The sequence below is a fragment of the Streptomyces sp. bgisy159 genome, assembly GCF_965341775.1.
Lineage (GTDB): Bacteria > Actinomycetota > Actinomycetes > Streptomycetales > Streptomycetaceae > Streptomyces.
Genome location: NZ_CBDQZH010000007.1, coordinates 166585 through 221231, shown reverse-complemented (window position 1 = coordinate 221231; position 54647 = coordinate 166585). Strand labels below are relative to the sequence as shown.

Sequence of the window (54647 nt, the reverse complement as noted above, 5' to 3'; positions counted from 1 at the left end):
CGCAGCGCGGTCATCGCCTGCTTGGTCAGCTCCGCCAGCTCGGCGGTCTCCGGGCCGGTGAGGTCGGTGTAGTCGGCGACATGGCGGTAGGGCACGGTCATCAGGTGGCCGCCGTTGTACGGGTAGAGGTTCAGCACCGCGTACACGTGCTCTCCGCGGTGGATGATCAGCCCGTCCTCGTCGGACTTGGCCGGGATCGAGCAGAACGGGCAGCCGTCGTCGGCCCCGGGGCCGGTCGGCTTGTTCTCGCCCTGGATGTACGCCATCCGGTGGGGCGTCCACAGGCGCTGGAACGCGTCCCGCGTCCCGACTCCGATCTGCTGCTCCGGCTCACTCGTCATGCGTGCAGCATATGGCGTCCGGGTGACGGACACGGCGAGGCCCCCGATGCGGGTGACGGCATCGGGGGCCTCGGCCGTACGGTCCGGTCAGACCTGCGCCCGCTCCTCGACGGCCTGCGCGATCTTCGCGATGGCCTCGGCGAAGGGGATGCCGTTCTCCTGGGAGCCGTCGCGGTAGCGGAAGGACACGGTGTCGTGGCCCATGTCCTCGTCACCGGCGATGACCATGAAGGGCACCTTCTGCTTCTGGGCGTTCCTGATCTTCTTCTGCATCCGGTCGGAGGACGAGTCGACCTCGACCCGCAGCCCCTTCTCGCGCGCCGCCGCGGCCCACTTCCCCAGGTACTCGACGTGCGCGTCGCCGATCGGGATGCCGACCGCCTGGACCGGGGCCAGCCACGCCGGGAACGCCCCGGCGTAGTGCTCCAGCAGCACGCCGAAGAACCGCTCGATGGAGCCGAACAGCGCGCGGTGGATCATCACCGGCTGCTGCCGGGAGCCGTCGGCGGCCGTGTACTCCAGGCCGAACCGCTTGGGCTGGTTGAAGTCGACCTGGATGGTCGACATCTGCCAGGAGCGGCCGATGGCGTCCTTGACCTGGACGGAGATCTTGGGGCCGTAGTAGGCGGCGCCGCCCGGGTCGGGCACCAGCGGCAGGCCCTGCTTCTCGGCGGCCTGGCGGAGCGCCTCGGTGGCCTCCGTCCAGTCCTCGTCGGAGCCGATGAACTTGTCGGAGTCGTCCCGGGTGGACAGCTCCAGTTCGAACTCGGTCAGGCCGTAGTCCCGCAGCAGGTCGAGCACGAAGGTCAGCAGCTCGTCGAGCTCCTGCGGCATCTGCTCCTTGGTGCAGTAGATGTGCGCGTCGTCCTGGGTGAAGCCGCGCGAGCGGGTCAGGCCGTGCACGACACCCGACTTCTCGTACCGGTACACGGTGCCGAACTCGAAGAGGCGCATGGGCAGTTCGCGGTAGGAACGGCCGCGCGACTTGAAGATCAGGTTGTGCATCGGGCAGTTCATCGCCTTGAGGCGGTAGTTCTGCTCGTCGAACTCGATCGGCGGGAACATGCCCTCCGCGTAGTGCGGCAGGTGGCCGGAGATCTCGAACAGCCGCTCCTTGGAGAGGTGCGGGGTGTTCACGAACTCGTAGCCGGCGACCTCGTGGCGCTTGCGCGAGTAGGTCTCCATCTCCTTGCGGATCACGCCGCCCTTGGGGTGGAAGACCGCGAGGCCGGGGCCCAGCTCCTCCGGGAAGGAGAACAGGTCCAGCTCGGCGCCCAGCTTGCGGTGGTCGCGCTTCTCGGCCTCGATGAGGAAGTCGAGGTAGGCCTTGAGTTCGTCCTTGGACGGCCAGGCGGTGCCGTAGATGCGCTGGAGCTGCGGGTTCTTCTCACTGCCGCGCCAGTAGGCGGCGGCGGAGCGCATCAGCTTGAACGCCGGGATGGCCCGGGTGGACGGCAGGTGCGGGCCGCGGCACAGGTCCTTCCAGCACAGCTCGCCGGTCTTGGCGTCCAGGTTGTCGTAGATGGTCAGCTCGCCGCCGCCGACCTCGGCGTCCGCGCCCTCGGCGGCCTGCGCGGCGTTGCCCTTGAGGCCGATCAGCTCCAGCTTGTACGGCTCGGCCGCCAGCTCCTCGCGGGCGGCGTCGTCCGTGGTGACGCGGCGCGCGAACCGCTGGCCCCGCTTCTGGATCTCCTGCATCTTCTTCTCGATGCGCTTGAGGTCCTCGGGGGTGAACGGTTCGGCGACGTCGAAGTCGTAGTAGAAGCCGTCCCGGACGGGCGGGCCGATGCCCAGCTTGGCCTCGGGGAAGAGCTCCTGGACCGCCTGGGCCATCACGTGCGCGGTGGAGTGGCGCAGGATGCCCAGGCCGTCCTCGGAGGAGATCTCCACACCTTCGACCTCGTCGCCGTCGGCGACGGTGTAGGCCAGGTCCTTGAGTTCTCCGCCCACGCGTGCGGCGATGATCGAGCGCTCGCCGGTGAAGAGGTCGGCGGCCGTGGTGCCCGTCGTCACCGTGCGCTCTTCCCTCTCGGAATCGCGTTGGATGATCACACGGACGTCTGACACCGGTCTCTCCTGACTGCAGGTGGGGTGCGGCGCCATACCGGGAGCGCGCGCAGGAGGGAATCGTACCGACCCGCACCCACCGACCGCGAAATCAGTCCCCTCCGCAGGCCTCCCCGAAGGAGTCCAGGTTCTCCTGGAGGGACTTCATCAGGCGGTCCCGCTCGGCGTCGTCGACCTGTACGGGGACGACGCCACCGGCCCCGGTGAGCCTGCGGAAGCCGCCTCTGCTCTCCAGCCGGCCCTGGACGCGCACCGGCAGTCCGACCAGGTGGGCCTGGCCGGCGATGCGGTAGTCCTCCTCGTCGAGGGTGAGCCGGACGTGCGGGACCTCGGCCCCGGCGAGCACCCGCAGCCGTACGCCGCCCTCGCCGCGCGGCGCCGATCTGCGCATCCGGACGACCGTGCCGGTGATCCGCACGGCGACGGAGGGTTCGGCGTGCAGATAGCGGGCGCCCGCCTCGCGCAGGGCCGGCAGGTCCCCGGGCGAGAACTCCACGGGTCCGGCGTTCGCGGCGCAGTCGTCGGGGACTCCGGCGGCGGGCGCCCAGACGACGGCGACGCGGGCTCCCTCGGTGCCGCGGACGAGGGCGACGAGCGCCTCGGTGAGTTCGCGGCTGACGCCGGCCTGGACGGCACCGTCGAAGGCGTCCATGCCGCCGGTGGCGCGCCGGTAGTCGATGGCCTCACGGGTGGCGTGCAGGGCCTGGTGGAGGCGTACGGCCAGGGGGCGGACCGGTTCGACGGGCAGCAGCGCGGTGAGCCGGCGGCCGCCGGTGGCGGAGCCGACGAGGACGTGGCCGAGCGTCGCGGCGGCGGTACGGCGGTGCCGGGAGCCGTGGTAGCCGGCGCGGGCGTGGGTGGCGAGGGCGCCGGCCAGCAGGGTCTGGCGGGCGGCGGCGCGCAGCCGCTCCTCGGCGGTCCAGGGCGCGGCTCCGGCGGTCCAGGGCGCGGCTCCGGCGGGGCCGGTGGGTGCGTCGCGCCACCAGTGGATCTCGTCGCTGGGCACGGCGAGGGCGACGAGCACCTCGCGTGCGGAGGGGGTGGTGCTGCGGGCGAGGGCGTCGAGGGCTTCGCCGAGGAGGTCGTCGCTGTCGGGGAAGGCCCGGCTCTCGGGGACGAGCAGGCTGGTGGTGCCGGCGGCCGGTCCGGGCGGGGTCCAGCGTCCGTAGCGGCCGGGGGCGCCGCCACGCCGCTGCCAGCCGTGGCGGGCGAGCAGGGCGCCGAGGACGGCGGGGTCGACCTCGCCGGGCCGGGGGGCACGGTTCCAGGGTGGCTCGGCGGGGTGGGGCCGGGCCGGGCCGGGGCGTGGGGGGTGCGGGTGGTGGGTCATGGTCGTCCTCCCGTCCCGACGCGCGTCATGATCTCGCAGAGCGCCCGGTCGTCGAAGATGCGTGAGGTCGGGATACGCACGGTGGTGCGCCGCCGCCCGGTGACGGGGTGGCCGGCGAGGTTGGTCCAGTAGCAGCAGTGCCGCAGGTCGAGCCGGTCGTGACCGGCCCGCAGCCACTGGTCCTGGGAGCGCGGCACGATCATCACGACGAGGATCTTGTGCACGGAGACCGGGGTGCGGGCGAGCTTCGCCAGGTGGTCGTTGTCGAGGGTGAAGGCGAAGGTGCGGCCGGGCGGGTGGGCGGCGAGCTGGTAGGTCGCCTTGAGCTGGACCTTGATGGTCACCTCGTCGTCGACGGTGTGGCCGGGGGCGCTGTGGCTGACGTGCCAGTCGATGCCGTTGTCCGGGAACGGCTGGGACAGCGAGCATCCCGCCGCCGCGGCGACGGCGTGCAGGTAGGCGACCTGCAGGGTCTCCATGCAGGCGGTGGTGGCGAGTGTGCCGCGGCGGGGGCCCGGACGGTCGGGCAGCAGCCCGCCCCGCTCGGGCTGCGCTATCGCCATGTGGAACAGCCTTCCAAACCAGGTGAGATGCCCGGAACCGGGCCGGCGAGCCCCGCGTCGCATCGCTGAACTGCGGTGACTCGTACTCCTGTTGTGTCCGTCCGGCGTACGGCGCAAACGGGGCGGGTATCACCAGACCGGGCAGCGGGCGGTGCGTCAGCTGCCGTGGTTGAACGAGGGGTTGTGTTGGTATGGCGTGCTGGTACGAGGGCGCCTTGGCGGCGTTCGACACGGAGACGACTGGAGTGGACGTCGAGAGCGACCGGATCGTGTCGGCCGCGCTCGTCGTCCAGGACGCGGCCGGCGGCCGGCCGCGGGTGACCCGGTGGCTGGTGAACCCGGGTGTGCCGGTGCCCGAGGCGGCGACGGCGGTGCACGGGCTGACGGAGGATCACCTGCAGCGCAACGGCAGGTGGCCGGCCCCGGTGATGTACGAGATAGCCGAGCTGCTGGCCGAACAGGCCGCCGCGGGGCGGCCGTTGGTGGTGATGAACGCACCGTTCGACCTGACGTTGCTCGATCGCGAGCTGCGCCGGCACCGCGCGTCGCCGCTGGGCCGCTGGCTGGAGTCGTCGCCGCTGACAGTGCTGGACCCGCGAGTGCTGGACAAGCATCTGGACCGGTACCGCAAGGGACGGCGCACGCTGACGGACCTGTGCGAGCAGTACGGGGTGGCGTTGTCCGACGCGCACGACGCGGCGGCGGACGCGCTGGCCGCGCTGGAGGTGGTCCGCGCTCTGGGGCGCCGTTTCGCGGCCCGGCTGGAGCGGCTGTCGCCGGCGGAGCTGCACACCCTGCAGACGGGCTGGCACGCGGCGCAGGCGCGCGGGTTGCAGGCGTGGTTCGCGCGCAGCGGTCAGGAGGAGACGGTGGATCCGGCGTGGCCGGTGCGGCCGGAGCTGCCGGCGGCGGCGTGAGGGGCCGGGGAAACGAAAAGGCCGGCCCGCTGGTGCGGACCGGCTTTTCCCGGTGGGCGATACTGGGTTCGAACCAGTGACCTCTTCGGTGTGAACGAAGCGCTCTCCCACTGAGCTAATCGCCCGGGAACGAACTGAACGATACAGGTCCTGGCGGGGTTCGTTCAAACCGCTGGGCGGTGCCCGGTCAGCGGGCGGCGAGGTGGGCGGTCAGTCCGCGTCGGCCGGCCCGCATCATCAGCCGGTGGTTGGCGCGGAAGAGCGGCCGGCCGGGCACGGCGAGCCGCCTGAGCAGGGGCTTGTGCACGTCGACGACCTGCTCGTAGCGGGCGAGCGTGCCGGTGGCCCGAGGAGTGACGGTCCAGCGGGCCCAGCCGTCGATGTCGCCGCTCAGGGCGACCTCCAGCACTCCCGCGGCGGGGTCCCGGCGGGTCCGGCGGGCGGTGAAGGTGAGGTCGTAGGGCAGCAGGGAGCGGATGCGGAGGATGCCGGCGGTGTCGTCGAGGCGGCTGACCTCCCGCACCTGGGGCCACCACCGCGGGTAGTCCTCGGCCCGTTCCAGGGCGCTGTAGACGGTGGCGGCGGGGGCGGGCAGGGACCAGCGGCTGAGGAAGCGGTAGTGGGTCCAGTCCATGGGCAGAGTGTGCCCGCGCGCGGCGATCCGTGACGGGATCCGAGTAGGCGGTGAGTACGCGTACTCATGGCGGGCGCCGTGGCGCGGGCCACACTCCGAAGCATGACAACCTTTCCGCCCCCGGCCGAGGAGCTGCGGCTCCTCGATGCCGAGCTGCGGCAACTGGACGCGCGGCGCGGCCAGTTGCTGGCCCGACGCGCCCAGCTGGTCGCGGCTCTGTACGCGGTGGCCCCGCGGCCCCTGGCCGGGCCGGCACCGTCGGCGCCGCCGCGCCCCGAGGCGTCGGCACCCCGGGTGCAGAACGTGCTGCTGGTCCTCGGCGGCGTACTGCTGACGGTCGCCGCGGCGGCGTTCACCCTGCTCAGCTGGGGTGACCTGGGGATCGCCGGGCGGGCGACGGTGCTCGGTGCGGTGACGGCGGCGGTGCTGGCCGCGCCGCTGTTCCTGCTGCGCCGGGGGCTGCGTTCGACGGCGGAGTCGGTGGCCGGTCTGGGGCTGGCGCTGACGGTGCTGGACGCCTACGCGCTGCACGAGGCGGCGCTCGGCGGGACGGACGGCACGGCGTACGCGGCGGTCTCGGCGGCGGTGCTCGCGACGCTGTGGACGGGGTACGGGGCGGTGTCGGCCGACCTGCGGCTGCCGCGCCCGGCGGCCCTGACCGCCGCTCAGTTCCCGCTGCTGCTCGGGGCGTTGGCGGTGGACGCGGAGGCGTACGGGATCTCCGCCGTGCTGCTGGTGACAGCCGCGGCGGACGCCGTGGTGGCGGTGCGCGAGCGCTCCGGGTCCGCGGTGTCGTTCGGGGCACCGCGGATCGTGGCGGTGGCGGGCGCGGGCCTGCTGGGCGGCGGGGGTGCCCTGATCGCGCTCCGGCTGTCGTGGACGGCGGACGGTCCGGGGGCGGCTGCCGGTGCGGCGGCGCTGCTGGGCTTCGCGTCGATGGTCGCGGTGGGTGCCGCCCACCGCACGGCGCGCGGTTCGGAGCGGCTGAAGGGTGCGGCGGGTGCGCCGTCCTCCGCGGGGGCCGTCCCACCGGGGACCGTCCCACCGCGGGCCGTCCCGCCGGGGATGTCCGGCCCCTCCCCCGCGTTCCGTGTGGCCGCCGGTACGGCTCTGTCCGGCGGTCTCCTCCTGGTCGTGGCGCTGGGCGGGCTGCTGCGGGTGTCGCTGCCCGGAGGCTGGGCGGTGCCGGCACATCTGGTGTGCGCGGTCGCCCTGGCGGGTGGGGCCGCTCTGACGGGCGTGGCCCGGGTGTGGTTGCCGGAGGCGGTGCGGCGGGGGCTGGTGGGTGCCGGCGCGGCCGTGCAGGCGCTGTCGCTGCTGTGGGCGCTGCCGCTGGTCCTGGTGGTGGTGACAGGTCCGCTCGGGTGGGCGCAGCGGCCGTGGTCGGGCGGGCCGGGGGACGCGCGCGAGGCGGTGACGGTGCTCACGCCGTGGCCGCCGTACGCGCCGCAGGCGCTGGTCGTGCTGGTGGTCCTCGCGGGTGTCGCGGCGCTGTCGGCGCGCCGGGCGGGGGAACGGTCCTGGGCGTCGACCGGTGCGGTGGTGCTGGGCTGGACGGCGGTGCTCGGTCTCCCGGCGGTCCTGGCGCTCCCGTACCCGGCCGGCCTGGCGCTGCTCGGTGCGGCGACGGCGGCGCTGCTCGCCCTGGAGGGTCGTCTGCCGCATCCGCGGGCCGGTACGGTCCTGGCGCTGATCACCTCCGTCGACCTGGCGTTCCTGGCCCTGGCCGACCGTACGGCGACGTTGGCGGTGCTGTCCGCCCTGGCCGTGCTGTGCGCGGTGGCGTCGGGGTCGGTGCGCCGTTCCCCGCTCACCGCTCCGGCCGCCGTGGTGTACGCGACGGCCCTGGCCTGTGCCACGGGTGCCGCCGCGGGCTGGTCCGCGCCGCACACGGCCCTGCTGGTGCTGGCCGTACCGGCGGCGTGCGCGCCGCTCGCGGCGCGGGCCGGCGCAGTGACCGGGCTCGGGGTCGAGAGCGCGGGCGCCGCGGCCGGGGCCGTCGCGGTCGGTCTGGCGGTGACCGACGCGCCGGTGCTGGCGCTGGTCCTGTCGCTGCTCGGGGTGGTGGCGGCGGGGACGGCGGCCCGCCCGGACCGCCGTCAGGCCGGTTACGCGGCGGCCGTGCTGTTCCTGCTGGCGTCCTGGGTCCGGCTGGCGGCGTGGGACGTGGGCACGCCGGAGGCGTACACACTGCCGGTGACCGTGCCGGCGCTGCTGGTCGGCGTCCGGCGCAGGCGGCGGGAGCCGCGACTCGGGTCGTGGCCGGCGTACGGCCCCGGGCTGGCCGTCACGCTGGTGCCGAGCCTCGGAGCCGCCTGGACCGACGCGGGGTGGACCCGTCCCCTGCTGCTGGGTAGCGCGGCGCTGGCGGTCACCCTGCTCGGCGCCCGGCACCGGCTGCGTGCGCCGCTGGTGCTCGGCGGTGCGGTGCTGGTGCTGGACGCGCTGCACGAGCTGGCGCCCTATCTGGTCCAGGTCGCCGACGGGCTGCCCCGCTGGGTGCCGCCCGCCCTCGCCGGGCTGCTACTGCTCGCCGCCGGTGCGACGTACGAGCAGCGCATCCGGGACGTCCGGCGGGTGCGGGAGGCGCTGGGGAGGATGAACTGACGGGCTACGACGGCATCTTGTCGCCCAGCATCGCCAGGTTCTCGATGGCGGCGAGGCCGTAGAGGGCGGTGGCGTTGGTGCTGATCCAGGGCACCTCGCTGCCGCCCACGAGGGCGGTGGGGCCGTCGACCTTCACCGTCCTCCAGTCGTTGGACTCCTTGTAGTCCCAGGTGTCCCGGCTGTTGTAGAACTGCCGCCACGCGCGCTCGGCGAGCGTGGCGTCGCCGGTCTGCACGGCGGCGTACGCGTCGAGCCGCGAGTGGCCCTGGAACAGGAGCAGGGTGCCGAAGTTCTTGCCGTAGCGGGCGGCCTGCTCCGCCTTGCTCGCGTTGTAGTAGCGGCAGTAGTCGAGGTAGGCCTCCTTGAACTTCGGCATGTCGACCAGGTGGATCAGCTCGGCGCACAGCTCACCGAGGCCGAAGACGGCCGACAGGTGTGAGACGTTGACCTCGGGTGTCCCGGCGACGGCGAACCGGCCGGTGTCCAGGTCGTAGAGGCCGCTGCCCTGCACGAAGCCGTTGGGCTGGGCGGCGATGGTCTCCATGGTGGACAGCACGCGCGCCCTGGCCTTCTCCCACTTGGGGCCCTTGCGCTCCCACTCGGTGAGCCAGGCGGAGACCAGGCCGCTCCAGTCGGTGCCGAAGCCGATCGACAGGGCGTGCCGGTCGGGGGTGTAGGGCTCGGTGCGGATCTTGCGGATGGGATCGAGGACGAGGAAGGTCTCGTCGGAGTCGACGTTGGCGTGCATGAGGTCGCCGACGCGTTCGTCGGCGGTGAGGAAGTAGTAGTAGCGGCGGTAGGTGGTGTTGGCGATGCGCTGCTGCTTGGCGCTGTCGGCGTAGTGCTGCACGCCGTGCCGGGTGCCGAGGCCGGCCCACTTGCCGAGGTGGTAGACGTCGACCTCCCCGGTGTGCCGGGTCATGGCCTCGGCGAAGCGGAACAGGTCGGAGCGGCCGGAGCGCAGGTAGGCGAACCAGAGCCAGAGGTCGGGCGAGAGTTCGGAGTTGTCCCACGCGTAGCCGCCGACGTCGTAGCGCCACTGGTGCCGTGCCTCGTCGTACGAGTGCATGATGTCGCCGTAGTCCCAGAAGCCGTACCAGCGGCGCTGCTCCACCTGGTCCTTGTAGTAGGTGAAGAGGAAGTCGAGGTGGTCCTCGATCTTCGCCTTGGCGGGCGTGGAGCGGTCCGGCTCGGAGTAGAGGCCGGGGCCGAAGACCTGGGCCTTGATCAGCTGCCGGGGTGGTGCGGCGAGCTGGGGCAGCACCCGGACGGCCTCGGCCTGTTCGGCGAGCTTCTCGGGGGCGGGGGTGGACTCGTTGGCCCAGAAGAGGAGTTCGGAGGTGCGGGCGATGCCGTAGGGGGTGCCGAAGCCGGGCTCGTAGTCCTCGTAGGTGATGTTGAGCCCTTCGAGCTGCTCGGGGTAGGTGTCCTGGCCCATCCCGTCGTGGTAGAAGCGCAGGTCCATGGGCTGGGCCTCGGGCGACCAGAGCCAGAGGGTGACGTGGGCCTCGTCGGTCTGGGCGTCGCGGATGTCGAGCTGGGCGGGGAACTTCTCCCAGAAGTCCCTGAGACCGAAGGAGAGTCCGCCGCTCGCACCGCCGACGTAGCCGAAGCCGGAGGCGCGCCTGCCGCCGCCGGCGGCGATCCAGCCGTGGCCCTTCTTGGTGCGCTTGCGCACGGTGAAGCCGTCGGCGGACAGCTGGGACAGGGTGTAGTCGCCCCACTCGGGGATGTACTGCAGCCGGCTGGTGACCCGCTGGTCCCAGGTGGCCGGGTCGGGCAGTTTCTCGCCCTTGAACTGGGCGGCCTGGACGGCCGCGCCCGGGTCGCGGCGCAGGCCGGTGATGCCCTTGACGGCCTCGCGCAGCAGGCCGGTGCCCTCGCCGCCGATGCGGATGTGGCGGTCGTAGGCCTCGTCGCGCAGCGGGACGGTGAAGCGGACGCCGAGGCCTCGGACGAAGTCGCCACTGGCCTTGCCGGGCTCCTGCTTCCCGTCGTAGGTGATGGTGTGGACCATGCGGAAGGAGTCGGCGCCGGCGTAGAAGTACAGGCGGATGGAGAACGGCAGCCAGCTCCGGTTGCCCTTGCGGTGCTTGCCGTCGACGCGGACGACGGCGCGGACCGGGCCCTCCTGTTCCACGGTGACCTCGTCGATGGCGCCGTCGAAGCGCTCGGTCTTCACGGTGCCCTGATCGCCGTCCTCGATCTCGGGCTGGCGGACGAGGACGAGCCGGCCGTTCCTGGCGATCTCGGTGGAGCCGCGGGTGACGGACTTGACGATCCCGGCGCCGTTCTTGCCGATCCTGACGGTGATGACGCCGGTGGAGACGTCGATGGTGCCGCCCCGTTGGTCGACGGTGACCTCGTTGGCGGGGGCCGCGGGGGTGCCGGTGGTCAGGGTGAGCTTGCCGGAGCCGGAACTGACGGCGTGGGCGGACCACTTCAGGGAGCCGTCGGGCCAGTAGGCGATCGGCCAGGACTGCACGGGAACGGCCTTGCCGTCGGCGTCCGTGAGAGCGAAGGCCTGGTCCGGCTGGTGGGCGCCCATCGGCCAGGGCACGCCGAGCGTGGAGCCGGGGGCGGCGCCGAGGCCGCCGTCCTCCAGCCAGTCGAGGGTGACCGGGTCCTGGTCGGCGGATCCGGCGCTCGGCGCGGCCTGCGCGGGGTTGTTCCCCAGCGCCCAGCTGAACTGGGCGGCGGCGCCGGTGACCGCGGCGGCCTTGAGCAGGGACCTGCGGGGCATGGGAGTCATGGAAGGTCTGCCTTTCCTTTCCGTGCGGGAGGGGTGCGTGCGGGGCACGACCTGGAACTGCTGGTCAGGGGCATGACAGGGGAAGGCGCGGCGCGCGGGGCGCCGGCCCGGTCCGGTAAGGGGCGGCCGGTCAGCGGTGCCGGTACCGCTCCTCCACGGCGACGGCGGCCGCCGCGACTGCCCCCAGGACGGGGACCGCCAGCGGCGCGGCGAACCAGGTGGAGACGGCGACGACGGCCAGGCCGCCGACGATCAGGAAGGACCCGGCCGGGTCGAGGACGGTCCGGCGGCCCGCGTCCGCGAGCAGGGCACGCCAGCGGGCGTCCGGGGTCCAGACGGCGGCCGCACGCAACCCGGCCACCAGCGCGCCGATCAGCGCGACCACGCCGACCGCCCCGACCAGCGGACCGCCGGGCAGACCGGCCTCCACGGCCTGGACGTCCACCCGGACCGCGGCCAGCGCCGCCCAGCCGGCCGCCCCGACCAGCCAGCCGCCGCGCACGGCGGTCCGGAAGTCGGCGGCGAACTCCCGCCAACCGCCGTTCTGATGGCCGGTACGGCGGCGCAGGTGCCGGGCGCCGGCGGCGAAGGCGGCCGGGTAGGTCACCACGCCCAGCGAGGCGATGGCGATCCACACACCGGTCAGCAGTGCCTCGGCGAAGACGGCGAACCGCTCGGCGAACCGCTCGGCGAACGGTGACTCCTCGTGTGCTCTCACCCGGGCCCGGCCCATGCGGCGGCTCACCTCAGCCCTTCAGCCCGGAGGTGGCCATGCCGTCGATGAGATAGCGCTGGAAGGCCAGGAAGAAGGCGAGCACCGGCAGCAGGGCGACCAGCGACATGGCGATCATCCCGCCGTAGTTGGCCACGCCCTCCTGGTCCACGAACATCTTCAGCCCCAGGGAGACGGTGTACTTGTCGGGCTCGTTGAGGTAGATCAGCGGTCCCATGAAGTCGTTCCAGGCGTTGATGAAGGTGAAGATCGCGCTGGTGATCAGCGCCGGGCGGCACAGCGGCAGCACGATCGACCAGTAGATCCGCAGGTGCCCGCAGCCGTCGAGGCGGGCGGCCTCGTCGAGTTCCTTGGGCAGGTTGCGCATGAACTGCACCATCAGGAAGACGAAGAACGCCTCCGTGGCCAGGTACTTGCCGAGCAGCAGCGGGGTGTACGTGTTGATCAGGCCCATGTTGCGGAAGAGCACGTACTGCGGGATGAGCAGGACGTGGTACGGCAGCAACAGCGTGCCGATCATGAGCGTGAACAGCAGGTTGCGGCCCGCGAACCGGATCTTCGCGAAGGCGTAGGCCGTCAGGGAGCAGGAGATCAGGATCCCGGCCACCGAGCCGACCGCCAGGAAGATCGAGTTCAGGAAGAACGTGGAGATCGAGATGTCCGCGATGCCGTCGGCGAGGCTGGTGTAGTTGGTGGTGATCGGGTCGCTCGGGAAGAGGTCGAGGCTGCCGACGACGTCCTCGCTCTTCTTGAAGGACCCGCCGACGACCCAGATCACCGGGTAGAGGATCACGGCGAGGATCGCCAGCGACCCGAGGTGCCAGGCGAGGGAGCCGGACAGCTTCCGGCGCAGCCCGGCGGCCCGGGCGGGGGCAGGCGCCCTCCCGGTGGCCGGTGGGGGGACCCGCGGGTCCAGCGGGGTCGAGAGATCGGGGGAGCTCATCGGGCGCCCTCCTCGTAGTGGACCCAGCGCTTCTGGGACCAGAACAGCACCGCCGTCACCAGGGCGACCGCGACCAGGAGCATCCAGGCCATGGCGGAGGCCAGGCCCATCCGGCTGTTCTCGAAGCCCTGAACGTAGAGGTAGCAGGTATAGACCATCGAACCGTCGGCGGGACCGCAGGCGTTGCCTCCGGCACCGCCGCCGACGATGTACGCCGAGCTGAAGATCTGGAAGGAGTGGATGGTCTCCAGCAGGACGTTGAAGAACAGCACGGGGGAGATCATCGGCAGGGTGATGTTCCAGAACCGCCTCAGCCGGCCCGCCCCGTCGACCTCGGCCGCCTCGTACAGCTCGCGCGGGACCTGCTTGAGGCCGGCCAGGAAGATGACCATGGGGGCGCCGAACTGCCAGACGGTCAGTGCCACCAGGCTGTAGAGGATGAGGTCCGGGTCGCCGGTCCAGCCGCCGGCGTCGATGCCGAAGACCTGCTGCGCGCGGTCGACGACCGCGTCGTCTGAGAAGATCGCCTTCCAGACGATGGCGACCGAGACGCTCGCGCCGATCAGCGACGGCGCGTAGAAGGCAGCCCGGTAGAAGGCCTGTCCGCGCCGCTTCTGCGCCAGCAGCAGCGCCACGCCGAGCGCCAGCAGCAGCTTCAGCGGCGTCCCGACGGCGACGTACCACAGCGTCACCCGCACCGAGTGGCGCCAGCGCGGGTCCCCGAACATCTCGGAGAAGTTGTCCAGGCCGATCCACCGGGGGCTGTCGAACAGGTTGTAGTCGGTGAACGCGAAGTAGAGGGAGGCGACCATCGGGCCCGCTGTGAGCAGCAGGAAGCCGGCGATCCAGGGGGACATGAACAGATAGCCGGCCAGGGTCTCCCGACGGCCCCGCCGCTTGGCGTCGGCGGGGCGCGCGGACGTCACCGGACCGTGCCGCGGCTCGGAGCGCCGGGTCGGGCTCTCCGTGGCAGGGGCGTGCGTCACGGTGGATCCCATCAGTTGCCGAGAGCCGTCTTCGACTCGCTGAAGAACTGCTTGACGGCGTCGTCCACCGAGCGGCTGCCCAGCCCCACTTCCTCACCGATGCGCAGGAACGCGGCCTCGCAGATGTCCGCGCCGTTCGGGTGCGGGGTGATGGGCTCCAGGACACCGGCCTCGACCAGGGACTGCTCGTACTCGGCGATCGCCTTGTTCACCGGGTCGGTGGGCTGGAACGCGTCGTACTGGGCCTGGGTGGCGGGCACCCCGCGGTCGTACCCCATGATCCTGGCGACCTCGGGATCGTGGACCATGAAGCTGATGAACTGGGCGACCTCCTTGGGGTGTTTGGTGCGCTTGGAGGCGCTCAGCATCAGCGAGCCGAGGTACTGGCCGGTCTTCTTGCCGTCCGTGGTCGGGATGGGGGCCAGGCCGTACTCGCTCTTGCCCTCGGAGGTGTAGCGGACGGTGAAGTTGTCCCAGGTGAACTCGCCGCCGGCGAGGCCGGCCGCGACCGCCGACTTGGGCTTGATCTGGGCAACCTTCTTCTGGTCGGCGTACAGGCCCTGCTTGACGCCCGCCTCGGCCTTCGTCCACCAGTCCGTCAGATCCGGTTCGGCGAAGCCCAGTCCGTCCTCGGTGAAGAACGCCTTGCCGTTCTGGCGCAGGTAGAGGTCGTAGAGGTACATGATGTTGTACGGGCCGGTGTCGCCGGCGCGGCCCGACTTGTCGCGGATCTTCGCCATCGCCGCGTGGTAGTCGTCCCAGGTCCAGCCCTGCTCCGGGGTGACGCCGGCCCTGGTGTAGACGGGCTTGTCGATGACCAGGGCCATGGAGTTGGAGCCGACCGGGACACCGAGCAGCTTGCCGTCGATCTCGCCGAACTTCTCCAGACCCGCGCGGAAACCGTCCATGGAGAGGTTGCCCGCCTTCACCTGCTCACCGAGGTCCAGGAGCACATTCTTCGCGTCGTATTTGCGCAGGAATCCAATGGCATTCTGAAAGACGTCCGGCGGATTCCCCCCGGAGGCCTGGGTGTTGAACTTCTTCCAGAAATCCGTGTACGGCTGGAAGTCGGTCTTGACCTTGATCTTCGGGTACTTCTTCTCGAAGAGCGCGATGGTCTTGTTGATGCGCTGGGCACGGTCCTCCGCACCCCACCATGCGTAACGGATCGTCACCGTCCCGTCGGACGACGTGTCACCGTCCCCACCGCAGCCGGCCGTGGCGGCCAGCCCCAGCGTGGCCACGGACGCCCCGGCCGCCTTCAGGATCGTCCGCCTCTCAACACTCCTGCTGGTTCCCACGGTCGGGCCCCTCCCCGCAGCGTCCTCGCTGCATGAATCGTTTCAAGAAAGCGCTTGCTGGCACAAGGTACGTAGGGGTGGGGAGAGCGTCAATGATTCGGACAGGAATTTCTCGCGGGCCCGGGCGGCGAGGGGCGAGCGCCGGGGCGGCGGGGCCGGTCGACCGGGACGGAGAACGTGCAGGTGAGCGATGCGTGGTCGAAGTACCGAACGCGCTCGTCGAGTTGAGGCGCCGGCGGAAAACCGAGGAAGAGGGGGCGGCGCCGGGCAACGCGAGGGCTCGGGGCGCCGGTGAGGTCCCGGGGGGTCGGGAGGAGGTCCCCGGGGGGGCCGGGAGGAGGTCCCCGGGGGCGGAAGTGGACGGCGGAACTGCCAGGTGAGCGGCCGTTGTGGGCGAGGCATGACGCCGGGGTTTCCACGCTGACTCGGGCGGGACGGGGCGGCCCCTGGCCTGGGGAAGACGGGTGCGCTGCGGGCCGGAAGCACCGACGCATGGCGTTCCGCGCGGTCGGCCGCCCATGCGGCCCTCGTCCGCCCTCCCGGCGACCACAGCCCGCGATCGAGGGAGGCTCCGGCGGGCGCGGGTCCAAGGGATTTTCCGGCGCGCGTCCAAGCCGCCGGCGTCGCCTACGCCTACGGCGCCGAACGCGAGCCCCCACGCCCGAAGAGCGGGGAGAAACGCCGTCGGCCCGCCTGCCGAGGGGCAGACGGGCCGACGGTCCGGGTGGGCGATACTGGGTTCGAACCAGTGACCTCTTCGGTGTGAACGAAGCGCTCTCCCACTGAGCTAATCGCCCGGGCGCAGGAAGAACATTACCCCATGTCACGGGGTGCCTGTGACCAGGGGCGGGCGGGCGGGGCGTCCGCCGGGCTCACTGGTTCTCGATCTTCCACGGCATGACGAACCCGAACTTCCACACGTAGACGCCGGTGATCACGCCCACGATGACGAGGCCGAGCGCGGTCAGGATCAGGTTGCGGCGGCGCACCTTGGGGTCGAGGGCACGCTGGGCCGCCTCGGTCACCTTGCGTTTGGTCCAGCGCAGCACGAGCTGGGCCCAGACGAACTCGGTCGCCCAGATCGCCATGCCACCGAAGATCACGACCCACCCGGGTCCGGGCAGCGGCAGCATGATGACGCCGGCGCCCACCACCGCCAGGCCGACGACGAACACGCCGACCTGCCAGCTGAGGTGGAGCACCCGGCGCGCCTTGACGAACTCCGGCGCCCGGGAGCCGAGCCCCTCGGTCTCTTCCCGCTCCTCCGTCGCGCTGCCCGCCTTCACGTCGTCCACGGTCATGGCACCCTCGCCGAACCGGTCACTCCCCGTATTCATACGACCAAACCCTACCCGAGAGAAACTGCTCACCGGAATGGTCGTACCCGGAGAACGCACCCTCCGCCGGACGAGGTACGTAAAGACACGCAAAACACTCAGAGGGGTTTACAACGGCACCGTAGGTGGCATGTCGATTTCGCCGACGTGCGAATCCCCGAGCGCACACTGAGCGAAAGGCCCTGGCGCTTATGAACACCACGGTCAGCTGCGAGCTGCACCTGCGCCTCGTTGTGTCGAGCGAGTCCTCCCTGCCTGTCCCCGCAGGCCTGCGGTACGACACGGCCGACCCCTACGCCGTGCACGCCACCTTCCACACCGGAGCCGAGGAGACCGTCGAGTGGGTGTTCGCCCGCGACCTCCTCGCCGAGGGCCTGCACCGGCCCACCGGCACCGGCGACGTCCGCGTCTGGCCGTCGCGCAGTCACGGCCAGGGCGTCGTCTGCATCGCCCTGAGCTCCCCGGAGGGCGAGGCCCTGCTCGAAGCCCCGGCGCGGGCACTGGAGTCCTTCCTGAAGCGCACCGACGCCGCCGTGCCCCCCGGCACGGAGCACCGGCACTTCGATCTGGATCAGGAGTTGTCGCACATTCTGGCGGAGAGCTAGAGCACGGTCCCCAGCGCACCGCCCGGCACCGTCCACTCGGGGAGACGGTCCGCGGCGGTACGGCCCCCTACGCCAGTCGCCGACGCCGCACCACCGATCCGTACGATCGGTGGTGCGGCGTCGGCGTGTGCGGTCGCCGCGATCCGCGGCCGGGATCCGGTGGCTCCGCTCGCCGGTACGGCTACCATCGGCCAGCATCGGCGGGCACCCGCCCGTCCTCAGGCCAGGGAGCGAATCGTGTTGATCACCCACGACACCCGGTGTGCCCTCGATGCCGTGGTGGATCTGGTGAACACCGCACCGGAGGACGAGACGACCCCCGACGGGCTGGCGGACCTCGGCGCCCTCGCGGAGTTCGTGCGCGGTCATGCGATCAGTGATGTCGGTGTGCTGTCCGAGCTCGACCTCTCGGCGGTGCGCAAGATCCGCGGGCGGTTCGCCCGGATCTTCGCTGCCCCCGACGCCCGTACCGCTGCGGGGCTGATCAACGAGCTGGTCGCCGCGGCCGGAACCACTCCGAGGCTCACCGACCACGACGGCTACGACTGGCATGTGCACTACTTCGCGCCAGGTGCCTCCGTCGCGGACCATCTGGCGGCCGACTGCGGCATGGCGCTGGCGTTCTTCGTGGTGGCCGGGGAACAGGAGCGACTGCGCCGCTGCGAGGCGCCCGACTGCCGACGCGCCTTCGTCGACCTCTCCCGCAACCGTTCGCGCCGCTACTGCGACAGTCGTACCTGCGGTAACCGCCTCCATGTCGCCGCCTACCGGGCTCGGCGGAAAGAAGCGGCGGGCTGAGAGTCGCTCCCGACGGCGCGGCGCCGGGCGGGTGCGGCCCGTGCGGGCCGCCCGGGTGTCGACGCGGTCCCCCGGCGGGTGGCGCCGGGGGACCGCGGGTACGGCTCAGAGCAGCAGCAGGTCGTGCAGCGCGGCCATGAGCAGCAGACACCCGATCACCGCAAGGAAGATCATCAGCGGTGGCTGGGAGAGGGCGAAGAGGCATCCGCGCGGCTCGTCCTGCGGCGGCGCGGCCTCGCTCTGTTTCGTGTCCAGCATCTCGCGGTGATGATGGCGCAGCCGACCGCCCCGGCGCGATCAGCGCCCGGAGCGTGAACAGGAGGGCGCCGATTTGGCGATCTCCTTTTCACACGGTGATCACTTCCGTGCGCCCGCGCGCCCGTCTGTGTCGTTTCGCGCCGCGGGCGGCAGCGGGCGCCCGGCGCTCATATGCCGTGCTTCTTGAGGATGGCCTCGATGTCGCTGAAGTCGTCGGAGGCGTCCGAGCGGGGCGCGGCGGCGGGCTTGGCCGTCGGCCGGGCCGCGGAGCCCAGGGAGGGCGCCGAGGCCGCGGGCGCGACCGCCTCCGTCCGGCCGGCGCGGGCCGCTCTGCGCTCCTGGCGGGCGCCGCCGCCCCGGCGACGCTCCACCGCACGGGTGAGCGCGAACAGTCCCCACGCGACGCCGAGCACGCCGAATCCGGCCCACGCCGTCGGGCTGAAGGCGGTGTCGGCGACCCAGTCGACGACGCCGGTCATCACCAGCCCCAGCGGCACCAGCGCGTAGGCGGCGATGCGGGTGGCTGCGAGGAAACGCTTGCGGTAGGCCGTGACCGCCGCGATGCCCAGGCCGGCCGCGGCGACGGCGGAACAGACGGTCTCGGCAATCATCCGGTCCTCCAGAAACAGGAGACGTGGCGGGTCGGGCCGGGGAGGCCGGCCTCATCCGGTCCCTTCCATCGTGCACCTCACCGGGTCCCGCGGGCCATGTTCCCGGCGGACATCAGGGACATCTCCGGGTCGCCTCCTCCCCAGGTGCCGCTCGGGCGGTCGTCACCGGGGACGGCCGGACGCCGGTCGTCGTGGTCCGGATTGGGGAGCGGGAGGGCCGGCTGGGAGACTGGGGTCATGAACGACTCCTCCCCCGCCGCTCCCGCCTCGCCGCCCGTCGCCGCCGTCGACCCCGTCGTCCTCGACGTGTGGTGCGAACTGCAGTGCGCGGACTGCCGCAGCGCCCTCACCGATCTGCGTGCCCTGCGCGAGCGCTACGGGGACCGGCTGGAGCTGCGGCTGCGGCATTTCCCGCTGGAGAAGCACAAGTACGCCTTCGCCGCCGCGCAGGCCGCCGAGGAGGCCGCCGAGCAGGGGCGGGGCTGGGCGTACGTGGAGGCCGTACTGGACCGGGTCGAGGAACTGGACCGTCGGGGCGAGCCCTTCCTGGTCGAGGTGGCGGACGAACTCGGCCTGGACTCGGAGGAGTTCGACACCGCTCTGATCGACGGCCGGCACATCCTGATCGTGGACGCCGACCAGGCCGAGGGCAAGGCGATCGGCGTGACCGGCACTCCCACGTACGTCATCGGCGGGGAACGTCTCGACGGCGGCAAGAGCCAGTCGGGCCTGCGCGAGCGCGTCGAGGAGATCACCGACCGGCTGCTCGGCCAGGACGACGCCTGACAGTGAGGATGTGTGACGTGGTGACAATGTCGTCAGGTCTGCCCTCTGGCCTGACCGGCGTCCACTGAGCCGCCGAAAGCAGCCGCGGATCGACGCCGGCCTCCGCTACACGTACCCGGAGCCACCGCGGCGCCGTGCGCGCACCTCACTCCGGCGCCGTGCGCGGAGAAACCCGCCGCAGCGTCGGCCACGGCCTCACAGCAGCGCCTTGTACAGGGTGTACTGCCGGGTCTGGTAGCCGAGGGATTCGTAGAGCCGCTCGGCGGGGGTGTTGCCCGCGAAGACGTTGAGTCCGATGACCCGCCGTCCGGCGGCGATCGCCTGGGCCTCGGCCAGCAGCATGAGGGTGCGGCCGTGGCCCCGGCCGCGGTGGGCGGTGTCGGTCTTGACGTCGTAGACGTAGGCCTGGTCCTCGCGCGGGCCGACCCACAGGGTGCCGACCGGTGTGCCCGCGTGCTCCAGGACGCTGAGCCACACGTCCGGTGTGCGCGGGCCGTCCGGCAGCAGTGTCGCGTGGTCCCGCTCCGACTTGGCCCGGGCCTCGCTCTCGGGCACACCCCGGTCGACGAGGCTGCGGACGTACTCCTCCCGGCTCTCGGCCAGCCAGGGGCCGTACTCCGCCTCGGTCATCGATCGGGCCCGGCTGTCCGGGGGCAACGCGGGCGGGGTGTCGCCGAGCGCCTTGTCCATGAGGCGGTTGCGGACGACGTAGCCGAGGGCGTGGACCAGCCGCAGCGCCGCCCCGGCGGTGGCCGGGACCGTCGTCTCGATGCGCCGGCATCCCCAGCCGCGCGCCACCTCCTCCGCGGCGAGGGCGGCCACGGTGGCGCGGCCGCGCCGGCGGTCGGGCTCCTCGATCCGCAGGTCCACGATGCGGGCGACGGTGTCGCCGAGCAGGGGGTGGGTGTCGAGGTGGAGGGCACCGACGGGACGGCCGTTCACGCACACCTGGTAGTGGCGTGAACGCGTTCCGTCGGCGTTGCGCTGAAGCGGCTCGATCGGCCGCAGGGTCGTGGTCATCACGGGTGTTCTACCCGGTGGCGGAGCCGCAGTCAGCCCGTTTTCCCGGGCTGTTCCCCGGCTCCCGCCGTCGCCTCAGGGGTCGAGGTCGGCGCCGGCCCGCTCGTCGAAGGTCCGCATGGCCTTGGCGGTCACCGGCCCCGGCGCACCCGGGAGTTGGCGCTCGTCGACGCGGTGGACGGCCTGGACGTCGCGCAGGGTGGAGGTCAGGAAGACCTCCTCCGCCCGCTCCAGCACCTCCAGCGGCAGGTCGGTCTCCCTGGCGCCGGTCCACTCCACCGTCAGCGCGCGGGTGATGCCGGCGAGGCAGCCGGAGGCGAGCGGCGGGGTGTGGATCTCGCCGTCGAGCACCACGAAGACGTTCGACCCCGTGCCCTCGCACAGCTGCCCGACCGTGTTGCCGAACAGCGCCTCGGAGGCGTCTCGTTCGCGGGCGCGGGCGAGGGCGACCACGTTCTCGGCGTACGACGTGGTCTTCAGGCCGGCGAGCGCGCCGCGCTCGTTGCGGGTCCACGGGACGGTGATCGCGGCGGTGGAGTCGGGCCGGCGGGTGGTCGCGCCGAGGGCGACCACCAAGGTGGGGCCGTGCTCACCGCGGTCGGAGCCGAGGGGGCCGTGCCCGCCGGTGTAGGTGATGCGCAGCCGGCCGAGCGGCACCGGGTTGGCGTCCAGCACGGCGGCGCAGGCGCGGCGGACCTCGTCGAGGTCCGGGTCGGGCAGGCCGAGGCCGCGCGCCGAGCGGGTGAGCCGGTCGAGGTGGCGGCTGAGCGCGAAGGGCCTGCCGTCCACCGCCTTGACCGTCTCGAAGATGCCGTCGCCCACGGTCAGTCCGTGGTCGAAGACGGAGACACGGGCGGACTCGGTGTCCTGCAACCCGCCGTCGAGCCAGATCTTCACTTCTCCAGGTCCTCTCCGCTCACCTCGTACGCCCCCGACGCTACCGCGAGCAGCCGGGACGCCTTCAGTTCGGTCTCTCGCCACTCCCCCTCGGGGTCCGATCCCCAGGTGATACCGGCGCCGGTGCCGAAACGCAGGACGGCCGCGCCGTCGGCGGCGCGGTCGATCCAGAAGGTGCGGATACCGACGGCCAGCCCGCCGGTCCCGCGGTCCGCGTCGACCCAGCCGATGCCGCCGCAGTAGGGGCCGCGCGGCGCGGTCTCCAGGGCGTCGATGATCCGCAGCGCGCTGGACTTGGGCGCGCCGGTGACCGAGCCGGGCGGGAAGGCCGCGGCCAGCAGCTCGGGCCAGCCGGCCCCGGCGCGCAGCTCGCCGCGGACCGTGGACACCAGGTGGACCAGGCCGGGGTGCTTCTCCACCGCGCACAGGTCGGGGACCGTGACGCTGCCGGTGGCGCAGACGCGGCCCATGTCGTTGCGGACCAGGTCCACGATCATCACGTTCTCCGCGTAGTCCTTGTCCAGCAGGTCCGCCTCGGTGCGGCCGGTGCCCTTGATGGGGCCGGACTCGACGGTCCGGCCGTCGCGGCGCAGGAAGAGCTCGGGGGACGCGGTCGCGATCTCGACGCCGTGAGCGGGCAGGCGGATCGTTCCGGCGTACGGTGCCGGGTTGCCGCGGGCCAGCAGCGCGGTCAGGGCGTCCACGTCCGCGTCGGGGCCGACGGGCGCCGACAGCACCCGGCAGAGGTTGGCCTGGTAGACCTCGCCGGTCGCTATGTGTTCGCGGATGCGGCGCACGCCGGCGGTGTAGGCGGCGTGGTCGAGGGACGAGGTCCAGTCGCCGGCCGCCGGTCCCCGCCAGGCCCCGGGCACGGGCGCCGGCACGGGGGCGTGGCGCACGTCCGCGAAGCGGGCGCAGGTCAGCCGCCCCTCGTAGTCCGCGGCGACGGCCCAGAAGCCGGTGGAGTCCAGGGCGGCCGGGTCGCCGGTGACGTCGAGGAGGCCGGTGGCGACGCGGTCGCCGAAGCGGGCGAGAGGAGGCAGGTGGAGCACGCTGTCGAGTCTAGGACGGCCGTCCGGGGGCGGCCCCGGCACCGGCCGTGGGAGCGTGACCAGGTGCGGGACGGGGTGCGGCGCAGCACGCTGCACAAACGCGTTTTTGTGCTGGCCCGGGAATCCGCTAGAGTTCAACACGTCGCCGGGACGCGGAAGCGGACCGAAACGACAGGCGGACGTAGCTCAGTTGGTAGAGCGCAACCTTGCCAAGGTTGAGGTCGCGAGTTCGAGCCTCGTCGTCCGCTCGAAGGAAGTAGGGGTCTTCCCGATCCCTTACACTCCTGGTGGAGTGGCCGAGAGGCGAGGCAACGGCCTGCAAAGCCGTCTACACGGGTTCAAATCCCGTCTCCACCTCCAAGGACGATTAGCTCAGCGGGAGAGCGCTTCCCTGACACGGAAGAGGTCACTGGTTCAATCCCAGTATCGTCCACTGGGTCCTCGGATCCTGGATCTTCTCGAAGATCCCACCCGCGCGATTAGCTCAGCGGGAGAGCGCTTCCCTGACACGGAAGAGGTCACTGGTTCAATCCCAGTATCGCGCACGCTCTGTGACCCGTCGGTCACAGTGAGGACGATTAGCTCAGCGGGAGAGCGCTTCCCTGACACGGAAGAGGTCACTGGTTCAATCCCAGTATCGTCCACACTCCACGAAGCCCCCGGTCCGGTGACCGGGGGCTTCTTCGCGCTCCGGGGAGGTCAGCTGGAGAACAGCATGTGGCCGAAGCTCTTGTGACGCTTGTGACCGTAGTGACCGCCGTGGTGGCCGCCGTGCTGGGGAGCACCCCAGGCCGGTGCGGGCGGGGCCGCCGGGTACGCCTGCGGGGCGGCGGGCGGGGGCGGGGCCTGCTGGGCCCACTGGGACTCCAGACGGGTCAGCGTCTCCAGCTCGCCGTAGTCGAGGAAGATCCCCCGGCAGTTGCTGCACTGCTCGATCTGGACGCCGTTGCGGTTGTAGGTGTGCATCGGCGCATGGCACTTCGGACACTGCATGGTTCGGCTCAACTCCTCGCCGGTCGGTCCTGCTTCGCGTATCGCCAGGACAGACTCCGTCCGGCGGCGGCTGGTTGCAGCCTACGGGGTCGCGGGGACCGTGAGTGGCGGCGGGAGGCTTCCCATCCGGGCACAGGCGTCCACCAGGGACCGCTCGACCTCGTCGAGGGGTCGTCCGGCGGCCGCCGCCTTCGTCACGGCGCGAGCGGCGCTCTGGACGGTGAGGGCGCGGGCCGGGACGTCGAGGGCGGGCCACGGGTCGCCGTGCCCGCCGGGGGCGTCCGGGGGCACGGCGGGGCCGTCGGCGGCGCGGTAGGCGGTGAGGAAGCGGAGCCAGTCCTCGGGAGGGAGGAGACCGCAGGCGTACCAGGCGGCCGGGCGGGCGAGGTCCCAGGCGGGGACGCCGGTGCCGAGGTCGTCCACGTCGATCAGGCGCCAGGGGCCGTCGGGGGCGGGGTGGCGGACCAGCTGACCGAGGTGCAGGTCGCCGTGGCACAGGGCGGGGGCGCCCGGCGCGGGGGCCTCGGCACGGGCCCAGGCGGGGAGGGTGGTCCAGGCGGTGAGCACCGGTCCGGTGGCCGGATGGCGGAGCGCGGCGGCACGCAGCACCGCGACGGCGCGGGCGGCCTTCTCGGGGCCGCGCATCGGGGGGACGGTGCCCCAGGAGGCGACGGGGGTGCGGTGCAGGCGCGCGAGGAGGGTTCCGGCCGCTTCCCACGGGGCGGCCTCCGGGTCGTCCGGGTCCACCGGTGTGCCGTACGGCCAGGAGGTGACCAAGCGGCCGTGGAGCGGGGCCGGGGTGGGCCCGAGGGGCGGCAGGAGCAGTCCGGGTAGCCGCGCGGCGACGGCGAGACGGGCGGTGAGGTCAGCCGGGTCCGTGCCCGGGGCGTGCGCCTTGGCGACCGTGTCCCCGTGCCGGACGACGGTGGCGTCCGGGCGGTCGGTGAGGGTCGCGGAGCCGCACGCGCAGCTGCCGGCCGGGCGGGACGGGTGAGCGACGGTACGGGCGCGGGCGGTCAGGTCCGGGAGCAAGGGGGCGTTCGGCATGAGGCTCCCTGGGAGGGGCGGGGTTCTCGGAGAGGGTACGCGGCTGGGGGCGCCGGCCCGACGCCCGTGCGGGACGGCCGCGGCCGGGCCCCGGGCGTGGGAAGGACGGGGCGCGAGGCGGGCGGGGCAAGGTCCGGCACTGCTCGGGCCGCGGACGGGGGTGATGCGCGGCCCGGTCCGTCCGTTCGCCTGGGACGGGGCCGGTCTGGTCCGCTGCCGCGGGATGCCGCGGGGCGGGAGAGGCCGGGCGACCCGCTCCGGCTGCTCCCGTCGACCGAGGCGGGCATGCAGTCCGCTGCCGCGAGAGTGCCGCGAGGCGAGGAAGGCCGGGCGACCCGCTCCGGCTGCTGCCGTCGACCGAAGCGGGCATGCAGTCCGCCGCCGCGAGAGTGCCGCGCGGCAAGGAAGGCCGGGCGACCCGCTCCGGCTGCTGCCGTCGACCGGGGCGGGCATGCAGTCCGGTGCGGCGGAGGGTCGGTGTGCCGGAGGGTGGTGCAGTAGGCCGGGGCCGGGGTGGCGGGATGCCGGCCCGGGCACCGGCCGGCGTCAGGGCAGAGAGCAATGCCGGCGCAGCTCCCCAGCTGCGCCGGCATCTGTGCCGTCCGCCGCACCCCCGTCCCCACGGGGTTTCATGGGTGGATGTCCCCGCCCGGACCGCTCTTCCGGGCCTGGGGTCGCCGCTCAGCGCCCCAGCATCACGCCCACGGACGACGCCTGTGTGGCCACCGTCTCCCAGCCGTCGAAGACGACGAGGAGCAGGGCCGCCAGGGGAAGGGCCATCAGCGTCGCCACCAGCGGGTGGCGGCGGCCCTGGCGGCGGGGGCGGAACGCGGCGTCGTACGCCTCGACCGCCTCCTCGCGGACCGGCGTCCGCGGTGCCGTCCGGGCCATGGTCCCTCTCCTGACCGTCTCGGTTGTCGCTCTCGGTGTGGTGGGCAGCGGCGGGTGTCTGACCTCGGGGGACGAGTGCTGCACCCGCCGCTTGACCTCAAATCTAGGCTCGCGGGGGCCGGCGGGCGTCATGCCGTCGTACCGATTGCCGGGCCTCCCGGAGGATGAGCCGTGACCTGCGGTGTACTCCCCTGGTTGGAGACGCGGCCCCCGGTCTCGGGGTCTTCCCGGAGGGGGTGCCCGTCCTGCCCGGTTCCTCCGCCGTCGGCCGGGCGCGGGCAGGGTGCGTGCGGCGATGGCGGCGCGTGCGCCGCCGCGACGGCGCGGGGACCGTCGACGGGTGACATCGCTCACTTCCGGCGGGCTTGTGGCCCCCGCCGCCGCCGGTCGCCGGCCTGCCCCGCCGCGCGCCGCCCCGGGTGTCCGTGCCGCTTCCGCGGGGTTCACGGCCCGCTCCGGGCAGAGCCGCCGCTGATCTTCAACCTGCCTCGCGGGACCGGCGGTTGAGATCGTGCCCGGACCAAGGGCCGCCTGCGGTCAGGTGCCCTGACCGCTCCTCAGGTCCGGCGCCGGGGACGGACAATCGATCGGGGCGAGAGGGCGCGGCCTCTGCGCGCGAGCCGCCGTGGAAACGTAAGCTGTGCCACGTCACACGGACCGGGCAGCGGGGATGAACATGGCGATGATGCGCCTGAGGCGCGAGGACCCGCGCGTCGTCGGCTCGTTCAGGCTTCACCGACGGCTCGGCGCGGGCGGGATGGGAGTCGTCTATCTGGGCTCCGACAAGAAGGGCCAGCGCGTCGCACTGAAGGTGATCCGGCCCGATCTGGCGGAGGACCAGGAGTTCCGGTCGCGGTTCGCGCGCGAGGTGTCGGCCGCGCGCAGGATCCGGGGCGGCTGCACCGCCCGGCTGGTGGCCGCGGACCTGGACGCCGAACGGCCGTGGTTCGCCACCCAGTACGTTCCCGGGCCCTCGCTGCACGACAAGGTCGTCGACGAGGGCCCGCTGGGCGCGGCCGACGTCGCCGCGATCGGGGCCGCGCTGTCCGAGGGGCTGGTCGCCGTCCACGAGGCCGGTGTCGTGCACCGGGACCTGAAGCCGTCGAACATCCTGCTGTCCCCGAAGGGGCCCCGGATCATCGACTTCGGTATCGCGTGGGCGACGGGCGCCTCCACGCTCACGCACGTCGGGACCGCTGTCGGCTCCCCGGGCTTCCTCGCTCCCGAGCAGGTGCGCGGGGCGGCGGTCACCCCGGCCACCGACGTGTTCGCGCTGGGCGCCACACTCGCCTACGCCTCCATGGCCGACTCCCCCTTCGGGCACGGCAGTTCCGAGGTGATGCTGTACCGGGTGGTGCACGAGGAGCCGCAGCTGCACGGGGTGCCGGACGCACTCGGCCCCCTGGTGCGCGCCTGCCTGGCCAAGGATCCCGAGGAGCGGCCCAGCACGCTGGACCTGTCGCTGCGGCTGAAGGAGATCGCCGCCCGCGAGGCGCAGGGGCTCGGGGACTCCCGGCCGCCGGTGCCGCGCGCCGGTGAGGCCGAGCGGCCCACGGGACGGCTGACCGACACCGGCTACCCGCGGCACGGGCAGCGCAGACCGGCGGGCGGGCCGGGCACGCCGTTGCCGAGGGGCGGGGTTTCCTCCTCCCGCGGTTCGGGGGCGCCGGACCGGAACGGGGTGCCTTCGCGGGGCGGCGGCGGGCGTGGCTCGGTCCCGTCGTCCCGGGGCACCGGCCCCAGGCCCAGCCCGGCGGCCCGCAACACGCCCGCCGGTCGGGCCACGCCCACCGGCCGCAACACCCGGCCCGGTACGGGCGGTCGGCCCGCGCCCCGCGGTGGTGCCGACCGCAGGACTCCCCGGCCGACCGGGACCGGGCGGCGCCCCGCCAATCCCCGGCTGCTGCGTCAGCGGCTGTTCGTCTTCGTGGTCGTGACCTTGCTCGTCGCGCTCGGCATCGCCGTCGTCCAGGGCTGCCAAGGACCCGCGCGTGGGCTCGGCGGCCACTCCGGCGTCGTACGGCAGGAACGGCCGTCCGCGCCGGACGGCGGGGTGGTGGCCCTGACGGCCGGACAGGGCCACCGGTAGGCGCGGCCGGCCGCCACGTCGCAGGGTACTGGGCCTGCCGGGGCGGCCCGGTCGGTCCCGGCCGGAGAGCTGCGGTCGGCCCCAGGGGGTGGTGGTGGGCCCGGCCCGTGCCGTCGGGTCCGTCAGGTCGGCAGGCTCCGGCCGGGGGCCGGGCGGCCCGTGGCGACGGCGTAGAAGGCGACCGCCGCGGCGGCACCCACGTTCAGGGAGTCGACGCCGTGGGACATCGGGATGCGGACCCATTCGTCGGCGGCGACCAGGGCCTGGGTGGACAGGCCGTCACCCTCGGCGCCGAGCATCAGGGCGACCCGGTCCATCGTGTGCGGAGCCGCCTCGTCGAGGGACCGCGCCTTCTCGTCGGGGGTGAGGGCGAGCAGGGTGAACCCGGCCTCGCGGACCGACTCCAGCCCCTTGGGCCAGGTGTCGAGACGGGCGTAGGGGACGGAGAAGACCGCGCCCATCGAGACCTTCACGCTGCGCCGGTACAGCGGGTCGGCGCAGTCCGGGGAGAGCAGCACCGCATCCATGCCGAGGGCGGCGGCGGAGCGGAAGATCGCGCCGATGTTGGTGTGGTCGTTGACCGACTCCATGACGACGACCCGGCGGGCGGAGCCGAGGAGTTCGGCGGCCGTGGGCAGGGGTTTGCGCTGCATGGAGGCGAGGGCACCGCGGTGGACGTGGTACCCGGTGACGCGTTCGGCGAGGTCCGGGCTGACCGCGTAGACGGGGGCGGGGAGTTCGTCGATGACGTCGCGCATGACGTCGACCCACTTGGCTGACAGCAGCATCGAACGCATCTCGTACCCGGCGTCCTTGGCGCGTCTGATGACCTTCTCGCCCTCCGCGATGAACAGGCCTTCCGCCGGCTCGCGTCTGCGGCGCAGCTCGACGTCGGTCAGACCGGTGTAGTCGCGCAGGCGCGGGTCGTCGGGGTCGTCAACGGTGATGAGATCGGCCACAGGGTGATACTGCCTTGTCCTGGGTGCGGTGCCAACGGCCCGGCACGCGTTCTGTTACCAGCGGTTACGTCGAGGTCGTGCGGCGGTCATGCGGCCCGGTCCGGCCCCACGCCGACGACCGCGCCGATGACGATCACCGCCGGGGGTTTCACGTCCTGGGCGACGACCGTCTCGGCGACCGTGGCCAGGGTCGCGTCCACGCGGCGCTGGGCGGCCGTGGTGCCCTCCTGGACCAGCGCGACCGGGGTGTCCGGGGACTTCCCGTGGGCGACCAGCGTCGCGGCGATCTTCCCTATCTTGTCGACGCCCATGAGGACCACCAGGGTGCCGGTGAGGCGGGCCAGGGCGGCCCAGTCGACCAGAGAGCGCTCGTCGTCGGGGGCCACATGGCCGCTGACCACGGTGAACTCGTGGGCCACCCCGCGGTGGGTGACCGGGATGCCGGCCGCGCCGGGCACGGAGATCGAGCTGGAGATGCCGGGCACCACCGTGCAGGGGATGCCGGCCTCGGCGAGGGCCTGCAACTCCTCCATGCCCCGGCCGAAGACGTACGGGTCGCCGCCCTTGAGGCGGACCACCGACTTGCCCTGCTGGGCGTGCTCGATCAGCGCGTTGTTGATGGCCTCCTGGGCCATGTAGCGGCCGTACGGGATCTTCGCCGCGTCGATCACCTCGACGTGCGGCGGCAGTTCGGCCAGCAGGTCGCGCGGGCCGAGACGGTCGGCGATGACGACGTCCGCCTCGGCGAGCAGGCGGCGTCCGCGCACCGTGATCAGGTCCGGGTCGCCGGGACCGCCGCCGACCAGGGCGACGCCCGGGGTGCGGGTGCGGTGGTGGGGGGCGACCAGGGTTCCGTCGCGCAGGCCCTCGACGACCGCGTCACGGACCGCCGCGGTGTGGCGGGGGTCGCGGCCGCGGGCGTGCGTGGTGAGCACGGCGACCGTGACGCCCTCGCTGTGTCCGGTGGCCGGGGTCCAGGCGGTGGCCGCGTCGGCGTCGTCGGAGCGGACGCACCACACGCGGTGCCGTTCCGCCTCGGCGGAGGCCGTGGTGTTGGCCTCCGGGTCGCTGGTGGCGATCAGCGCGTACCAGGCGCCGGCGAGGTCGCCCTCGGCGTACCGGCGCCGCTCCCAGGTGATCTCCCCGGCGTCCGCCATCGCCTCCACGGACGGGGTGGCCTCGGGCGAGACGAGCACCACGTCGGCGCCCGCCGCGATCAGGGCCGGCAGCCGGCGCTGGGCGACCTGGCCGCCGCCGAGCACGACGACCCTGCGTCCGGTGAGGCGGAGGCCTACGGGGTAGGCGGGGTGTTCGGCCATGGGGCGCGACTCCTCGTGCAGCTGAGGGACGGGGGCGCGCTGCACCTTCGGAGCGGCCCTGACGTGCGGATTTTAGCTGTGGACAGGGCGGACGGCACGGGTGGTCCGGAAGCTGGGCACCGGACCACCCGGGCGCGGGTGCCTACTTCTCGGTGACGCCCGCCGAGTCGAACGTCGCCACCTCGTGCATCGCCCTGGCGGTGCTCTGCACCAGCGGCAGGGCGAGCAGCGCGCCCGTGCCCTCGCCGAGGCGCAGGTCGAGGTCGACGAGCGGGCGCAGGCCCAGCTTGTTGAGGGCGGCCACATGGCCGGGCTCGGCGCTGCGGTGGCCGGCGATGCACGCGGCGAGGACCTCGGGGGCGATGGCCCGGGCCACCAGGGCGGCGGCGCCGGCGCTGACCCCGTCCAGGATCACCGGGGTGCGCAGGGAGGCGCCGCCCAGCAGCAGGCCGACCATCGCGGCGTGTTCGAGACCGCCGATCGCCGATAGGACACCGATCGGGTCGGCCGGGTCCGGCTGGTGGAGCTCCAGCGCCCGGCGCACCACCTCGGTCTTGCGGGCGAGCGTCTCGTCGTTGATGCCGGTGCCGCGGCCGGTGACCTCGGAGGGGTCGGCGCCGGTGTAGACGGAGATCAGGGCGGCCGAGGCGGTGGTGTTGGCGATGCCCATCTCGCCGGTGAGCAGCGCCTTGTTGCCGGCCGCGACGAGGTCGCGGGCCGTCTCGATGCCCACTTCGATGGCCTGCCGGCACTCCTCGCGGGTCATCGCGGGGCCGGTGGTCATGTCGGACGTCCCGGCGCGCACCTTGCGCGGCAGCAGGCCGGGGGTGGCGGGCAGGTCGGCGGCGACACCGACGTCCACGATGCAGACCTCGGCCCCCACCTGGTGGGCGAAGGCGTTGCAGACCGCTCCTCCGCCGAGGAAGTTGGCCACCATCTGGGCGGTGACCTCCTGCGGCCAGGGGGTGACGCCCTGGGCGTGCACACCGTGGTCGCCGGCGAAGATCGCGACGGCGGCGGGCTCCGGGATCGGCGGCGGGCACTGCCTCGACAGGCCGGACAGCTGGGCGGAGATGATCTCCAGCATGCCGAGCGCGCCGGCCGGCTTGGTCATGCGCTTCTGCCGCTCCCAGGCCTCGCCGAGCGCCTTGGCGTCCAGCGGGCGGATCTGGGCCACGGTCTCGGCGAGCAGGTCGTGCGGTTCCTCGCCGGGCAGGGCGCGGCGGCCGTACGTCTCCTCGTGGACGACCCAGGACAGCGGGCGGCGCTTGGACCAGCCCGCCTGCAGCAGCTCGGGCTCGTCCGGGAACTCGTCGACGTACCCGACGCACAGGTAGGCGATGACCTCCAGGTGCTCGGGCAGGCCGAGGCAGCGGACCATCTCCCGCTCGTCGAAGAAGCTGACCCAGCCGACGCCGAGCCCCTCGGCGCGGGCCGCGAGCCACAGGTTCTCCACCGCGAGGGCGGCGGAGTACGGGGCCATCTGCGGCTGGGTGTGGCGGCCGAGAGTGTGGCGGCCGCCCCGGGTGGGATCGGCGGTGACGACGATGTTCACCGGGGTGTCGAGGATGGCCTCGATCTTCAGTTCCTTGAACTGCTTGGCCCGGCCCTTGGGCAGCGACTTGGCGTACGCCTCGCGCTGGCGCATCGCCAGTTCGTGCATGGTGCGGCGGGTGTCGGCGGACCGGATGACGACGAAGTCCCACGGCTGGGAGTGGCCGACGGACGGTGCCGTGTGGGCCGCTTCGAGAACCCTGAGCAGCACCTCGTGGGGGATCGGGTCGCTGCGGAAGCCGTTGCGGATGTCCCGCCGCTCGCGCATGACCTTCAGTACGGCGGCGCGCTCGGCCTCGTCGTAGGCGGGTGCGGCGGGGCCGGTGGACTCCCGGACTTCTTCCACGGCGGCCCTGCTCTCTTCCTCCTGGTCCGCGGCCCTGGTCTCCAGGTCGTCCGGACTCTGTGCGATCTCGGGGTCGGGCTCCGCTTCCGGGGTCGCCGGGGCGGAGGCCGCTTCGCCGCCGCGGGGGGCGGGGACCGGGGCGGTGGCCGCGTGCGGCGCCTGCGGGACGTCCGTGAGACCGGCCACCGGCCCGGGCGTCGCCGGGGCGAGGTGCGGGGTGGTGGGCACCGTGCCCTCGACGGGGACGAACCGGCCGAGCGACTGGTCCGGGTGGCCGTCCGCCGGTCCCCCGGACACCGCAACGCCCTGGGGCGCGCCGTCGGCGGGCAGGTACACGGGGCCCGTCGGAGGCTGGGCGGGCGGCTCGCCGGCGTCGGCGGGAGCGGTGGGCGCCGCCGGGTGGGGTACGGGGACCGCCTGATGTGCTGGGGCCGCGTGCCGCCCCTGGGGGTGCTGCGGCTCGGCGGCCGTCCGCGGCGGGGCGGCGGGTGCCGGGGCGGACACGGTGTCCGGGGTGGGGGGCGCCGGGTCCGTGGTCCGGTCGGCAGCCGGCTCCGCCACGTCCACCGCTGCCGGGTGCGGCTGCGGAGGGGCGGCGTCCGGCAGGGGGTCGGTGGCTACGACGGTGTCGTCGGCCGGCGCGGACGCGACCACGCCGGGTTCCGCGGCGTCGGCCGCGGGCGGGTCGGCGGCGTCGCCGGGCCGGGGGGCGCCGGGCGCGGTTCCCTGGTCGGCGGGGGCACCCTCGGGGTGCCGGGCGTTCTGCGTGTCCCCGGGGGACTGCATGGCCTGGGGGCTCTGGCCGGCGTTCGCGGTCGATGCGGTCGACGCGGTGGGCGGCGCCGTTGCGTCCGTGGGGCCGGTGGCGGTGGGCGCGGTGGCCTCGGCGGTCGGAACGGCAGCGGTCGGAACGGCAGCGGTGGCTTCCGGCGCGCCGGTCACCTCGGCCTGACCGGTGTCAGCGGCCCCGCTCGCGGTGTCGGCGCCGGCGGTGGCGTCGGGAGCGCCCGGGGCTTCGGCCCGGACAGCATCGGCGGCAGCCGCGGCCCCGGCTGCGCCGACGGCGGCTTCCGGTGCGCCGGCCGGCTCGGCCTGGGCGGCGTCGGCCATCGCTCCTCCCTCAGCGGCGGGAACGGCAGCGGGGGCGGACACGGGTACGTCGGTCCCGCCTGCCGGGACACCCTCCCCGGCCACCGGGGCTTCGGGGTGGGCGGGAGCGGCAGGCGCGTCAGCGGGCTCGGCTGCGGTGGCGGGCCGAGCGCCGGCATCGTCGGGGGCGCCGGAAACGGCTGGTGCGACTCCCGGCGTGCCGGCCACCTCGCCCTCGGCGGTTCCGGCGGCGGGGGCTTCGGGCTCGGCAGCCGCCGCGGGGGGTGGCTCGACGGCCGCGTCGGACGGCACGGAGGCAGGCGGGGTGGCCGCCGCCGGGTCGGTGGCGTGGGCGTCGGCGGTCACCGGCGCGGCGGGCGCCGCCTCGGATGTCGCGGTCTCGGGGACCGGCGCGGCCTCGGATGCCGCAGCCGCGGGGACCGGCGCCGCCTCGGGTGTCGCTGCGCCAGGGGCCTGCGCGGCCCCGGTCAGCTGGGCCCCGGCCGCTTCGGCAGCGGTGTCCCCGGGTGCGGAAGCCGCGTCAGCCTCGGGCGCCGGCGACCCGTCGGGGCCCGCGTCACGCGGAGCCTGTGCGTCCTCGGCGGGCACTGCCTGCACGGCAGCGGCCTCCTCGCCGCCCTGGGTGGCCGGTTCACCGCCGGGCGTGGCCGCCCCGGCGACCGCCTGCGGGGGCTCGACAGCGTCCGCCGCAGCGGCCTGCGCCATCGGCGCGTCACCGGCCGGCGCGCCCTCCGTCGCCGCCTCCTGGGCGTCACCGGCCGGCGCGAGTGCCGAGCCGGCCTGTCCGTCCGGCGTGCCAGGCTGTCCGTCCGGCGAGCCGTCAGCCGTCATCGACTCGGTGACCTGAGCGCTCTGCGCGCCCTGAGCGTCCTGAACCGTCGGGGCGGCCTGCGAGTCCTGTCCCGCCCCCGGCGCATCCGCCTGCGGAGCCTCGGTCGAAAGGCCGTCGGCGCCCTGCGCGTTCTCGGCCGCGACCACCCCGGCGGCCCGGTCCGAGTCCCCGGTCTCAGCCTGGGGAGCTTGGTCGGCGAGCGCCTGGTCGGCGGCGGCCGACCGCTCGGCGGGGGCCGGGTCCGCGGCAGGAGGCCGCTCGGCGACAGCGGCCGGTGCGCCCTCGGCGGGAACCGCGGCGTCCGTCGCGACCGCCCCGGGCTGGGCAGTGCCCGCACCGCCCCGTTCCTGACCCTGCTCGCCCGGCGAGGCCGCGTCGGCCTGGCCGGGAACGTCTGTCGGTTCCGGTGCGGTACCCGCCGCCCCGGCCGGTCCGCTCGGCTGCGCGGTCTCGGCGACCGGCCGGCCGGGAGCGCCGGCGGCGGGGACGCCCGGCTCCGGCGCCTGCTCCCCGGCCTGCGCGGGCCCCTCTGCCGGAACGGCGGCGGTACCGGACTCCGGCACCCCGTCCGCGACCTGTCCGGCCGGCTCACCCGGCACGGCGACGGTGGCCGTCGGCACGTCCCCGGCCTGAGCCGGCTCCTCGCCCGGCACGGCGGCGGCCCCGGACGGCGGCGCGCCTTCCGCGCTCCGCCCGCCTCCCTGAGCCGGCGCCTCCTCGGCGCCGGTCCCGGGCTCCTCGCCCACGGTCTCGGCGGCCTCCGCGGTTCCCTCGGCCGGAGGAGCGGTGGCGGTCGTCGGGGGAACCTCACCCCGGGGAGCGGTCGCGGCGACGGCCTCGGTGGCGACACGGGCCACCAGGGCCTGGGCGGCGCCGGCCGGCTCGGGGCGCGGTGCGCCCGGGTCAACCGTTTCGGCAGCCGTCCCCACGGGAGCGGCCTGTCCCGGAGCGACCGCCCCGGGAACCGCCGTGGCCTGGGGGCCCCAGGGCGCGCCGCCGGGGACGTCGAGGTACTCGGTACCGGCCGCCGGACTGCCCGGCTGGCGTACCGGCACGTCGGCGGGGCCGCGGTCGGCGAGGGAGCGCACGGGGCTCGCGGAGGCGTTGGGGATCGGCGGGCCGAGGTGCCGCGGGCGGCGCGGCGTGGTCGGCGGGATCGGCACGGTCGGGGCCGTGGGCGGGGTGGCGGAGGCCGGTCCGGGCAGCCGGACGGCGCTGAGGTCGACGGAGCCGCTGTCGCGCCCGGACATCTCGTGCGGGCCGGGCTCGTGGACGGGCCGGTGCACGGCCTCGACGACCGGCTCGGGGGCCGGCGGTGGCACCTCGTTGCCCCAGGCGCCGCCGGAGCCGGGCAACAGCAGGTCCTCGTCCTCGGAGGTGGTCTCGGAGAGGTAGGCGTACGCACCGGGCGCCTGGACACCCGGCTGCTCCACCGCGCCTGCGTTCTCCGGCAGCCCCTCGCCCGGAACCTGGCCGGTGTCGGTCATGCGTACCCCTCGCCCATCGGTTAGTGCTTCTACGACCAGCTCGCCCGGAACGGCGCACCGACCGCCCCGTAGTGAAGAACGAGCGTCCGTGCCCAGCGGCACGAACGACCCGCCGTAAAAGACGACAAAGCCATTCAGTGGCATTGTCGCGGCCGTTCCGCCGTCGCGACAGCATGATCCGCGACGCTCCGCTGTGGACTGCGCCACGTTGCGCGTCCTCCGGTTCTGCCGTACCACACACCCCCCAAAACAGATGTGTTTTCCGGACATTGACCGACGAGGTGCCGGGTGCCCGAAAGCGGTACGACGATCGGCCAGCCTACCGCGCGCGATACGACAACAGGATCACGGGGCGCGATCCGGCAGAACCCCGCTGAGCAGGAACGCGACGCTCCGCTCCGTCTCCGTCCAGGCCCGCGTGTCGAGTTCGACGGACTGCAGCAGGGCGCACTCCACGCGGTAGCCGCGCTCGTCCAGATCGCGGCCGACGCGTTCGGCGGCGTCGCGGGACATGGCGTGGGTGACGATGCGCTGCGGGCGGCGGTCGGCGACCGCGGAGACGACGGCCGCTCCGCCACCGCCGACCCGGACGACATCCGGTTCGGGCAGGTTCTCCAGCACGTGCGGGGCGGTGCCGTGGACGACCTGGAGCTGCACGCCGAGGTGGCGGGCGGCGGCGTCGGTGCGGGAGCAGGCTGCCGGGTCACGGTCGACGGCGAGCACGGCGGCGCCGGCCCGCGCGGCCTCGGCGGCGAACGCGCCGCTGCCGCAGCCGATGTCCCAGACGAGGTCGCCGACGCGTGGGCCGAGGCGGGCGAGTTGGGCGGCGCGCAGCCGCTCGGTCTCGCCCTCGCCGAGGCCACCGCCGTAGGTGTGGTCGGGCAGGGTCCAGCCGCGCGGTCCGGCGGCCGGGTCGCGGCCGGCGATCCACTCGCCGCCGTCGCGGGAGGTGACGGGGCCGCCGATGACGATGACGACGTTGGGGTCGCGCCAGGTGTGGTCGGCGGCCTTGTCGGAGGTGACGACGCTGACCTGTTCGCGGGTGGTGCCGAGTTCCTCGCAGACGACGAAGGTGCGGTGGACGCCTTCGAGCAGCAGTCCGAGTTCGGCGGGGCCGGCGCCCGGGGAGGTGAGGACGGCCACCTTGGGGTGGGCGCGGCACACGTTCACCGCGCGGCGCAGCGTGCGGCGGTGGGCGACGACCACCTGGGCGTCGTCCCAGGGCATCCCGGCGCGGGCGAACGCGGCGGCCACCGAGGACACGGCGGGGACGACCTCGACCTCCAGGCCGAACTCGGGGGCGCGCAGAGTCCGTACGACGCCGAAGAAGCCGGGGTCGCCGTCGGCGAGGACGACGGCGGTGCCGCGGTGGGCGGCGACGCGCCGGGCGGCGAGGGCGACACTGCCGAGCCGGATGCGTTCGGCGGCGGCGGGCACCTCGGGCAGTGCCAGGTGGTGGGCGGCACCGGCCACCAGGGTGGCGGCGCCGAGGGCGGAGCGTGCCGCGGCGGTCAGCGGTGAGCCGTCCCAGCCGATCACCGTGACGCGGTCGGCCATCGTCGTCAGTCTCCAGGGATGTCGCGCGGGTCGTCGGGGCGGGCTTGGTGAGGGTACCCCGGCCGGGCGGGCGGGGCGCGGCGGCCCGGGACCTGACCCGAAGGTCAGTTCCAGTCGGTGTAGGAGGCGTACCCGCCGCTCTCGGCGAGCTGCTCGGCCGTGCCCTCCAGGTCCTCCGGGAGCAGGCTCCACACGATGTAGTCGGTGCGCACCTCGCTCCAGGTGCCGTTCTCGGCTCTGACCCGGGCTATGCAGGCGTTGCGCAGCACGCCCTCGCTGATGCAGCCGATCTTCTGGGCGACCTGCTGGGAGGCGGTGTTGTCGGCCGCGGTGCGCAGCTCGATCCGTTCGAGCTTCTGGTCGGTGAACAGCCACTGAGCGGTGGCGAGGGCGGCTTCGCAGGCGTAGCCCTCGCCGCGGGCCCAGGGGGCGACGATGTACGACAGCTCGGTGGAGCGGACGTGCCAGTCGGTGCGGCCCAGTTGGATGAGCCCGACCAGACGCTGGGTCAGGAACTCGGTGACGGCGAGGTGCAGGCCGCGGCCGGCGGTGCGTTCGGTGGGCGCCCGGTCGGTGATCCAGTCGCGGGCCGTTTCCTCGGTGAACGGCTGGGGCGCGCCGGTCCAGGCACCGACCTGTTCGTCGTTCATCATCGCGGCCAGCGCGGGCACGTCGTCCTCGTCGAGGGGACGCAGCACCAACCGCTCCGTGCTGATGGAGATGGTGGGGAAGGTGCTCGTCATGCGCCGCTCCGTAACCTTCGGAAAGCCTTCAGGGCCTGCTGAACTGCCCAGCATGCAGCATGAAAGCACTGAACCGCACCACGGGGTCCGCCCGTTGTGAACGAGCGGACCCCAGGTGGGGTGACACCGGGTCAGAAGGCCGCGACGACCGCACCGTCGTACTTGTCCTGGATGAACTTCTTCACCTCGGGGGAGGTGAGGAGTTCGGCCAGCTTCCGGACGGCCTCGTCGTTCTCGTGGCCCTTCTTGACGGCGAGGAAGTTGCCGTAGGGGTTGCCCTCGGGGGACTCGGCGGCGAGGGCGTTCCTCGCGGGGCTGAGGTCGGCCTCCAGGGCGTAGTTGCCGTTGATCACCGCGGCGTCGACGTCGCCGAGCGAGCGCGGCAGCAGGGCCGCCTCCAGTTCCTCGAACTTCAGGCCCTTGGGGTTGGCGGTGACGTCCTTGGGGGTGGCGGCGTAGCCGACGCCGGACTTCAGCCGGATCAGGCCGCGCGCCTCCAGCAGTTTCAGCGCCCGGGCCTCGTTGGTGGTGTCGTTCGGCAGGGCGACCGTGGCGCCCTGTTCGAGGTCCGTGAGCTTCTTGAGCGTCTTGGAGTAGACGCCGAGCGGCTCCAGGTGCACGGTGGCGCCGGGCACGGCCACGATGTCGGTGCCGTTCTTCTGGTTGAAGTCGTCCAGGTAGGGCTGGTGCTGGAAGTAGTTGGCGTCCACCTCGCCCTGCTGCACGGCGGTGTTGGGGGTGACGTAGTCGGTGAACTCCTTCACCTCCAGCTCGAGGCCCGCCTTCTTCGCCAGGTTGTCCTTGACGTAGGTGAGGATCTCGCCCTGGGGGGTGGGGGTGGCGGCGACGGTCAGCGTGTCGTCGGCGGCGGCGTCGGAGCCGGAGCCGCAGGCGGTGAGCCCGAAGGTGAGGGCTCCGGCGAGGACGGCGGTGGTGATCTTGGCGGTGTTACGCACGAAAAGTGCCTTTCCTTGGGTGGTGCGGCCCCGTCGTGGGTGGACGGGGAGTTCTGGGGGGCGGCCTTGCCGGGGTGGGCTCAGACGGCCTTGCCGGGTGCGGGCTCGGCCGGCTCGCCCGGCGTGGCGGCCTTGAGCGGGAGGTGGCCCGGTGCGGGCCGGAAACCGCCGCCGCGCCGGTGCAGGGAGCGGGCCGCGTAGTCGCCGGCGAACTGGATGGCGGAGATGGCGACGGCGAGGATCGCGACGGTGATCCACATCAGGCCGGTCTCGAAGCGCTGGTAGCCGTAGCGGATGGCGATGTCGCCGAGGCCGCCGGCGCCGACCGTGCCGGCCATCGCCGAGTAGCCGATGAGCGCGACGACCGTGGTCGTGGTGGCGGAGACGAGGGAGGGCAGGGCCTCGGGAACGAGGACCTTGCGCACCACCGTCCAGGTGTTGCCGCCCATCGACTGCACCGCCTCGACCAGCCCGCCGTCCACTTCGCGGACGGCCGTCTCGACCAGCCGGGCGAAGAACGGGACGGCCCCCACGGCCAGCGGGACGATCGCGGCGTCCCGGCCGATGGTGGTACCGGTGACCCAGCGGGTGAAGGACATCAGTGCGACCATCAGGATGATGAACGGCAGGGAGCGGGCGACGTTCACGATCTGCCCGGTCACCTTGTTGGCGACGGCGTTCTGCAGCAGTCCGCCCTTGTCGGTGAGGACCAGCAGGATGCCGAGCGGGAGGCCGCCGACGACGGCGACGAGCGTGGCCCAGCCGACCATGTAGAGGGTGTCCCCGCACGCCTCGCCGAGCAGGGGCTGCATCTCGGACCAGGTCACAGTCGGGCGCCTTCCGTCAGCGGGGCCGCCTCACGGCCGGGGATGTCGATCTGCAGGCCCTGCTCGCGCAGGAAGCCGATGGGGACGACGTTGTCCTCGTAGCGGCCGGGCAGCGCGAGGCGCATCCGGCCTATCTGGAGGCCGCCGACGGTGTCGACGGCGGCTCCGAGGATCGATATGTCGATGTTGTAGGTGCGCGAGAGCCGGGAGACGACCGGCTGGGTCGCCGCCTCGCCGTGGAAGGTGACGTCCACGACGGTGCGGTCGGCGCCGGTGGCCTCGCCGCCGACGGGGAAGAGCGCCGAGGCGAGCCGTGAGCCGGGGGTGGCGAGCAGTTCGCCGACCGTCCCGGACTCGACGACGCGGCCCTTCTCCATCAGCGCGGCCGAGTCGCAGACCGATTTCACGACGTCCATCTCGTGGGTGATGAGCAGGACGGTGAGACCGAGCTGCCGATTCAGGTCGCGCAGCAGCTGGAGGATCTGGCGGGTGGTGTCCGGGTCGAGGGCGCTGGTGGCCTCGTCGGACAGGAGCACCTCGGGGTCGCCGGCGAGGGCCCGGGCGATACCGACGCGCTGCTTCTGGCCGCCGGACAACTGGGCCGGGTAGGCCCGGGCCTTGTCGGCGAGGCCGACCAGGTCGAGGAGCTCCAGCGCCTTGGCGGAACGTTCCCTCCTCGACTTGCCGAGGATTTCCAGGGGGAGTTCGACGTTGTCCTGCACGGTTCGCGAGGACAGCAGGTTGAAGTGCTGGAAGACCATGCCGATCCGGCTGCGCGCCCGCCGCAGTTCCCTGCCGGCCCGCGGGCCGCGCCCGGCCAGGGCGGTGAGGTCCTGGCCGGCGACGGTGACCGTGCCGGAGGTGGGGCGTTCGAGCAGGTTCACGCAGCGGATCAGCGAGGACTTGCCGGCGCCGGACTGGCCGATGACGCCGTACACCTCGCCCTTCCGGACGTGCAGGTCGACGCCGTCGAGGGCGACGACCTCGGGGCCGCGGCCGCGGTGAGCCCGGTAGATCTTGGTCAGGCCCGATGTGGTGATCACTGGGTTTCCGTCACTGTCGAGTGCGCGGGCGTGGGTGTGCCCGGGCGCACGGGTGCATACGGTCGGGACGCGACACGTTTCCCCGGCGTGCCGAACCGGGGGGAGAGTGTGCGGGGCGGACGGGCCGTACGGCTCAGGGCGTACGGGAGCGCCGCGGCGCTCGCTTCGGGGCGCGAGCTGGGATGGTGCGGGGGCCCTCTAGAAGGCGCGCATTCGGCACGGGGGACACAGACAACGAGCACCGGGCGGCATGGTCGCCCCGGTCGCGCAGATGCGGTGGCTCGTCGTGGTCATGCGAGCAGTAAAGCAGACGTACGGTCCTGACCCGGCACGCGTTGTCCGCATACTGGACGGTCATGGACAGGGGCAGGGTGGGACGCAGAGCGCGATTGCGACGTCCGCGCCCAGTGCCGACAAGGCCGACAAGCGGTCGGCCGGCGGGGCGGGACCGTCTCGCGGACGACGCCGGACTGTGGCCGACGCCACGGCGACCGGCCCGGGCGCGGGGTGTCCGCCGCGCCGTAATAGGGTCGCTGCATGTTCGATGCCCTGACGCTGGTGACCGGTGTCGCCGCGCTGATCCTCGCCGCGTGGTGCGGCTGGGCGGCCTACCGCGACCAGCCGACGAAGGACTGGCACTTCGCCGGGATGGCCGTGGTCTCGGTGCTGGCGCTGGTGCAGCTGGTGGCCGGGATCGTGCTGCTGGCGCGGGGCGAGAAGCCGGGGCAGGGCACGACGATCTTCGTGGCGTACCTGCTGGGCGCCGTGGCGTGCGTGCCGGCGGCCGGCTTCATGTCGCTGGCCGAGCGGACGCGGTGGGGGTCGGTGACGGTCGCCGCGTCCGGAGTGGTGCTGGCCGTGCTGGAGGTCCGCCTCTATGACATCTGGGGAGGCTGAGGTGACGGCGACGCGGGAGCGGCCGGCGCGGCGACGGCTGATCAGCGGGCCGGGGATGCTGCTGGTGTGGCTCTACGGGGTGATGGTCGTCGGAGCCGTGTCGCGCTCGGTGTACCAGATCGCCACCGAGTTCGACCGGGCGCCGCTCGCGTACTCGCTGTCGGCGGTGGCGGGTGTGGTGTACGGGTTCATCACCTACACCTTGGTGCGCGGCGGGGAGACGGCACGCCGGGTGGCCTCGCTGTGCTGTGCGGCCGAGCTGGCCGGGGTGCTGATCGTCGGTACGTGGACCGTCGTGGATCCGTCGGCGTTCCCCGACGCGACCGTGTGGTCGAAGTACGGCATGGGGTACGTGTTCATCCCGGTGCTGCTGCCGGTCTCCGCCCTGTACTGGCTGCGCAGGGCGCGGGAGCGGCAGGGGGCCTGAAGCGACCTGCGGGGGCGCCGGTGCCGCGCGTCGTGGTCGCCCGCACGGCGTCCCGCGCCCCCGGTGAGAGCTCGTCAGGCCGTCGCCGCGAAAGCCCCCGCCTGCTTCTCCAGGACGATCATCCGTACGCCGTCGGCGCCCTCGGCCGTGCCGACGGTCTCGTACCCCACGCGGCGGTAGAGACGGAGGTTGCCCTCGCTGCGGTGGCCGGTGTGGAGGCGGAACTTCTTGGCGCCGCGCTCCTCGACGAGGGCCGACTCGGCGGCGCGCAGCAGGCGGGCGCCGATGCCGTGGCCCTGGAGGCGGGGGTGGACGCAGAGCTTGCCGATGGCGGCGGCACCGTCCTCGGTGACCTTGCCGCGGACCGAGCCGACCACCTCGTCGCCCAGCCGGGCCACGAAGACGCAGTCGGTGGCGAGTTCCTCGCGGACCGAGTCCAGGGTCTGGACGAGCGGGTCGATGCGGTAGTTGCCGTACAGCGCGGCCTCGCTCTGGAAGCACAGGTACTGCAGCCTGAAGATCTGCTCGGCGTCCCGGTCGGTCGCTGCCGAGATGGTCACGCTCATGCCCATGTGTGCATGCCTCCCGCTCACCTGATCACCTGTTGTACCTCACTCCTATCCCCGCGCTCCGCCCGCCGCAACCTCCGGTGTGAGCAGACGACGCAGACATCCCAGACATCTGGAACGTTCCGGCCCCAGAGAGCCCTGTGAGATACCCAACTCCCCCGCGATCTCCCGGTAGGTGAGGTCTCTCGGCGAGAGCAGTGCCTCGATCAGCCGGGGGCAGCGGCCGGGCAGCCGGCGCACCGCCTCGCGCAGGGCACGGCGGCCGGCGGCCGAGAGAACCAGGTGCTCGGGGTCGCGCCCGCGGTCGTCGGCCGGGTCGATGGCGCTCGGGTGTTCGCGGCGGGCCGTACGGCGGGTGCGGCGGGACTCGGCGCGCACGGTCCGGCGCAGCCAGCGGGGGAGGTCCAGCGGCGGCCCGTCGACGGCGAGCCGTTCCAGGAAGCGGAGCCAGACCGCCTGTTCCAGATCGCCGGGCTCGGTCCCCGTCGCGTGGGCCTCGGCGCCGGCCTCGGCGGCGAGCAGGGGGGTGAGGTCGGCCAGCAGGGCGTGGGCAGGTGCGGTGGGGGGTGGGGTGGGAGTCACACCGGGCACGACGCCGGCGCCCGGGCCGCGGGTTGCCCGGGCGGGCCGGCGTCACCCCAATGGGGGGCGTCAGGCGCGCCGGTGCTCCTCGCGGGCCAGCAGGCCGGTGTCGGGCTGGTCGGTGAAGACGCCGTCGATGCCGGTGGCGAAGTAGGTGCGGTAGGCGCCGAAGACATCGCCGTAGGCGTCCGGGGCGGTGCCCTCGCGGAAGTCCGCGGGCAGGAACGGGTTCTCGTTGCGCATCGTCCAGGGGTGCAGGACCAGGCCGACCGCGTGGGCGTCCCGCACCAGGGTGGTCGGCTCGGTGAGGCGGCCGTCCGCGTCCTTGGGGATGACCAGGTCGAGCGTGGGGCCGATGCCCTGGGCGTAGGAGGCGATCTCGCGCAGGCCCCTGCGGGTGACCAGGTCGGCGACGGTGCGCGGGTCGCCCGCCTCGACGAAGTCCCAGGGGCGGGAGGCGGGGCCGGACAGCAGCACCACGAGCGGGTTGTCGACCAGCCTGTTCAGGCGCTGGATGCTGCTGGGTTCGAAGGACTGCACGATGACCGGGGAGTCACGCCGGTCCTTGCGGTGCCTGCGCAGCAGCTTGGCGACCCGCTCCTCCAGGCCGAGGCCGAGCCGGCGGAAGTAGGTGGGGTGCTTGGTCTCGGGGTAGATCCAGACCTGCCTGCCGCGCTTGCGGGTCTGCTCGTCCTGCCACCTGAGGACCTCCTCGAAGGTGGGGATCTCCCAGCGGCCGTCGTAGAGGGTGTTGTGGGGGCGGTTGGCCGGGATGCGCTCGACCGCGCGCAGCGTCTTGAGCTCGGCGAGCGTGAAGTCCTCGGTGAACCAGCCGGTGACGGAGGTCCCGTCGAGTGTCTTCGTCGTCCTGCGGTCGGCGAACTCGGGATGGTCGGCCACGTCCGTGGTGCCGCCGATCTCCGGTTCGTGACGGCAGACGAGGTGCCCGTCCCTGGTGGGCACCAGGTCGCCCGCCTCGACGATGTCGGCGCCCAGGTCGAGAGCCAGTTCATAGGAGCCGAAGGTGTGTTCGGGACGGTACCCGCTGGCGCCGCGATGGCCGATGATCGTCGGTACCGGAAGGTTCTTCATCCCTCCGCCGTGCCGGGCCCCGGCCGCCCGCGCCGTCCCGGGCAGTCCGAGGACCGCTCCCCCGGTGCCGAGGACGGCCGCGCCCAGCAGGGCCCGCCGTCCGGTCCTGGCCGCTGCCTGCTCGTTCGACTCCTGTGCTGCCATGGGGCCTCCTGCCGTCGGCTCGGGTCGGTGCGCGCCGATCGTAGGGGCGTGGACATGACGCAAGGGAAGCGCCGGGTGGAACGGACGGGTGACGGTGCGTGTCGTTCCAGCCATGTGACGGACCGTGTGACGTGGCGTTTCCTCGACGGTGGTGAAGGCAAGACCGCGTCAATAGTTCGTAAGGCCTCGGTGAACCCCCGGGTACCCGATGTGCGTCACCCCGGGCACCGCGAGTATCGTCCTCACCTGCACAGAGTCATACCGCAATCCCTTGACGTCGGAGGACCCGTTGTCCCGCTTCGCGCTCATCAAGGCAGTGCTCGGACCGGTCATGCGCCTGATGTTCCGCCCACGGGTCGAGGGCGTGGAGAACATTCCCGGCGACGGGCCGGTCATCCTGGCCGGCAACCACCTGACGTTCATCGACTCGATGATCCTGCCCCTGGTCTGCGACCGTCAGGTGTTCTTCATCGGCAAGGACGAGTACGTCACCGGCAAGGGCCTCAAGGGCCGTCTGATGGCCTGGTTCTTCACCGGGGTCGGCATGATCCCCGTCGACCGCGACGGCGGCAAGGGCGGCGTCGCCGCGCTGATGACCGGGCGGCGGATCCTGGACGAGGGCAAGGTGTTCGGCATCTACCCCGAGGGGACGCGCTCGCCCGACGGGCGGCTGTACCGGGGGCGCACCGGGATCGCGCGGCTGACGCTGATGACCGGTGCGCCGGTGGTCCCCTTCGCGATGATCGGGACGGACCGCATCCAGCCGGGCGGGGCCGGGATCCCGCGGCCGTGCCGGGTGACCGTTCGCTTCGGTGAGGCGCTGGAGTTCTCCCGGTACGAGGGGATGGACCGGGACCGCTACGTGCTGCGGGCGGTGACCGACTCGGTGATGACCGAGGTCATGCGGCTGTCCGGGCAGGAGTACGTGGACATGTACGCGACCAAGGCGAAGGCGGCCTAAGGAGCCGTTGCCGGGGCGGCACCAGTGGCGCCGCCCCGCTTCGCTACGGCCGGCTCTCCAGCCGGGCGTCTCGCAGCATGAACCACGCCGCCACCGACGCCGCCAGCAGGACCGTCGCGCCCGCGGCGGCCGCTGTCGTCAAGCCGTCGACGAAGGAGTCGCGGGCCGACGACAGCAGCGCCCGGGCCGTGTCCGGCGGCAGGGCCCGCGCCGTCTCCACCGCGTTGCCGAGGGACTCGTGGGCCTCCGCCGGGGTGCCTGCGGGAGCCGGGAAGCCGCGGTAGACGCCGGTCACGATGGAGCCGAGGACCGCGATGCCGAGGGCCGCGCCGAGTTCGTACGCCGTCTCGGAGACGGCGGAGGCGGCGCCGGCCTTCTCCTTCGAGACCGTGGACAGGATGACGTCGGCGGTCACCGTGAAGGAGAACCCGGCGCCGACGCCGACCACCAGCAGGGCCGCGCCGAGCAGGGGATAGCCGGTCGAGGCGTCCACGGTGGCCAGCGCGGCCAGCGCCAGGCCGACCGCCGCGAGGCCGCCGGAGACCACCGAGCGCACCGAGAACCGGCGAGCCGCGCGGCCGGCCACCAGGCCCGCCGCCACGGCGCCGACGGCCGCCGGGAGCTCGGCCAGGCCCGCCTCGAACGGAGGCCTGCCCTGTACGAGTTGCAGGTACTGGGAGAGGAAGAACACCAGCCCGGACAGGCCCAGGATGGTCAGCAGGTCGGCGAGGACCGCGCCGCTGAAGCCGCGGTCGGTGAACAGCCGCATGTCCAGCAGGGGGTCGGGCAGGGTCAGCTGGCGGCGCACGAAGGCGTACAGCGCGCCCGCGCCCAGCAGGCCCGCGGCCAGGGTGGGCCAGGTGACGCCGTGCGCGGCCGCCTCCTTGACGGCGTACACCAGGCCGATCATGCCGACCAGCGACAGCAGGACACTGGCCGGGTCCCAGGGGCCGGGGTGCGGGTCGCGGGACTCGGGCAGCAGCCGGATGCCGACCACGACGAGGACCGCCATCACGGGCAGGTTGACGAGGAAGACCGAGCCCCACCAGAAGTGCTCCAGCAGGAACCCGCCCGCGATCGGGCCGACCGCCGTGCCCGCGGAGGCCGTGGCGCCCCAGATGCCCACGGCCAGACTGCGTTCGCGCGGGTCGTGGAAGAGGTTGCGGATCAGCGCGAGGGTGGCCGGCATCAGGGTCGCGCCGGCGACTCCGAGCAGCGCACGGGCCGCGATCATCGCCTCGGGGGTGGTGGCGTAGGCGTTCAGCACGGACATCGCGCCGAACGCGGTGGCGCCGCCCAGCAGGATCCGCTTGCGGCCGATGCGGTCGCCGAGACTGCCCATGGAGACCAGCAGACCGGCGATGACGAAGGAGTAGACGTCGCCGATCCACAGCAGCTGCGTGCCGGAGGGCTTCAGGTCCTCACTGATGTACGGGGTGGCCAGGCCGAGGACGGTGGCGTCCACGGCCACCAGCAGCACGGCGAGGACGAGGACGCAGAGCGCGAGCCAGCGGCCCGGGCGCCCCTCCGTCTCCGCCGTGACCGCCGGCCGCAGGGTGCTGGTCATGATTCCTCTCTTCGCAGTGCGCCGCCGAGCAGCAGCTCGGTGGTCATGTGGTGGAAGTCCTTGGGGGCGCCCTTGCCGCTCTGCACGACCCAGGCGCCGGAGGCGAGCAGTCCGAACAGCGCCTCGGTGAGCCACGCCGGCGTCAGGTCGATGCGGAACTCGCCGTCCAGCTGGCCGCGCCGGAACAGGGCGGAGATCCGGTCGTCCATCCGGGACCAGCCCGCGTCGACCTCCTCCCCCTCGAACAGCTGGTTCTCGGTGTAGAGGAAGGCGAGCAGCCCGGCGGCGGGCTCCAGTGCGCGGACCAGGCGCCGTACCGCGTCGGCCGCGGGGCCGTCGTCGATGCGGGCCGCGTCCAGGGCGGCCTCGCACTCGGCGATGCCGAGCGACTCCAGCGCCCGGACGAGCGCGTCCCGCCCGGCGAAGTGCCGGTGCAGGGTGGCCCGGCTGATCCCGGCGGCCTTGGCGACCTCGTCCATGGTCGCGGTGGATCTCCGGGTCAGCAGGGCGGCGGCGCTGCGGAGCACCTGGTCACGATCGACAGCCATGAGACAACCATAACCCATGTGAGACAGTCACGTCTCACAATAGGCGTGCGTGGCTCAGGCTGGGTGGGATGGACGTCCGGTCTTCGGGCGGGACCCGGGGCAGGTGCCGTCAGTGCCAGGGCAGGTACCCGCGCCGCTCCCAGTAGGCGCCGGGCTCCTCCACCAGGGCGGCGAGCCGGGACGCCTGGTCCTCGTCGAGGTCGACGGCCGGGGCGTGCAGGTTCGAGGCGAGCTGGAGCGTGGTGGCGGCGCCGGAGAGGACGACCCCGGCCCACGGCCGGCGCAGGATCACCGCGAGGGCGACCGCGTCGCAGCCCAGGCCGGTCTCCCGCGCCACCGCCTTCAGCGCGTCGGGCGCGTTCGGCTCGGCGAGCCGCCCGTTGGCCATGCCCTCCTTGACGATCACCGTGAGCCCGGCGTCGTACGCTTCGGCGAGCGCGGGGCCGGCCGAGGTCTCCAGGGCGTTGTAGGTCGACTGGACGGTACGGAAGAGGGGTTCGCCGTCGACCGTGACGGCGAGCGCGGCGCGGACGGCGGCGGCCTGGTCGGGGCCACTGGTGGAGAAGCCGACGGTGAGGCCCTCGGCGGCGGCCTCGGCGAGCCGGGCGTGGAGTTCCTTGTCCGTGAGCGCGGGGCTGTCGGGGGTCACGGAGTGGATCTGGTAGAGGTCGAGGCGGTCGCCGAGCAGGGCCCGGCTCTCGGCGCGCTGCCGCTCGTACGTCGCGAGGCCGTGGTCCTTCACCTCGTGCACCTCGGCCTCGGTGGACCAGTCGGCGGTGTAGGAGTAGCCCCACTTGCTGCCGATGACGACGTCGTCGACGTCGGGGCGGGCGCGCAGCCAGTCGGCGAGGAACTCCTCGGAACGGCCGTAGGAGCGGGCGACGTCGAAGTAGCGCACGCCCTGCGCGTAGGCGGCGTCGAGGAGTTCGTGGGTGCGCTCGCGCAGCGCGTCGACGGTGCGGTCCTCGGGCAGGTCGCGGTCCCGGCCCAGATTGATGTAGCCCGGGCGGCCGACGGCGGCCAGCCCCAGGCCGATGTGGCAGGTGGGGGTCGTCGCAGAGGCCAGGCGGGCGAAGGGCATCGCGGGCTCCGTTCGGTCGGTTCCTTGACGCTGCCCGACCAACGTAACCCGCGATGCCCTCACCTCACTTCCTGGCGGTCGCCCACTCGTGCTGGGCCGCGACGTCCGCCTTCACCTCGGCCAGCTGGACGGCGACCGCGCTGGGCGCCGTACCGCCGCGTCCGTCACGGGAGGCCAGGGCGCCGGGGACGTCGAGGACCGTGCGGACCTCGGGGGTGAGGTGGGAGGAGATCTTCGCGAACTGCTCGTCGGTCAGGTCGCCCAGCTCCTTGCCCTCGGCCTCGGCGACCTTCACGCACTCCCCGGCCACCTCGTGCGCCACCCGGAACGGCACGCCCTGCCTGACCAGCCACTCGGCGATGTCGGTGGCCAGCGAGAAGCCGGCCGGCGCCAGTTCCTCCATGCGCTCGCGGTGCACGGTGAGGGTGGCCATCATGCCGGTGAAGGCGGGCAGCAGGACCTCCAGCTGGTCGCAGGAGTCGAACACCGGCTCCTTGTCCTCCTGAAGGTCGCGGTTGTACGCGAGCGGGAGGGCCTTGAGGGTGGCGAGCAGGCCGGTCAGATTGCCGATGAGCCGGCCGCTCTTGCCGCGCGCCAGCTCCGCGATGTCCGGGTTCTTCTTCTGCGGCATGATCGACGAGCCGGTGGAGAAGGCATCGTGCAGGGTCACGAAGGAGAACTCCTTCGTGTTCCAGATGATGATCTCCTCGGCGATCCGGGAGAGGTCGACCCCGATCATCGCGGTGATGAAGGCGAATTCGGCGACGAAGTCGCGCGAGGCCGTGCCGTCGATGGAGTTGGCCGCCGAGCCGTGCTCGAAACCGAGGTCCTGGGCGACCGCCTCCGGGTCCAGGCCCAGGGAGGAGCCGGCGAGCGCGCCCGAGCCGTAGGGCGAGACCGCCGTACGCGCGTCCCACTGGCGCAGCCGCTCGGCGTCCCGGGACAGCGACTGGACGTGCGCGAGGACGTGGTGGGCGAAGAGCACCGGCTGGGCGTGCTGAAGGTGGGTGCGGCCGGGCATCGCCACGTCCGGGTGAGCCTCGGCCAGGCCGATCAGCGCGTCCTGGAGGTCGGCGATCAGACCGCCGATGATCCGGGCGTGGTCGCGCAGGTACATCCGGAAGAGGGTGGCCACCTGGTCGTTGCGGGACCGGCCGGCCCGGAGCTTGCCGCCCAGGTCGGGGCCGAGCCGCTCCAGCAGGCCGCGTTCCAGGGCGGTGTGCACGTCCTCGTCGGCGACGGTGCCGACGAAGGAGCCGTCCGCCACGTCGGCTTCGAGCCGGTCCAGCCCGGCGGTCATCCGGGCCAGCTCGTCCTCGGTGAGCAGCCCCGCCCGGTGCAGCACGCGCGCGTGGGCACGCGAACCGGCGATGTCGTAGGGCGCGAGCCGCCAGTCGAAGTGGACGGACGCGGACAGCTTGGCCAGGGCCTCGGCGGGACCGTCGGCGAAACGGCCGCCCCAGAGCCGGACGTCTCCGCTGTTGCTGCTCACTTGCGCTGCTCCTCGGTGTGTCGACGGACGAACCGCACTTCTGCATGATTATGCAGAGCACTGCATGATTCGTCAATTCCTGCCGGATCCCGCGCCTCTTTGAACGCGGGAAACCGCTTGCTCGTACCTCTCGCCGAACGCAGGCGCCGCGATTCGACCGACGAACCCTCCGACCCGTAGTGAGGCATCCGCATGTCCAGGGCTCTTCCGAAGTACAACAAGCGTCGCGTGGCGTTCATCGGCGGCGCCGCCGCCGTGGTGCTCTCCGGCGCCGTCATCGCCGGTTCCGCCCTCGCCGGGGAGACGTCCGAGAAGAAGGACACCACCGCCGCCCGGACCCTCGCGTCGCCGGGGACGATCAGCTGCCCGGACGTGGCCTCGCGGCTGCCGGACGTGCCGGCCTCCGCACGGGCCGAGGTGGACCGCAACCTCGCCCTTCTCCAGAAGCAGATCCAGGAGGCCAACACGCGCCTGGTCAACACCGTCGGACAGGGCGGCCCCAACTTCGTCGACAACGCCATCCTCGGCCCGCTGCAGGGCAAGCGCGCGTCCACCATCGAGCGGATCGCCATCTCCATCGGGCGCACGGCTGCCAAGCCGCAGGGGCTCGAATCGCTCGCCGGGTGTGTGCTGAACGCCGGGGGCGGGGCGGGGAACGCCGGGGACGGAGCGGGGAACGCCGAGAACAACGGAAACGCGGGCGACAACAACGCCGGCGACATGGGGAACGCGGGGAACAACGGCAACGGCAACGGGAACGCCGGCGGCGGTGCCGGGAACGCGGCCGTCGGCACCATCACCTGCCCGGACGTGGCCTCCCGGCTGCCCGACGTGCCGGCCTCCGCGCAGGCCGAGGTGGACCGCAACCTCGCCCTCCTCCAGAAGCAGATCCAGGAGGCCAACACGCGCCTGGTCAACACCGTCGGACAGGGCGGCCCCAACTTCGTCGACAACGCCATCCTCGGCCCGCTGCAGAGCAAGCGCGTCGCGACGATCAACCGCATCGCCACGGCCATCGGCCGCACGGCGGACCGCCCGCAGGGCCTCGACGCCCTGGCCGGCTGCGCCCTGAACAAGTGATCTGACCGACCCGAGGCCGCCCCGGTGCGTCATACCGCCGGGGCGGCGCTCCGGGGCCGGGCACCGGTGCCCGGGGGCCCGCGTCCGGGGTCCGCGCCCGAGCGAGGGGGGCAAACTCCTTAGACAGATGAAAGATCTTGCCGGATACTCGTCGCTCATGGGAAAGACCCACGAACGCATCGACGGCAGGCTCCGGTCCTTCATCGAGTCGCAGCCGGTCTTCTTCACCGCGACCGCGCCCCTGTCCGGCGACGGCACGGTCAACCTCTCCCCCAAGGGCCTCAAGGGCTCCTTCGCGGTGCTCGACGAGCACACCGTGGCCTATCTGGACTTCGCGGGATCGAACGCGGAGACCGTCGCCCACCTCCGCGAGAACGGGCGGATCACACTGATGTGGTGCGCCTTCCAGGGGCCGCCGAACATCGTGCGGGTGCACGGGCGCGGTGAGCCGGTCTTCCGCGACGACCCCCGCTTCCCCGGGCTCCTCGCCCGCTTCCCGGACATCGACCCCCGCCCGCACGGGCTGCGCGCGATCATCGTCGTCCGCGCCGAACTCGTCCGCGACACCTGCGGCTACGCGGTGCCCTTCATGACCTACGACGCCGACCGCGACCTGCACCGACGGCGCTTCGAACGGGAGGACGACGCCTCGCTCGACGCCTACTTCGGCACGAAGGAGCACATCGCCGTCAGCATGGACGGACTGCCCGGCCTGCCGCTGCCGCTGCCCCCGTCGGTGACCTGAAGCCCGGCCCCCGGCTCCCCGGTCAGGACGCCGACGTGGCCCGGAGCCGTACGGTGAACGTCGTCGACCCCGGCTCGCTGTCCAGCCGCACGCTCCCGTCGTGGGCCGCGACCACCGCCGACACGATCGACAGGCCCAGGCCCGCTCCTCCGCCGGAGGCGTCCACGCGGCGGCGATCGGCACGGGTGAAGCGTTCGAAGACGGTGGGCCGGATCTCGGCGGGGACGCCCGGCCCGTCGTCGTGCACGGTGAGGACCGCCTCCGCGTCCGCCACCCGCAGGGCCACCGTCACCTTGGTGCCCCGGGGCGTGTGCAGACGCGCGTTGGCCAGCAGGTTGGCCACCACCTGGTGCAGACGGTGGGCGTCGCCCTCGACGGTCACCGGCTCCTCGGGCAGCTCCAGTTCCCAGCGGTGGCCGGGACCGGCGGCGCGCGCGTCCGTGACGGCGTCCAGCACCAGGCGGGTCAGATCCACCGGGCGGCGCTCCAGCGGCCGGCCGGCGTCCAGCCGGGCCAGCAGCAGCATCTCGTCGACCATCTCCCCCATCCGGGCCGACTCCGCCGCGATCCGCTCCAGCGCCCGCGTCACCTCCGGGGTCACCGGTCCCGGATGGAGCAGCGCCAGCTCGGCGTGGCCGCGCACCGAGGCCACCGGGGTGCGCAGCTCGTGGCTGGCGTCGGCGGCGAACCGGCGCAGCCGCTCCTCGCTCGCGTGGCGCTTGGTCAGCGCGCCCTCCACATGCCCCAGCATCCGGTTGAAGGCGGCCGCCAGGCGGCCCACCTCGGTGCGCGGATCGGCGTCCGGCACCCGCGGCGGCAGGGCCACCTCGCCGCTGGCCAGCGGCAGTTCGCTGACCCGGGTGGCGGTCGCCGCGACCCGGCTGAGCGGGCGCAGCGACCAGCGCACCCACAGTGCCCCGGCCACGCCGGTGGCGGTGAGCACGATGCCGAAGACGACGCCGGACACCAGCATCAGCCGGTGTCCGGCGGCTTCCACCGGCTCCAGCGGCAACCCGGTGATCATGACATCGCCGTCGAGTCCCCGGACCGCCCTGACCCGGTACTCGTCGAGGCCGGAGAGGCGGATCGTGTGGCCGTGCCCGTCGACGGGCACGGCGGCGAGCCTGCGCTCGTCCCCGGGGGTGAGGCCGGCGTCGAGGTCCGCCGCAGCGTCGCCCGAGCGGATCACCGCCGCGTGCGTCACCTCGCCGTCCACCAGCCGGGCGCCGAAGGTGCCGGTGGCCTGGTGCCGGGTGTCGCCGAGTTCGTCGCCGTCGTGGTCGTCGCGGCCGTCCGGCACTCCGCCGCGCTCCAGGCTCGCGGGGAAGCGGGGGCCGGCCTCGGCGAGCTGCTGGTCGACCCGGCCGGTCAGGAAGCGCTCCAGCTCGACCACGGCCGCCACCCCCACCGCGGCGCTGCCGACGGCCAGCAGCACCACCAGTCCGACGGTCAGCCGGGTCCGCAGCGTGCGCGGCCAGGACGGTGACCAGGACCACCGCGGGGCCCTCACCGCGTCGCCGGCTTCAGCACGTACCCCGCCCCGCGCACGGTGTGGATCAGCGGCTCGCGGCCGGCGTCCACCTTCTTGCGCAGGTAGGAGATGTACAGCTCCACCACGTGGGCGCGGCCGCCGAAGTCGTAGGACCACACCCGGTCGAGGATCTGCGCCTTGCTCAGCACCCGGCGCGGATTGCGCATCAGGAAACGCAGCAGCTCGAACTCGGTCGGTGACAGTTCGATCAGCTCGCCTCCCCGGGTCACCTCGCGGGCCTCCTCGTCCATGACCAGGTCGCCGACGGTCAGCCGGGGTCCCTCCTCGGCCTGGCGGGCCATCCCGGCGCGGCGCAGCAGGCCGCGCAGCCGGGCGACGACCTCCTCCAGGCTGAACGGCTTGGTGACGTAGTCGTCGCCGCCCGCGGTGATCCCGGCGATCCGGTCCTCGACCGCGTCCCGGGCGGTGAGGAACAGCACGCACACGTCCGGACGCACGCCGTGCAGCGCGCGCAGGACGGCGAAGCCGTCGGTGTCGGGGAGCATCACGTCCAGGACGACGGCGTCGGGCAGCAGCTCGCGGGCGGCGGTCAGCGCGCAGGCGCCGTCGCCGGCGGTGCGGACCTGCCAGCCCTCGTAGCGCAGCGCCCCGGAGAGCACCTCGGCGAGGTCGGGGTCGTCGTCGACGACGAGGACGCGCAGCGGGGTGCCGTCGGGGCGGGTCAGGGCGGGGCGCCCGGAGCGAGTGGTGTTCATGGCTGCCTCCAGCATCGCCCCTGGCGGGACCGGTGTGCCTCTGCGGCGGCTCTGAGTTTCCTCTGAGTCCGCCGCGCGGGGTCCCGTTGAGAGGTCCTTCAAAGGTTGGGCCCGCACAGTGGGCGCGACAGGCGAAAGGACCCGATCCATGAGCACCCTCCAGCCGCCGCGCACGGCACCCCCCGTGGCACCGCCCGCCCGGCCCTCCCCCGCCGGACCGCTCCTGGCCGCCCTGTGGGCGGGGGCGGCCGCCGTCGTCGCCCTGTGGTGGCACGACACCGGCTCCGTGGTCGGCGCGGCCGGCTGGCTGACCGGCGCCGGGCGGATCGCGGGCCTGCTGAGCGGGTACGCCTGCGCGGTGCTCGTCGGCCTGATGGCACGGGTGCCGCTGCTGGAGCGGCGGATCGGCTCCGACCGGGTGGCGCGCTGGCACGCGATGGCCGGCCGCTACACGATCTGCCTGCTGGTGGCGCACGTGGTGCTGATCCTCGCCGGGTACGCCGCCCAGGACGGCCAGTCACTGCTGCGCGAGACGCTGACCGTGGTCACGGACTACCCGGAGATGCTGCGGACCACCCTCGGCACGGTGATCCTCCTCGCGGTCGGTGTGACGTCGATGCGTGCCGTGCGCCGCCGTACCAGCCACGAGTTCTGGTACTACGTGCATCTGCTGACCTACGCGGCCGTGTTCCTGGCGTTCAGCCACCAGCTCGTCCTGGGGAACGACTTCAACGGACACCCGGTGGCCACCGCCGCCTGGTACGCGCTGTACCTGGGGGTGGCCGGTCTGGTCCTGTGGTTCCGGGTGCTGGTGCCCGTACGGCTGAACCTGCGCCACCGGCTGCGGGTGGAGTCGGTGCAGCCGGAGGCGCCCGGTGTGTACTCGGTCGTGGTGCGCGGGCGGCGGCTGGGCGAGCTGGACGC

General features: G+C 73.3%; 49 protein-coding genes and 7 tRNA genes (2 of these 56 only partly in view). 17 read left to right on the top strand and 39 right to left on the bottom strand.

The features are described from left to right. The 4 genes from ACSLTV_RS10420 to ACSLTV_RS10405 all read right to left on the bottom strand — a co-directional run. Positions 1 to 341, bottom strand: the 5' portion of a protein-coding gene (locus ACSLTV_RS10420) for an HIT family protein (RefSeq protein ID WP_432134432.1). Its footprint begins 205 nt before the window's first position; only the first 341 of its 546 coding nucleotides appear in the window; its start codon is at positions 339 to 341; the stop codon falls past the left edge of the window. Positions 342 to 428: 87 nt separating this feature from the next. Further along, positions 429 to 2408, bottom strand: a complete 1980-nt coding sequence (thrS, locus tag ACSLTV_RS10415) for a threonine--tRNA ligase (protein WP_432134433.1) — start codon at positions 2406 to 2408, stop codon at positions 429 to 431. A 91-nt stretch (positions 2409 to 2499) separates the two neighbouring features. Then, positions 2500 to 3738: a hypothetical protein gene (locus ACSLTV_RS10410; RefSeq protein ID WP_432158850.1), complete on the bottom strand. Its 1239-nt coding sequence runs from the start codon at positions 3736 to 3738 to the stop codon at positions 2500 to 2502. Continuing rightward, positions 3735 to 4301 (bottom strand): DUF4365 domain-containing protein, encoded by a 567-nt coding sequence (locus ACSLTV_RS10405; RefSeq protein ID WP_432134435.1) that lies wholly within the window; start codon positions 4299 to 4301, stop codon positions 3735 to 3737. The genes ACSLTV_RS10410 and ACSLTV_RS10405 overlap by 4 nt, the downstream gene beginning before the upstream one ends. 191 nt (positions 4302 to 4492) lie before the next feature. Between ACSLTV_RS10405 and ACSLTV_RS10400 the strand changes: the two genes are divergently transcribed. Beyond that, the gene (locus tag ACSLTV_RS10400; protein ID WP_432134436.1) at positions 4493 to 5218 is read left to right on the top strand and encodes a 3'-5' exonuclease; all 726 of its coding nucleotides are present in this window, start codon (positions 4493 to 4495) and stop codon (positions 5216 to 5218) included. A gap of 53 nt (positions 5219 to 5271) precedes the next feature. Here the strand turns inward: ACSLTV_RS10400 and ACSLTV_RS10395 are convergent. Beyond that, positions 5272 to 5343 (bottom strand) — tRNA-Val (locus ACSLTV_RS10395). A 62-nt stretch (positions 5344 to 5405) separates the two neighbouring features. Further along, positions 5406 to 5852, bottom strand: coding sequence for an SRPBCC family protein (locus ACSLTV_RS10390; protein ID WP_432134437.1), 447 nt, complete (start codon positions 5850 to 5852; stop codon positions 5406 to 5408). A gap of 102 nt (positions 5853 to 5954) precedes the next feature. On the opposite strand from ACSLTV_RS10390, the gene ACSLTV_RS10385 reads away from it, so the two are divergent. Then, complete coding sequence (locus ACSLTV_RS10385) at positions 5955 to 8459, top strand: SCO7613 C-terminal domain-containing membrane protein (RefSeq protein ID WP_435612005.1); 2505 nt, start codon at positions 5955 to 5957, stop codon at positions 8457 to 8459. A 4-nt stretch (positions 8460 to 8463) separates the two neighbouring features. Here the strand turns inward: ACSLTV_RS10385 and ACSLTV_RS10380 are convergent, their stop codons facing one another. From ACSLTV_RS10380 to ACSLTV_RS10350, 7 genes are all read right to left on the bottom strand, one after another. Continuing rightward, complete coding sequence (locus ACSLTV_RS10380) at positions 8464 to 11211, bottom strand: Tat pathway signal sequence domain protein (protein ID WP_435612004.1); 2748 nt, start codon at positions 11209 to 11211, stop codon at positions 8464 to 8466. Positions 11212 to 11341: 130 nt separating this feature from the next. Continuing rightward, positions 11342 to 11944, bottom strand: coding sequence for a hypothetical protein (locus tag ACSLTV_RS10375; RefSeq protein ID WP_432134440.1), 603 nt, complete (start codon positions 11942 to 11944; stop codon positions 11342 to 11344). Between the two features lie 13 nt (positions 11945 to 11957). Beyond that, positions 11958 to 12887, bottom strand: a complete 930-nt coding sequence (locus ACSLTV_RS10370; RefSeq protein ID WP_432134441.1) for a carbohydrate ABC transporter permease — start codon at positions 12885 to 12887, stop codon at positions 11958 to 11960. After that, the gene (locus tag ACSLTV_RS10365; RefSeq protein ID WP_432158852.1) at positions 12884 to 13885 is read right to left on the bottom strand and encodes a carbohydrate ABC transporter permease; all 1002 of its coding nucleotides are present in this window, start codon (positions 13883 to 13885) and stop codon (positions 12884 to 12886) included. The genes ACSLTV_RS10370 and ACSLTV_RS10365 overlap by 4 nt, the downstream gene beginning before the upstream one ends. Further along, positions 13885 to 15174 (bottom strand): ABC transporter substrate-binding protein, encoded by a 1290-nt coding sequence (locus ACSLTV_RS10360; RefSeq protein ID WP_432134443.1) that lies wholly within the window; start codon positions 15172 to 15174, stop codon positions 13885 to 13887. The genes ACSLTV_RS10365 and ACSLTV_RS10360 overlap by 1 nt, the downstream gene beginning before the upstream one ends. 725 nt (positions 15175 to 15899) lie before the next feature. Next, a tRNA-Val gene (locus ACSLTV_RS10355) sits at positions 15900 to 15971 on the bottom strand. 75 nt (positions 15972 to 16046) lie between these two features. Continuing rightward, the gene (locus ACSLTV_RS10350) at positions 16047 to 16511 is read right to left on the bottom strand and encodes a TIGR02611 family protein (protein ID WP_432134444.1); all 465 of its coding nucleotides are present in this window, start codon (positions 16509 to 16511) and stop codon (positions 16047 to 16049) included. Between the two features lie 191 nt (positions 16512 to 16702). Between ACSLTV_RS10350 and ACSLTV_RS10345 the strand changes: the two genes are divergently transcribed. Both ACSLTV_RS10345 and ACSLTV_RS10340 read left to right on the top strand, forming a co-directional pair. Next, positions 16703 to 17116, top strand: coding sequence for an SsgA family sporulation/cell division regulator (locus ACSLTV_RS10345; RefSeq protein WP_004002642.1), 414 nt, complete (start codon positions 16703 to 16705; stop codon positions 17114 to 17116). A 237-nt stretch (positions 17117 to 17353) separates the two neighbouring features. Further along, on the top strand, positions 17354 to 17914 hold the full coding sequence (locus tag ACSLTV_RS10340) for a CGNR zinc finger domain-containing protein (RefSeq protein ID WP_432134445.1): 561 nt from the start codon (positions 17354 to 17356) through the stop codon (positions 17912 to 17914). Between the two features lie 105 nt (positions 17915 to 18019). Here ACSLTV_RS10340 and ACSLTV_RS10335 read toward each other — a convergent pair whose 3' ends face one another. The 3 genes from ACSLTV_RS10335 to ACSLTV_RS10325 form a co-directional block, all read right to left on the bottom strand. Beyond that, a complete protein-coding gene (locus tag ACSLTV_RS10335) occupies positions 18020 to 18172 on the bottom strand; it encodes a hypothetical protein (RefSeq protein ID WP_432134446.1) in 153 nt (50 codons plus the stop codon). Positions 18173 to 18339: 167 nt separating this feature from the next. After that, on the bottom strand, positions 18340 to 18783 hold the full coding sequence (locus tag ACSLTV_RS10330; RefSeq protein ID WP_432134447.1) for a hypothetical protein: 444 nt from the start codon (positions 18781 to 18783) through the stop codon (positions 18340 to 18342). Positions 18784 to 18860: 77 nt separating this feature from the next. Next, positions 18861 to 19022, bottom strand: a complete 162-nt coding sequence (locus ACSLTV_RS10325; protein WP_432134448.1) for a hypothetical protein — start codon at positions 19020 to 19022, stop codon at positions 18861 to 18863. On the opposite strand from ACSLTV_RS10325, the gene ACSLTV_RS10320 reads away from it, so the two are divergent. Next, positions 19021 to 19569, top strand: a complete 549-nt coding sequence (locus ACSLTV_RS10320; protein WP_432134449.1) for a DsbA family protein — start codon at positions 19021 to 19023, stop codon at positions 19567 to 19569. The two genes, ACSLTV_RS10325 and ACSLTV_RS10320, sit on opposite strands and share 2 nt — an antisense overlap. A 195-nt stretch (positions 19570 to 19764) precedes the next feature. On the opposite strand, the gene ACSLTV_RS10315 is transcribed toward ACSLTV_RS10320, so the two are convergent. The 3 genes from ACSLTV_RS10315 to ACSLTV_RS10305 form a co-directional block, all read right to left on the bottom strand. Then, positions 19765 to 20589, bottom strand: coding sequence for a GNAT family N-acetyltransferase (locus ACSLTV_RS10315; protein WP_435612003.1), 825 nt, complete (start codon positions 20587 to 20589; stop codon positions 19765 to 19767). A 75-nt stretch (positions 20590 to 20664) separates the two neighbouring features. Then, positions 20665 to 21486: an aminotransferase class IV gene (locus ACSLTV_RS10310; RefSeq protein ID WP_432134451.1), complete on the bottom strand. Its 822-nt coding sequence runs from the start codon at positions 21484 to 21486 to the stop codon at positions 20665 to 20667. Then, positions 21483 to 22538 (bottom strand): chorismate-binding protein, encoded by a 1056-nt coding sequence (locus ACSLTV_RS10305; protein WP_435612002.1) that lies wholly within the window; start codon positions 22536 to 22538, stop codon positions 21483 to 21485. The genes ACSLTV_RS10310 and ACSLTV_RS10305 overlap by 4 nt, the downstream gene beginning before the upstream one ends. 175 nt (positions 22539 to 22713) lie before the next feature. Between ACSLTV_RS10305 and ACSLTV_RS10300 the strand changes: the two genes are divergently transcribed. The 5 genes from ACSLTV_RS10300 (at position 22714) to ACSLTV_RS10280 (ending at position 23182) form a co-directional block, all read left to right on the top strand. Then, positions 22714 to 22786, top strand: a tRNA-Gly gene (locus ACSLTV_RS10300). A gap of 38 nt (positions 22787 to 22824) precedes the next feature. After that, positions 22825 to 22898: transfer RNA gene (locus tag ACSLTV_RS10295), tRNA-Cys, on the top strand. 1 nt (position 22899) lies between these two features. Then, a tRNA-Val gene (locus tag ACSLTV_RS10290) sits at positions 22900 to 22971 on the top strand. 40 nt (positions 22972 to 23011) lie between these two features. Next, positions 23012 to 23083, top strand: a tRNA-Val gene (locus ACSLTV_RS10285). Positions 23084 to 23110: 27 nt separating this feature from the next. Continuing rightward, positions 23111 to 23182: transfer RNA gene (locus tag ACSLTV_RS10280), tRNA-Val, on the top strand. Positions 23183 to 23237: 55 nt separating this feature from the next. On the opposite strand, the gene ACSLTV_RS10275 is transcribed toward ACSLTV_RS10280, so the two are convergent. From ACSLTV_RS10275 to ACSLTV_RS10265, 3 genes are all read right to left on the bottom strand, one after another. Continuing rightward, positions 23238 to 23531, bottom strand: coding sequence for a zf-TFIIB domain-containing protein (locus ACSLTV_RS10275; protein WP_432134453.1), 294 nt, complete (start codon positions 23529 to 23531; stop codon positions 23238 to 23240). 81 nt (positions 23532 to 23612) lie between these two features. Next, positions 23613 to 24578: a phosphotransferase family protein gene (locus tag ACSLTV_RS10270; protein WP_435612001.1), complete on the bottom strand. Its 966-nt coding sequence runs from the start codon at positions 24576 to 24578 to the stop codon at positions 23613 to 23615. Positions 24579 to 25259: 681 nt separating this feature from the next. Then, positions 25260 to 25469, bottom strand: a complete 210-nt coding sequence (locus ACSLTV_RS10265; protein WP_432134455.1) for a hypothetical protein — start codon at positions 25467 to 25469, stop codon at positions 25260 to 25262. A 670-nt stretch (positions 25470 to 26139) separates the two neighbouring features. Here ACSLTV_RS10265 and ACSLTV_RS10260 point away from each other — a divergent pair. Next, complete coding sequence (locus ACSLTV_RS10260) at positions 26140 to 27558, top strand: serine/threonine-protein kinase (protein ID WP_435612008.1); 1419 nt, start codon at positions 26140 to 26142, stop codon at positions 27556 to 27558. A 122-nt stretch (positions 27559 to 27680) separates the two neighbouring features. Here the strand turns inward: ACSLTV_RS10260 and ACSLTV_RS10255 are convergent, their stop codons facing one another. The 8 genes from ACSLTV_RS10255 to ACSLTV_RS10220 all read right to left on the bottom strand — a co-directional run bounded on the left by ACSLTV_RS10255 (position 27681) and on the right by ACSLTV_RS10220 (position 40291). Further along, a complete protein-coding gene (locus ACSLTV_RS10255; protein WP_432134456.1) occupies positions 27681 to 28517 on the bottom strand; it encodes a TrmH family RNA methyltransferase in 837 nt (278 codons plus the stop codon). A gap of 86 nt (positions 28518 to 28603) precedes the next feature. Beyond that, on the bottom strand, positions 28604 to 29836 hold the full coding sequence (cobA, locus tag ACSLTV_RS10250) for a uroporphyrinogen-III C-methyltransferase (RefSeq protein WP_432155723.1): 1233 nt from the start codon (positions 29834 to 29836) through the stop codon (positions 28604 to 28606). Positions 29837 to 29978: 142 nt separating this feature from the next. Next, positions 29979 to 35165 carry a nicotinate-nucleotide--dimethylbenzimidazole phosphoribosyltransferase gene (gene cobT / locus ACSLTV_RS10245; RefSeq protein ID WP_435612000.1) on the bottom strand — a complete coding sequence of 1729 codons (5187 nt, stop codon included), beginning with the start codon at positions 35163 to 35165 and terminating at the stop codon, positions 29979 to 29981. Between the two features lie 345 nt (positions 35166 to 35510). Continuing rightward, positions 35511 to 36722 (bottom strand): precorrin-6y C5,15-methyltransferase (decarboxylating) subunit CbiE, encoded by a 1212-nt coding sequence (gene cbiE, locus ACSLTV_RS10240; RefSeq protein WP_435611999.1) that lies wholly within the window; start codon positions 36720 to 36722, stop codon positions 35511 to 35513. Positions 36723 to 36826: 104 nt separating this feature from the next. Then, entirely contained in the window at positions 36827 to 37465 is a 639-nt protein-coding gene (locus ACSLTV_RS10235) for a GNAT family N-acetyltransferase (protein WP_432134460.1), read from the bottom strand. A 131-nt stretch (positions 37466 to 37596) separates the two neighbouring features. Further along, on the bottom strand, positions 37597 to 38421 hold the full coding sequence (locus ACSLTV_RS10230; protein ID WP_432134461.1) for a MetQ/NlpA family ABC transporter substrate-binding protein: 825 nt from the start codon (positions 38419 to 38421) through the stop codon (positions 37597 to 37599). A gap of 80 nt (positions 38422 to 38501) precedes the next feature. Beyond that, positions 38502 to 39248 carry a methionine ABC transporter permease gene (locus ACSLTV_RS10225; RefSeq protein WP_432134462.1) on the bottom strand — a complete coding sequence of 249 codons (747 nt, stop codon included), beginning with the start codon at positions 39246 to 39248 and terminating at the stop codon, positions 38502 to 38504. Further along, on the bottom strand, positions 39245 to 40291 hold the full coding sequence (locus tag ACSLTV_RS10220) for a methionine ABC transporter ATP-binding protein (RefSeq protein WP_435611998.1): 1047 nt from the start codon (positions 40289 to 40291) through the stop codon (positions 39245 to 39247). Before ACSLTV_RS10220 ends, ACSLTV_RS10225 begins: the two co-directional genes overlap by 4 nt. Positions 40292 to 40828: 537 nt before the next feature. Between ACSLTV_RS10220 and ACSLTV_RS10215 the strand changes: the two genes are divergently transcribed. Beyond that, on the top strand, positions 40829 to 41188 hold the full coding sequence (locus ACSLTV_RS10215; RefSeq protein ID WP_432134464.1) for a hypothetical protein: 360 nt from the start codon (positions 40829 to 40831) through the stop codon (positions 41186 to 41188). A 1-nt stretch (position 41189) separates the two neighbouring features. After that, positions 41190 to 41615: a hypothetical protein gene (locus tag ACSLTV_RS10210; protein WP_432134465.1), complete on the top strand. Its 426-nt coding sequence runs from the start codon at positions 41190 to 41192 to the stop codon at positions 41613 to 41615. Positions 41616 to 41689: 74 nt separating this feature from the next. Here the strand turns inward: ACSLTV_RS10210 and ACSLTV_RS10205 are convergent, their stop codons facing one another. The 3 genes from ACSLTV_RS10205 to ACSLTV_RS10195 all read right to left on the bottom strand — a co-directional run bounded on the left by ACSLTV_RS10205 (position 41690) and on the right by ACSLTV_RS10195 (position 44002). Next, on the bottom strand, positions 41690 to 42187 hold the full coding sequence (locus ACSLTV_RS10205; RefSeq protein WP_432134466.1) for a GNAT family N-acetyltransferase: 498 nt from the start codon (positions 42185 to 42187) through the stop codon (positions 41690 to 41692). 45 nt (positions 42188 to 42232) lie between these two features. Next, on the bottom strand, positions 42233 to 42766 hold the full coding sequence (locus ACSLTV_RS10200; protein WP_432155717.1) for an RNA polymerase sigma factor: 534 nt from the start codon (positions 42764 to 42766) through the stop codon (positions 42233 to 42235). 69 nt (positions 42767 to 42835) lie between these two features. Next, positions 42836 to 44002, bottom strand: coding sequence for a glycerophosphodiester phosphodiesterase (locus tag ACSLTV_RS10195; RefSeq protein ID WP_432134468.1), 1167 nt, complete (start codon positions 44000 to 44002; stop codon positions 42836 to 42838). 289 nt (positions 44003 to 44291) lie between these two features. Here ACSLTV_RS10195 and ACSLTV_RS10190 point away from each other — a divergent pair, with 289 nt between their 5' ends. Beyond that, positions 44292 to 44963, top strand: a complete 672-nt coding sequence (locus ACSLTV_RS10190) for a lysophospholipid acyltransferase family protein (RefSeq protein ID WP_432134629.1) — start codon at positions 44292 to 44294, stop codon at positions 44961 to 44963. A 43-nt stretch (positions 44964 to 45006) separates the two neighbouring features. Here the strand turns inward: ACSLTV_RS10190 and ACSLTV_RS10185 are convergent, their stop codons facing one another. The 4 genes from ACSLTV_RS10185 to argH form a co-directional block, all read right to left on the bottom strand. Beyond that, entirely contained in the window at positions 45007 to 46530 is a 1524-nt protein-coding gene (locus tag ACSLTV_RS10185; RefSeq protein ID WP_432134469.1) for an MFS transporter, read from the bottom strand. Then, positions 46527 to 47078, bottom strand: a complete 552-nt coding sequence (locus tag ACSLTV_RS10180) for a TetR/AcrR family transcriptional regulator (protein WP_432134470.1) — start codon at positions 47076 to 47078, stop codon at positions 46527 to 46529. The genes ACSLTV_RS10185 and ACSLTV_RS10180 overlap by 4 nt, the downstream gene beginning before the upstream one ends. Positions 47079 to 47187: 109 nt before the next feature. Continuing rightward, positions 47188 to 48159: an aldo/keto reductase gene (locus ACSLTV_RS10175; RefSeq protein ID WP_432134471.1), complete on the bottom strand. Its 972-nt coding sequence runs from the start codon at positions 48157 to 48159 to the stop codon at positions 47188 to 47190. 64 nt (positions 48160 to 48223) lie between these two features. Then, entirely contained in the window at positions 48224 to 49651 is a 1428-nt protein-coding gene (gene argH / locus ACSLTV_RS10170; RefSeq protein ID WP_432134472.1) for an argininosuccinate lyase, read from the bottom strand. Positions 49652 to 49843: 192 nt separating this feature from the next. Between argH and ACSLTV_RS10165 the strand changes: the two genes are divergently transcribed. Beyond that, positions 49844 to 50731, top strand: a complete 888-nt coding sequence (locus ACSLTV_RS10165) for a hypothetical protein (protein ID WP_432134473.1) — start codon at positions 49844 to 49846, stop codon at positions 50729 to 50731. A 157-nt stretch (positions 50732 to 50888) separates the two neighbouring features. Then, positions 50889 to 51476, top strand: coding sequence for a pyridoxamine 5'-phosphate oxidase family protein (locus ACSLTV_RS10160; RefSeq protein WP_432134474.1), 588 nt, complete (start codon positions 50889 to 50891; stop codon positions 51474 to 51476). A gap of 22 nt (positions 51477 to 51498) precedes the next feature. Here ACSLTV_RS10160 and ACSLTV_RS10155 read toward each other — a convergent pair whose 3' ends face one another. Next, positions 51499 to 52986, bottom strand: coding sequence for a sensor histidine kinase (locus ACSLTV_RS10155; RefSeq protein ID WP_435611997.1), 1488 nt, complete (start codon positions 52984 to 52986; stop codon positions 51499 to 51501). After that, positions 52983 to 53723, bottom strand: a complete 741-nt coding sequence (locus ACSLTV_RS10150) for a response regulator transcription factor (RefSeq protein WP_432155713.1) — start codon at positions 53721 to 53723, stop codon at positions 52983 to 52985. The genes ACSLTV_RS10155 and ACSLTV_RS10150 overlap by 4 nt, the downstream gene beginning before the upstream one ends. Positions 53724 to 53871: 148 nt before the next feature. Between ACSLTV_RS10150 and ACSLTV_RS10145 the strand changes: the two genes are divergently transcribed. Next, positions 53872 to 54647: the 5' portion of a ferredoxin reductase family protein gene (locus ACSLTV_RS10145; RefSeq protein WP_435611996.1), read on the top strand. The gene runs 577 nt beyond the window's last position; 776 of the gene's 1353 nt are visible here — the first part of the coding sequence; it begins with the start codon at positions 53872 to 53874; its stop codon lies beyond the right edge, outside the window.

What these genes read in the sequence shown, in the direction of transcription:
- ACSLTV_RS10350 (WP_432134444.1), bottom strand. Translation starts at nt 16,511, where the DNA reads ATGAATACGGGGAGTGACCGGTTCGGCGAGGGTGCCATGACCGTGGAC.
- ACSLTV_RS10365 (WP_432158852.1), bottom strand. Translation starts at nt 13,885, where the DNA reads ATGGGATCCACCGTGACGCACGCCCCTGCCACGGAGAGCCCGACCCGG.
- ACSLTV_RS10260 (WP_435612008.1), top strand. Translation starts at nt 26,140, where the DNA reads ATGAACATGGCGATGATGCGCCTGAGGCGCGAGGACCCGCGCGTCGTC.
- ACSLTV_RS10160 (WP_432134474.1), top strand. Translation starts at nt 50,889, where the DNA reads ATGGGAAAGACCCACGAACGCATCGACGGCAGGCTCCGGTCCTTCATC.
- ACSLTV_RS10195 (WP_432134468.1), bottom strand. Translation starts at nt 44,002, where the DNA reads ATGGCAGCACAGGAGTCGAACGAGCAGGCAGCGGCCAGGACCGGACGG.
- cobT (WP_435612000.1), bottom strand. Translation starts at nt 35,165, where the DNA reads ATGACCGACACCGGCCAGGTTCCGGGCGAGGGGCTGCCGGAGAACGCA.
- ACSLTV_RS10320 (WP_432134449.1), top strand. Translation starts at nt 19,021, where the DNA reads ATGAACGACTCCTCCCCCGCCGCTCCCGCCTCGCCGCCCGTCGCCGCC.
- ACSLTV_RS10390 (WP_432134437.1), bottom strand. Translation starts at nt 5,852, where the DNA reads ATGGACTGGACCCACTACCGCTTCCTCAGCCGCTGGTCCCTGCCCGCC.
- ACSLTV_RS10370 (WP_432134441.1), bottom strand. Translation starts at nt 12,887, where the DNA reads ATGAGCTCCCCCGATCTCTCGACCCCGCTGGACCCGCGGGTCCCCCCA.
- ACSLTV_RS10175 (WP_432134471.1), bottom strand. Translation starts at nt 48,159, where the DNA reads ATGCCCTTCGCCCGCCTGGCCTCTGCGACGACCCCCACCTGCCACATC.
- ACSLTV_RS10215 (WP_432134464.1), top strand. Translation starts at nt 40,829, where the DNA reads ATGTTCGATGCCCTGACGCTGGTGACCGGTGTCGCCGCGCTGATCCTC.
- ACSLTV_RS10270 (WP_435612001.1), bottom strand. Translation starts at nt 24,578, where the DNA reads ATGCCGAACGCCCCCTTGCTCCCGGACCTGACCGCCCGCGCCCGTACC.
- ACSLTV_RS10315 (WP_435612003.1), bottom strand. Translation starts at nt 20,589, where the DNA reads ATGACCACGACCCTGCGGCCGATCGAGCCGCTTCAGCGCAACGCCGAC.
- ACSLTV_RS10325 (WP_432134448.1), bottom strand. Translation starts at nt 19,022, where the DNA reads ATGACCCCAGTCTCCCAGCCGGCCCTCCCGCTCCCCAATCCGGACCAC.
- ACSLTV_RS10275 (WP_432134453.1), bottom strand. Translation starts at nt 23,531, where the DNA reads ATGCAGTGTCCGAAGTGCCATGCGCCGATGCACACCTACAACCGCAAC.
- ACSLTV_RS10165 (WP_432134473.1), top strand. Translation starts at nt 49,844, where the DNA reads ATGTCCAGGGCTCTTCCGAAGTACAACAAGCGTCGCGTGGCGTTCATC.
- ACSLTV_RS10185 (WP_432134469.1), bottom strand. Translation starts at nt 46,530, where the DNA reads ATGACCAGCACCCTGCGGCCGGCGGTCACGGCGGAGACGGAGGGGCGC.
- cobA (WP_432155723.1), bottom strand. Translation starts at nt 29,836, where the DNA reads ATGGCCGAACACCCCGCCTACCCCGTAGGCCTCCGCCTCACCGGACGC.
- ACSLTV_RS10380 (WP_435612004.1), bottom strand. Translation starts at nt 11,211, where the DNA reads ATGACTCCCATGCCCCGCAGGTCCCTGCTCAAGGCCGCCGCGGTCACC.
- ACSLTV_RS10330 (WP_432134447.1), bottom strand. Translation starts at nt 18,783, where the DNA reads ATGATTGCCGAGACCGTCTGTTCCGCCGTCGCCGCGGCCGGCCTGGGC.
- ACSLTV_RS10235 (WP_432134460.1), bottom strand. Translation starts at nt 37,465, where the DNA reads ATGACGAGCACCTTCCCCACCATCTCCATCAGCACGGAGCGGTTGGTG.
- ACSLTV_RS10265 (WP_432134455.1), bottom strand. Translation starts at nt 25,469, where the DNA reads ATGGCCCGGACGGCACCGCGGACGCCGGTCCGCGAGGAGGCGGTCGAG.
- ACSLTV_RS10400 (WP_432134436.1), top strand. Translation starts at nt 4,493, where the DNA reads ATGGCGTGCTGGTACGAGGGCGCCTTGGCGGCGTTCGACACGGAGACG.
- ACSLTV_RS10205 (WP_432134466.1), bottom strand. Translation starts at nt 42,187, where the DNA reads ATGGGCATGAGCGTGACCATCTCGGCAGCGACCGACCGGGACGCCGAG.
- ACSLTV_RS10405 (WP_432134435.1), bottom strand. Translation starts at nt 4,301, where the DNA reads ATGGCGATAGCGCAGCCCGAGCGGGGCGGGCTGCTGCCCGACCGTCCG.
- ACSLTV_RS10410 (WP_432158850.1), bottom strand. Translation starts at nt 3,738, where the DNA reads ATGACCCACCACCCGCACCCCCCACGCCCCGGCCCGGCCCGGCCCCAC.
- ACSLTV_RS10150 (WP_432155713.1), bottom strand. Translation starts at nt 53,723, where the DNA reads ATGAACACCACTCGCTCCGGGCGCCCCGCCCTGACCCGCCCCGACGGC.
- cbiE (WP_435611999.1), bottom strand. Translation starts at nt 36,722, where the DNA reads ATGGCCGACCGCGTCACGGTGATCGGCTGGGACGGCTCACCGCTGACC.
- ACSLTV_RS10375 (WP_432134440.1), bottom strand. Translation starts at nt 11,944, where the DNA reads ATGGGCCGGGCCCGGGTGAGAGCACACGAGGAGTCACCGTTCGCCGAG.
- ACSLTV_RS10345 (WP_004002642.1), top strand. Translation starts at nt 16,703, where the DNA reads ATGAACACCACGGTCAGCTGCGAGCTGCACCTGCGCCTCGTTGTGTCG.
- ACSLTV_RS10385 (WP_435612005.1), top strand. Translation starts at nt 5,955, where the DNA reads ATGACAACCTTTCCGCCCCCGGCCGAGGAGCTGCGGCTCCTCGATGCC.
- ACSLTV_RS10180 (WP_432134470.1), bottom strand. Translation starts at nt 47,078, where the DNA reads ATGGCTGTCGATCGTGACCAGGTGCTCCGCAGCGCCGCCGCCCTGCTG.
- ACSLTV_RS10335 (WP_432134446.1), bottom strand. Translation starts at nt 18,172, where the DNA reads ATGCTGGACACGAAACAGAGCGAGGCCGCGCCGCCGCAGGACGAGCCG.